47 protein-coding genes (1 of these 47 running past the window's edge) are annotated in these 44,388 nt (G+C 71.8%); 13 read left to right on the top strand and 34 right to left on the bottom strand.

The features are described 5' to 3' along the window. A protein-coding gene (locus tag AOM06_RS12745) for an alpha-amylase family glycosyl hydrolase (protein ID WP_156163702.1) crosses the window boundary here: on the top strand, positions 1-1,013 show its 3' portion. The gene continues 820 nt to the left of window position 1, outside the view; 1,013 of the gene's 1,833 nt are visible here — the last part of the coding sequence; the start codon falls outside the window, past its left edge; it ends in the stop codon at positions 1,011-1,013. A gap of 6 nt (positions 1,014-1,019) precedes the next feature. On the opposite strand, the gene AOM06_RS12750 is transcribed toward AOM06_RS12745, so the two are convergent. Next, complete coding sequence (locus AOM06_RS12750; RefSeq protein WP_062307377.1) at positions 1,020-1,820, bottom strand: TrmH family RNA methyltransferase; 801 nt, start codon at positions 1,818-1,820, stop codon at positions 1,020-1,022. 95 nt (positions 1,821-1,915) lie between these two features. On the opposite strand from AOM06_RS12750, the gene AOM06_RS12755 reads away from it, so the two are divergent. Next, positions 1,916-2,911 (top strand): DUF2157 domain-containing protein, encoded by a 996-nt coding sequence (locus tag AOM06_RS12755; RefSeq protein ID WP_062307107.1) that lies wholly within the window; start codon positions 1,916-1,918, stop codon positions 2,909-2,911. A 102-nt stretch (positions 2,912-3,013) separates the two neighbouring features. Here the strand turns inward: AOM06_RS12755 and AOM06_RS12760 are convergent, their stop codons facing one another. The 6 genes from AOM06_RS12760 to glgA form a co-directional block, all read right to left on the bottom strand. Further along, on the bottom strand, positions 3,014-4,093 hold the full coding sequence (locus AOM06_RS12760) for an SPFH domain-containing protein (RefSeq protein ID WP_062307111.1): 1,080 nt from the start codon (positions 4,091-4,093) through the stop codon (positions 3,014-3,016). 1 nt (position 4,094) lies between these two features. Continuing rightward, positions 4,095-4,541, bottom strand: coding sequence for an NfeD family protein (locus tag AOM06_RS12765; protein ID WP_062307114.1), 447 nt, complete (start codon positions 4,539-4,541; stop codon positions 4,095-4,097). A 104-nt stretch (positions 4,542-4,645) separates the two neighbouring features. Beyond that, positions 4,646-5,551: a sulfite exporter TauE/SafE family protein gene (locus AOM06_RS12770; protein WP_062307118.1), complete on the bottom strand. Its 906-nt coding sequence runs from the start codon at positions 5,549-5,551 to the stop codon at positions 4,646-4,648. An 85-nt stretch (positions 5,552-5,636) separates the two neighbouring features. Then, complete coding sequence (locus AOM06_RS12775) at positions 5,637-6,110, bottom strand: RrF2 family transcriptional regulator (RefSeq protein WP_062307122.1); 474 nt, start codon at positions 6,108-6,110, stop codon at positions 5,637-5,639. A gap of 4 nt (positions 6,111-6,114) precedes the next feature. Further along, complete coding sequence (locus AOM06_RS12780; protein WP_062307126.1) at positions 6,115-6,897, bottom strand: ABC transporter ATP-binding protein; 783 nt, start codon at positions 6,895-6,897, stop codon at positions 6,115-6,117. Positions 6,898-6,907: 10 nt separating this feature from the next. Continuing rightward, a complete protein-coding gene (gene glgA / locus AOM06_RS12785) occupies positions 6,908-8,110 on the bottom strand; it encodes a glycogen synthase (protein WP_062307129.1) in 1,203 nt (400 codons plus the stop codon). A 193-nt stretch (positions 8,111-8,303) separates the two neighbouring features. Between glgA and glgC the strand changes: the two genes are divergently transcribed. Then, entirely contained in the window at positions 8,304-9,545 is a 1,242-nt protein-coding gene (glgC, locus tag AOM06_RS12790) for a glucose-1-phosphate adenylyltransferase (RefSeq protein ID WP_062307131.1), read from the top strand. Next, positions 9,542-10,174 carry a phosphoserine phosphatase SerB gene (gene serB / locus AOM06_RS12795; RefSeq protein ID WP_062307134.1) on the top strand — a complete coding sequence of 211 codons (633 nt, stop codon included), beginning with the start codon at positions 9,542-9,544 and terminating at the stop codon, positions 10,172-10,174. Before glgC ends, serB begins: the two co-directional genes overlap by 4 nt. 302 nt (positions 10,175-10,476) lie before the next feature. Here serB and AOM06_RS12800 read toward each other — a convergent pair whose 3' ends face one another. The 4 genes from AOM06_RS12800 to fabG are packed head-to-tail and all read right to left on the bottom strand — an operon-like array spanning position 10,477 to position 13,472. Continuing rightward, positions 10,477-11,430, bottom strand: a complete 954-nt coding sequence (locus tag AOM06_RS12800) for a glycoside hydrolase family 88 protein (protein WP_062307138.1) — start codon at positions 11,428-11,430, stop codon at positions 10,477-10,479. After that, on the bottom strand, positions 11,427-11,939 hold the full coding sequence (locus tag AOM06_RS12805) for a SixA phosphatase family protein (protein WP_062307143.1): 513 nt from the start codon (positions 11,937-11,939) through the stop codon (positions 11,427-11,429). Before AOM06_RS12805 ends, AOM06_RS12800 begins: the two co-directional genes overlap by 4 nt. A 4-nt stretch (positions 11,940-11,943) precedes the next feature. After that, positions 11,944-12,711 carry an enoyl-ACP reductase FabI gene (fabI, locus tag AOM06_RS12810; protein WP_062307146.1) on the bottom strand — a complete coding sequence of 256 codons (768 nt, stop codon included), beginning with the start codon at positions 12,709-12,711 and terminating at the stop codon, positions 11,944-11,946. Between the two features lie 53 nt (positions 12,712-12,764). After that, the gene (gene fabG, locus AOM06_RS12815) at positions 12,765-13,472 is read right to left on the bottom strand and encodes a 3-oxoacyl-ACP reductase FabG (RefSeq protein ID WP_062307150.1); all 708 of its coding nucleotides are present in this window, start codon (positions 13,470-13,472) and stop codon (positions 12,765-12,767) included. A gap of 61 nt (positions 13,473-13,533) precedes the next feature. Between fabG and AOM06_RS12820 the strand changes: the two genes are divergently transcribed. Next, positions 13,534-14,382: an SURF1 family protein gene (locus tag AOM06_RS12820; protein ID WP_156163703.1), complete on the top strand. Its 849-nt coding sequence runs from the start codon at positions 13,534-13,536 to the stop codon at positions 14,380-14,382. Between the two features lie 81 nt (positions 14,383-14,463). Here AOM06_RS12820 and AOM06_RS12825 read toward each other — a convergent pair whose 3' ends face one another. Beyond that, on the bottom strand, positions 14,464-16,062 hold the full coding sequence (locus tag AOM06_RS12825) for an ABC-F family ATP-binding cassette domain-containing protein (protein WP_062307158.1): 1,599 nt from the start codon (positions 16,060-16,062) through the stop codon (positions 14,464-14,466). Positions 16,063-16,193: 131 nt separating this feature from the next. Here AOM06_RS12825 and AOM06_RS12830 point away from each other — a divergent pair, with 131 nt between their 5' ends. Genes AOM06_RS12830 through AOM06_RS12840 form a run of 3 tightly spaced genes read left to right on the top strand, consistent with a single transcriptional unit; the run spans position 16,194 to position 18,359 of the window. Next, entirely contained in the window at positions 16,194-16,886 is a 693-nt protein-coding gene (locus tag AOM06_RS12830) for a biotin transporter BioY (protein ID WP_062307163.1), read from the top strand. Positions 16,887-16,896: 10 nt separating this feature from the next. Then, positions 16,897-17,604 carry an energy-coupling factor ABC transporter ATP-binding protein gene (locus AOM06_RS12835; protein WP_062307168.1) on the top strand — a complete coding sequence of 236 codons (708 nt, stop codon included), beginning with the start codon at positions 16,897-16,899 and terminating at the stop codon, positions 17,602-17,604. Beyond that, positions 17,601-18,359, top strand: a complete 759-nt coding sequence (locus AOM06_RS12840) for an energy-coupling factor transporter transmembrane component T family protein (protein ID WP_062307175.1) — start codon at positions 17,601-17,603, stop codon at positions 18,357-18,359. Before AOM06_RS12835 ends, AOM06_RS12840 begins: the two co-directional genes overlap by 4 nt. 21 nt (positions 18,360-18,380) lie before the next feature. Here the strand turns inward: AOM06_RS12840 and AOM06_RS12845 are convergent, their stop codons facing one another. Together AOM06_RS12845 and AOM06_RS12850 are read right to left on the bottom strand one after the other, a co-directional pair. Continuing rightward, positions 18,381-18,932 (bottom strand): DUF1697 domain-containing protein, encoded by a 552-nt coding sequence (locus tag AOM06_RS12845; protein ID WP_082105572.1) that lies wholly within the window; start codon positions 18,930-18,932, stop codon positions 18,381-18,383. Continuing rightward, positions 18,925-19,491 (bottom strand): NADPH-dependent FMN reductase, encoded by a 567-nt coding sequence (locus AOM06_RS12850; RefSeq protein ID WP_062307179.1) that lies wholly within the window; start codon positions 19,489-19,491, stop codon positions 18,925-18,927. The genes AOM06_RS12845 and AOM06_RS12850 overlap by 8 nt, the downstream gene beginning before the upstream one ends. A 155-nt stretch (positions 19,492-19,646) precedes the next feature. On the opposite strand from AOM06_RS12850, the gene AOM06_RS12855 reads away from it, so the two are divergent. Continuing rightward, on the top strand, positions 19,647-20,627 hold the full coding sequence (locus AOM06_RS12855) for a ribose-phosphate diphosphokinase (protein ID WP_062307183.1): 981 nt from the start codon (positions 19,647-19,649) through the stop codon (positions 20,625-20,627). 72 nt (positions 20,628-20,699) lie between these two features. Here the strand turns inward: AOM06_RS12855 and AOM06_RS12860 are convergent, their stop codons facing one another. The 8 genes from AOM06_RS12860 to AOM06_RS12895 are packed head-to-tail and all read right to left on the bottom strand — an operon-like array spanning position 20,700 to position 27,144. Next, on the bottom strand, positions 20,700-21,029 hold the full coding sequence (locus AOM06_RS12860; RefSeq protein WP_062307189.1) for a metal-sulfur cluster assembly factor: 330 nt from the start codon (positions 21,027-21,029) through the stop codon (positions 20,700-20,702). Further along, on the bottom strand, positions 21,026-21,508 hold the full coding sequence (sufU, locus tag AOM06_RS12865; RefSeq protein ID WP_062307194.1) for a Fe-S cluster assembly sulfur transfer protein SufU: 483 nt from the start codon (positions 21,506-21,508) through the stop codon (positions 21,026-21,028). The genes AOM06_RS12860 and sufU overlap by 4 nt, the downstream gene beginning before the upstream one ends. Then, positions 21,505-22,776 (bottom strand): aminotransferase class V-fold PLP-dependent enzyme, encoded by a 1,272-nt coding sequence (locus AOM06_RS12870; protein WP_062307200.1) that lies wholly within the window; start codon positions 22,774-22,776, stop codon positions 21,505-21,507. The genes sufU and AOM06_RS12870 overlap by 4 nt, the downstream gene beginning before the upstream one ends. Before the next feature lie 2 nt (positions 22,777-22,778). Beyond that, entirely contained in the window at positions 22,779-23,534 is a 756-nt protein-coding gene (sufC, locus tag AOM06_RS12875; RefSeq protein WP_062307207.1) for a Fe-S cluster assembly ATPase SufC, read from the bottom strand. Further along, on the bottom strand, positions 23,531-23,887 hold the full coding sequence (locus AOM06_RS12880) for a non-heme iron oxygenase ferredoxin subunit (RefSeq protein ID WP_062307212.1): 357 nt from the start codon (positions 23,885-23,887) through the stop codon (positions 23,531-23,533). The genes sufC and AOM06_RS12880 overlap by 4 nt, the downstream gene beginning before the upstream one ends. Beyond that, on the bottom strand, positions 23,880-25,067 hold the full coding sequence (gene sufD, locus AOM06_RS12885) for a Fe-S cluster assembly protein SufD (protein WP_062307216.1): 1,188 nt from the start codon (positions 25,065-25,067) through the stop codon (positions 23,880-23,882). Before sufD ends, AOM06_RS12880 begins: the two co-directional genes overlap by 8 nt. Then, entirely contained in the window at positions 25,064-26,497 is a 1,434-nt protein-coding gene (gene sufB / locus AOM06_RS12890) for a Fe-S cluster assembly protein SufB (RefSeq protein ID WP_439644742.1), read from the bottom strand. Before sufB ends, sufD begins: the two co-directional genes overlap by 4 nt. Then, the gene (locus AOM06_RS12895) at positions 26,494-27,144 is read right to left on the bottom strand and encodes a helix-turn-helix transcriptional regulator (protein ID WP_062307226.1); all 651 of its coding nucleotides are present in this window, start codon (positions 27,142-27,144) and stop codon (positions 26,494-26,496) included. The genes sufB and AOM06_RS12895 overlap by 4 nt, the downstream gene beginning before the upstream one ends. A 238-nt stretch (positions 27,145-27,382) precedes the next feature. On the opposite strand from AOM06_RS12895, the gene AOM06_RS12900 reads away from it, so the two are divergent. Further along, positions 27,383-28,333, top strand: a complete 951-nt coding sequence (locus AOM06_RS12900) for a COX15/CtaA family protein (RefSeq protein WP_082105573.1) — start codon at positions 27,383-27,385, stop codon at positions 28,331-28,333. Continuing rightward, positions 28,330-29,565: a threonine ammonia-lyase gene (gene ilvA, locus AOM06_RS12905; protein ID WP_062307231.1), complete on the top strand. Its 1,236-nt coding sequence runs from the start codon at positions 28,330-28,332 to the stop codon at positions 29,563-29,565. Before AOM06_RS12900 ends, ilvA begins: the two co-directional genes overlap by 4 nt. Before the next feature lie 142 nt (positions 29,566-29,707). Here the strand turns inward: ilvA and AOM06_RS12910 are convergent, their stop codons facing one another. The 10 genes from AOM06_RS12910 to AOM06_RS14845 are packed head-to-tail and all read right to left on the bottom strand — an operon-like array spanning position 29,708 to position 39,404. Then, positions 29,708-30,334 carry an NUDIX domain-containing protein gene (locus tag AOM06_RS12910; RefSeq protein ID WP_062307236.1) on the bottom strand — a complete coding sequence of 209 codons (627 nt, stop codon included), beginning with the start codon at positions 30,332-30,334 and terminating at the stop codon, positions 29,708-29,710. Next, positions 30,334-32,022: a CTP synthase gene (pyrG, locus tag AOM06_RS12915; RefSeq protein ID WP_062307241.1), complete on the bottom strand. Its 1,689-nt coding sequence runs from the start codon at positions 32,020-32,022 to the stop codon at positions 30,334-30,336. The genes AOM06_RS12910 and pyrG overlap by 1 nt, the downstream gene beginning before the upstream one ends. 38 nt (positions 32,023-32,060) lie before the next feature. Continuing rightward, positions 32,061-32,939 (bottom strand): copper transporter, encoded by an 879-nt coding sequence (locus tag AOM06_RS12920; protein ID WP_062307246.1) that lies wholly within the window; start codon positions 32,937-32,939, stop codon positions 32,061-32,063. Continuing rightward, positions 32,936-34,066, bottom strand: coding sequence for a putative cytokinetic ring protein SteA (steA, locus tag AOM06_RS12925; RefSeq protein ID WP_062307252.1), 1,131 nt, complete (start codon positions 34,064-34,066; stop codon positions 32,936-32,938). Before steA ends, AOM06_RS12920 begins: the two co-directional genes overlap by 4 nt. 5 nt (positions 34,067-34,071) lie before the next feature. Then, positions 34,072-35,754: a DNA repair protein RecN gene (gene recN, locus AOM06_RS12930; protein WP_062307259.1), complete on the bottom strand. Its 1,683-nt coding sequence runs from the start codon at positions 35,752-35,754 to the stop codon at positions 34,072-34,074. Then, positions 35,755-36,621 carry an NAD kinase gene (locus tag AOM06_RS12935; RefSeq protein ID WP_062307264.1) on the bottom strand — a complete coding sequence of 289 codons (867 nt, stop codon included), beginning with the start codon at positions 36,619-36,621 and terminating at the stop codon, positions 35,755-35,757. It lies immediately after the preceding gene. Beyond that, a complete protein-coding gene (locus AOM06_RS12940) occupies positions 36,618-37,439 on the bottom strand; it encodes a TlyA family RNA methyltransferase (RefSeq protein ID WP_082105574.1) in 822 nt (273 codons plus the stop codon). Before AOM06_RS12940 ends, AOM06_RS12935 begins: the two co-directional genes overlap by 4 nt. 2 nt (positions 37,440-37,441) lie before the next feature. Beyond that, positions 37,442-37,615 (bottom strand): hypothetical protein, encoded by a 174-nt coding sequence (locus AOM06_RS14840; protein WP_156163704.1) that lies wholly within the window; start codon positions 37,613-37,615, stop codon positions 37,442-37,444. An 11-nt stretch (positions 37,616-37,626) separates the two neighbouring features. Then, entirely contained in the window at positions 37,627-38,628 is a 1,002-nt protein-coding gene (locus tag AOM06_RS12945; RefSeq protein ID WP_062307275.1) for an HAD-IIA family hydrolase, read from the bottom strand. Next, on the bottom strand, positions 38,625-39,404 hold the full coding sequence (locus AOM06_RS14845) for a tetratricopeptide repeat protein (RefSeq protein ID WP_156163705.1): 780 nt from the start codon (positions 39,402-39,404) through the stop codon (positions 38,625-38,627). The genes AOM06_RS12945 and AOM06_RS14845 overlap by 4 nt, the downstream gene beginning before the upstream one ends. 18 nt (positions 39,405-39,422) lie before the next feature. Between AOM06_RS14845 and AOM06_RS15205 the strand changes: the two genes are divergently transcribed. Continuing rightward, positions 39,423-40,991, top strand: a complete 1,569-nt coding sequence (locus AOM06_RS15205; RefSeq protein ID WP_156163706.1) for a hypothetical protein — start codon at positions 39,423-39,425, stop codon at positions 40,989-40,991. Beyond that, positions 40,912-43,611, top strand: coding sequence for a DEAD/DEAH box helicase (locus tag AOM06_RS12955; protein WP_156163707.1), 2,700 nt, complete (start codon positions 40,912-40,914; stop codon positions 43,609-43,611). The genes AOM06_RS15205 and AOM06_RS12955 overlap by 80 nt, the downstream gene beginning before the upstream one ends. On the opposite strand, the gene AOM06_RS12960 is transcribed toward AOM06_RS12955, so the two are convergent. Both AOM06_RS12960 and AOM06_RS12965 read right to left on the bottom strand, forming a co-directional pair. After that, the gene (locus AOM06_RS12960) at positions 43,608-44,003 is read right to left on the bottom strand and encodes a YccF domain-containing protein (RefSeq protein ID WP_062307295.1); all 396 of its coding nucleotides are present in this window, start codon (positions 44,001-44,003) and stop codon (positions 43,608-43,610) included. The genes AOM06_RS12955 and AOM06_RS12960 overlap by 4 nt on opposite strands. A gap of 44 nt (positions 44,004-44,047) precedes the next feature. After that, positions 44,048-44,302: a PLDc N-terminal domain-containing protein gene (locus tag AOM06_RS12965; RefSeq protein WP_062307300.1), complete on the bottom strand. Its 255-nt coding sequence runs from the start codon at positions 44,300-44,302 to the stop codon at positions 44,048-44,050. Positions 44,303-44,388: the final 86 nt, after the last annotated feature.

Genomic DNA, 44,388 nt, shown 5'->3' on the forward strand with positions numbered 1-44,388 from the left:
ACCTCTGGAACGAGTCGCGCGACGACTGGGTGGGATGGACGGGCCACCGCCACCTGCCCAAGCTCGACTGGCGCGACGACGCGCTCGCGGCCCGCATGGTCGAGGACGGGTCCGCGGCGGTGCGGCGCTGGCTCGCCCCGCCGTACGGGCTCGACGGCTGGCGGATCGACGTCGCCAACATGACCGGCCGCCACGGGCCCGTGGACGTCAACGCCGCGGTCGCGGCGCGGGTGCGCCGCGCGGTGGCGGCCGACAACCCCGACGCCGCCGTGATCGCGGAGCACTTCCACGACGCGACCGAGGACCTCCGTCGCGGCGCATGGGACGCCGGCATGAACTACGCGGGGTTCCTGCGCCCCGTGTGGCAGTGGCTCGCCGAGCCGGGCACCGGCATCCGCTTCCTCGAGGCGCCCATCGCCGTCCCCTCCCGCACGGGCGCCGAGGCCGCGGCGACGATGCGCGACGTCCTCGCCGGCATCCCGTGGCGCGTCGCGGCGCGCGCCTGGAACCTGCTGTCCACGCACGACACCGCGCGCATCCGCACCCTCACCGGGTCACCCGCCCGCCACCGGGCCGCCGCCGCGCTGCTGTTCACCTATGTGGGGGCGCCGTTCGTGTTCGCGGGTGACGAGGGCGGTGCGAGCGGCGTCAACGGCGAGCACTCCCGGACCCCCATGCCGTGGACCGACATCGAGAACGGCGGCGCGCGCTGGGACGCCGAGACCCATGCGACGTACCGCGCGCTCGGGCAGCTGCGTCGGGAACGCTGCTCGCTGAGGCACGGCGGTCTCCGCTGGGTGGTGGCGACGGACGATGCGCTGGTCTACCTGCGCGAGTGCGAGCACGAGGTTCTCCTGGTCGCCGTCGCGCGTGCGGCGACCACCCTCACGGTCGACCTCGGCGGCCGCACGCTCGAGCGCGTCCACGGCGAGCTCGATGCCTCGCACCGCGACGGGGTCGTGCTGACGTCCCGCGGCGCCGCCGCGGGAGTCTGGGTCCTCGGAGGCGTGTGAGCCGCGTCAGCGCGCGCGCAGCGCCCACATCGCGACCGCCGAGGCCGCGGCGACGTTGAGGGAGTCCACTCCCCCGTGCATCGGGATGATGACTGCCTCGTCCACGTGAGCGAGCGCCTGACGCGTGAGCCCGTCGCCCTCCGCTCCCATCACCAGGGCGACCTTGTCGCCCGCGCGCGCCGCGAAGTCGTCGAGGTCCACCGCATCGTCCGCGAGCGCGAGCCCCGCGACGGTGAACCCCAGCCCGCGGAGCTCGTCGAGCGCACCGGGCCAGGACTCCGCACGCGTCCACGGCACCTGGAACACCGTTCCCATCGACACCTTCACCGACCGTCGGTACAGCGGATCCGCGCACGTCGGCGCGACCACCACCGCATCGGCGCCGATGCCCGCGGCCGAGCGGAAGATCGCCCCCACGTTGGTGTGATCGACGATCCCCTCGAGGACCACGATGCGCCGCGCGTCACGCACCAGGTCCGCGAGCGCGGGCAGCGCGGGGCGCTCCATCGACGCGAGCGCACCGCGATGCACCTGGTATCCGGTCACGTCCTCGAGCAGTGCGGCGGGCGCCACGTAGACCGGCACGCCCGCAGGCACCACCGTCGCGACCGAGTCGAGCCAGCGCTCGCTCAGCAGCACCGCACGGGGACGATGCCCCGCGGCCACCGCGCGCGCGATCACCTTGGCACCCTCGGCCATGTACAGGCCCCGCTCGGGCTCGAGCGCGCGCCGCAGCGCGACATCGGTGAGGTCGCGGAAGTCGGCCAGGCGGGGGTCGGCGGGGTCGTCGACGTGGATCACGGGCATGACGTCCATCATCCCAGCGCCCGCGCCGCCGGGGTGCCGCCGGCGTACCCTGGAGGTATCGACGCAGGTGTCGATGTCGCTGGAGGGAAGCGGCGATGAACGAGCTCGAGACGAGGCTCGGCCGGTGGGTCGAGGCGGGGCTCATCAGCCCCGAGACCGCAGCCGACCTGCGCCGATTCGAGGCCGCGCATCCGCAGGACGGCCCGGCGCGTCCGCGTCCCCTCGCGCTCGTCGGGGAGGTCGTCGGCTACCTCGGCGCCGTGCTCACGGTGTCGGCGCTCGCGTTCCTGCTGAGCCGCACGTGGACCGATCTCCCCACCGCCGCCCGGATCGCGCTGGTCGCCGCGCTGGTCGCGATCACGACGACCGCGGGCATCCTCGCGGCGCGCACGGCGAGCGCTCCGGCGCAGCGGCTGGCCTCCGTGCTGCTCGTCGCGTCGGTGGTCCTCACCGGATGGCTCACCTGGGTGATCGGGCACGATGCGGCGGGCATCGACGACGAGGACATCGGCCGGTGGGTCACCGGGGCGGCCACCCTCGCCGCGGCCGCGGTGTACCTCGCGAGGAGACGCGGGCTGACGCAGATCACGCTGCTCGTCGCGCTGGCATGGACCGTCGAGACCTTCGTTGAGCCCTGGGACGACGATCCGACGGGCCTCGCGCTCGGCCTGCCCTGGGCGGTGCTCGGCGCCTGCTGGATCGCGCTCGCCATCACCCCGCTGCTCACCCCGCGCGAGCCGGCGCTCGTCACGGGCGGGCTCCTCGCGTACGCGGGCCTCGCCATCGCCGCAACCGGCGACACGCGCGGCCTCATGCTCGGCGTCGGCGTCGCCTTCGCGGCGTGGCTCATCGCCGTCGCGGTCATGCGTCGCGAGCTGGTGCTGCTCATCGTCCCCGGGGCGGTGGCGCTGCTCGGCTCCGTGCCGCAGCTCATCGACCACCTGGTGGGCGACACGCTCCTCACCTGGGTCGGGGTCATGGTCTCGGGGCTCGCGCTCGTCGCCGTCGCGGTCTGGATGGTGCGCGACCGGCAACGGCGCGAGCCCGATGAGGCCGGCGCGGCCGACGACGACATCGTGCTGAGCCCCTGAGCGTCGCGCGGGGCGGGCCGTCACGCGCCCCGGACGCGACGAGGGCCCCGGAGGATCGATCCTCCGGGGCCCACCGTGCGGCGCTCGTGTCCTGGCGCGTCCCTACTGGCCCTTCTCGGCGTCCGGGTCGAACGGCTTGCCCGACCGCGTCCCGGCCTGCTCCGCCTCGCCCGAGATGCCCTCGGCCTGACGGCGCGCCTCCTCGAGCGCGGCGCGCGGGTCCGCGAGCGCCGACGTGATGCGCGAGGTGCGCGAGCGGGCACGCTCGGGGTCGCGCTCGAGCGGCTCCGCCTCGTCCGTGACGCCGAAGCCCGCCGCGACGGCCTTGAGCGCACCGGTGAACTCGGTGGGCACGAACCACATCTGGTTGTTGTTGGCCTTCGCGACCTCGGGGAGCATCTGGAGGTACTGGTAGGACAGCAGCTTGGAGTCCGCGTCGCCCTCGTGGATGGCGTCGAACACCTGGAGGATCGCGCGCGCCTCACCCTCGGCCTTGAGGATCTTGGACTGCGCCTCACCCTCGGCCTTGAGGATCGCCGACTGCTTCTCACCCTCCGCCGTGAGGATCGCCGACTGCTTGACGCCCTCCGCCGTGAGGATCGCGGCACGGCGGTCGCGCTCGGCGCGCATCTGCTTCTCCATCGAGTCCTTGATGGACAGCGGCGGCTCGATCGACTTGAGCTCGACGCGGTTGACGCGGATGCCCCACTTGCCTGTCGCGTCGTCCAGGACGCCGCGCAGCTGACCGTTGATCTGGTCGCGGCTGGTGAGCGTCTGCTCGAGGTCCATGGTGCCGACGATGTTGCGCAGCGTGGTCGTGGTGAGCTGCTCGACACCGGTGATGTAGTTGGCGATCTCGTAGACCGCGGACTTGGGGTCGGTCACCTGGAAGTAGATGACCGTGTCGATGTCGACCACCAGGTTGTCGGACGTGATGACCGACTGCGGCGGGAACGAATAGACCATCTCGCGCAGGTCCACCTTGGCGCGCACCTTGTCGATGAACGGGACCAGCAGGTGCAGGCCTGCGTCCATGGTCGAGTGGTAGCGGCCCAGGCGCTCGACCAGGTAGGCCTGCGTCTGCTGGACCACGATGATCGCCCTCGCGATCGCGGCGATCACGAAGATCGCGAGGACCGCGATCGCGACCCACACGATGATCGTGCCTACGTTGTCACCCATCTCAGCTCTCCTTCTCGGGCGCGACCACGGCGGTCGCGCCCTGGATCCTCAGCACCGTCACGTCGGAGCCCTCGGGGATGGCGGGCGCATCGTCCTCGGTGCGCGCCGTCCACACCTCCCCGTTGAGCTTGACGCGACCGCTGGTCTCGGTCACCGTGTCGATCGCGCGGGCCGCACGGCCCACGAGCGCCGCGGTGTTGGTCTCGGCCGCGCCCTCGCCCTTGGCCCGCAGCGAGCGCAGCAGGAAGGGCCGCAGCCCTCCGATGAGCAGCGATGCGACCGCGAGCGCGATGATGACGCTCAGCCACCACGGCGCGCTCAGCAATGCGGCGACACCACCCGCGAGCGCGCCGACCGCGAGCATCGCGAACAACAGGTCGAGCGTGAAGATCTCGATCGCACCGAGGATCATCGCGCCGATGAACCACCACAGGAACTGCTCCACCATGGCCTCCTTGTCTCTCGGCACGCTAGCAGGGATGACGGAAGGCCCGCATCGTCCGCCGGGACGATGCGGGCCTCCTCCCCCGGAAGGGTGCGTCGCGCCTGGTGTCAGGCCGCGACGGGGGCATCCTCGAGCTCGCGAGCCGCGGCCTTGTCCGCACGGTGACCCTTCCACGCACGGGAGATGGCCCACGCCCAGACAGCGACGATGGTGAGGTAGACGGCCCAGCCGTAGGGCGCGACCGCGGACAGCGCATCGGTGTGCAGCAGCGTGCGGGCGTTGGTGAGGAGGATCATTCCTCCCACCGCCGCGCCGAGCATGCGCGGCGGGACGTGGCGGACCAGGTACGCAGCCAGCGGTGCCGCGACAAGACCTCCGGCGAGCAGAGCGAGCACCCAGCCGAAGTCGATCCCGGAGTGGCCGAGGCCGATGAGGAAGCCCGCCGATGCGGCGGCCGCGACCAGGAACTCCGACGTGTCGATCGAGCCGATGACCTTGCGGGGCTCCATGCGGCCCGAGGCGAGGAGCGTGGGCGTGCCGATGGGACCCCAGCCGCCGCCGCCGGTGGCGTCCACGAAGCCTGCGACGAGGCCCAGCGGAGCGAGGAAGCGCGAGCGCAGGGGGCGCCTGGCCTTGTCGGCCGAGACCTTCGTGCCCGTGAAGCGCGTGAGCACGTAGATGCCGAGGCCGAAGAGCAGCATCGCCATGATCGGGCCGGCGGCCTCGGTCGAGACGCTCGAGAGGAGGGTCGCGCCGGCGAAGGCGCCGATCGCGCCGGGCACGCCGACGCGCCACACGACGCGCCAGTCGACGTTGCCGAACCGCGCGTGGGCGATGCCCGAGGCGAAGGTGGTGCCCACCTCCGCGAGGTGGACGGTCGCCGAGGCGAGCGCGGGCGAGAGGCCGACCGCGAGCATGAGCGTGGACGACGTGACGCCGTATGCCATGCCGAGGCTGCCGTCGACGAGCTGCGCTCCGAAGCCGACGATCGCCACCAGGATGAGCGTGCGCATGGATTCCTCCACCCGAGCCGGGTGCGGGCGCACCCATGAGTCGGTATGGAAAAACCATACCTACCTAGTGGGTAGGAATCAATTCCTACTCGCCAGATAGGTTTGTTTGGGCGTCCTCCCAGGCAGCTTGGTCCTCGACAAGGGTCCGGATCTCGTCCGGGAGCTTCCCGGCGGCCAGGTCCGCGACCGTGACGCGCTCGAGCACCGCACGGATCGACGCGCGCACGGCCACCCAGATGGTGAGCAGCTCGGAGGCCGCGCCCTCGTACTCAAGGCCCGAGGGGCGCTCGCCGCGCACGAAGATGAGCGGGCCGTCGACCGAGCGGACCACATCGGCCAGGGTGATCTCCGAGGCGGGTCGTGTGAGCCGGTAGCCGCCGCCGATGCCGCGCTGGCCCACCACGAGGCCGTCGTCGCGCAGCGCGGTGAGGATGCCCTCGAGGAACTTGCGGGGGATGTCCTGGCTCGCCGCGAGCGCGCTCGTGGTGCGCGGCTCCCCTGCGCGCGCGAGCTCGGCGGCGGCCCGGAGGGCGTAGTCGGCGCGCGCGGAGACCTTCATCGGGTCATGCGCGGCGCGCGGAGTAGCGGCCGCCGTTGGCGGTGAGCTCGACCGGCATGCCGTAGGTGCGCGACAGGTTCTCGGCGGTCAGGGTCGGTTCGAGGGGACCCGCGGCGACCACCTGTCCCCCGCGGAGCAGCATCACGTGGGTGAAGCCCACGGGGATCTCCTCCACGTGGTGCGTCACCATGACGATCGCGGGCGAGCGGTGGTCGCCCGCGAGCTCGGTGAGCGCGCCGAGGAGCTCCTCGCGCCCTCCCAGGTCCAGGCCCGCGGCGGGCTCGTCGAGCAGCAGCAGCTCCGGGTCCGGCATGAGCGAGCGCGCCACCTGGACGCGCTTGCGCTCGCCCTCGGACAGCGTGCCGAACTCGCGGTCCGCGAAGCTCTCCATCCCGAAGGCCCACAGCAGCGCATCGGCCCGGTCCTCGTCGACGCCGTCGTAGTCCTCGTGCCAGCGCCCGGTCACGCCGTGCGCCGCGGTCATCACCACGTTGCGCACCGACTCGTGCGGAGGGATGCGGTCCGCGAGCGCGGCGCTCGAGAGGCCCACGCGGACGCGCAGCTCCCGCGTGTCCGTGTCGCCCAGACGCTCGCCGAGGATGCGAGCCTCGCCCTCGGTGGGGAACATCCGTGCCGAGGCGATCGACATCAGGGTGGTCTTGCCCGCGCCGTTGGGCCCGAGGATCACCCACCGGTCCGCGGCGGACACGGTCCAGGACACGTCCCGCAGGATCTCGTTGTCGCCACGGCGCACCCGCACGCCCTCGAAGCCGAGCACCTCAGTCATGGCGGCGAGCCTATCCAAGAATCGAGCGGTAGACGCTCAAGGTGCGCTCCCCGATCGCGTCCCACGAGAAGCTCTCCGCGGCACGCAGGCGGCCGGCCTCGCCCATCGCCTTGGCGCGGGCCGCGTCCGACACCATGTCGGTGAGCGCCGCCGCCAGGTCGCGCGCGAAGCCCTCGGGGTCGAGCGGCGTGCCGGTGCCGTCCTGCACCTGCTCGATCGGCACGAGCGTGCCGGTCTCCCCCGGCACCACGACCTCGGGGATCCCACCGATCGCGGTCGCGACCACCGGGAGGCCCACGGCCATCGCCTCTAGGTTGACGATGCCGAGCGGCTCGTAGACGGACGGGCACACGAACGCCGTGCACGCGTCGAGCACCGCGACCAGCTCGGGCCGCGGCAGCATCTTCTCGATCCACACGACGCCGTCGCGCTGCTCCTGGAGCTTCGCGACCGCGCCCGAGACCTCGGCCGCGATCTCCTTGGTGTCCGGGGCGCCGGCGCACAGCACCACCTGGATGTCCTTCGGGAGCTGCTCGACCGCCTTGAGGAAGTACGGCAGCCCCTTCTGGCGCGTGATGCGGCCCACGAACACGATCGCGGGGCGCGAGGGGTCGATCCCGTGCTCGGCGACGACGGCATCGGCCTTCGCGCGTGCCTCGTCCGTCGACGGGGCGGCCCAGCCGGCGACGTCGATGCCGTTGTGGACCACCTGGACCTTCGCCGGGTCCACGTCGGGGTAGCAGCGCAGCACGTCCTGACGCATGCCCTCGCTCACGGCGATGACGGCATCGGCGGCCTCGTACGCGGTCTTCTCGATCCAGCTCGAGACGCGGTAGCCGCCGCCCAGCTGCTCGGCCTTCCACGGTCGCAGCGGCTCGAGCGAGTGAGCGGACAGGACGTGCGGGATCCCATGGAGCCTCGCGGCGAGGTGTCCCGCCATGTTGGCGTACCACGTGTGCGAGTGCACCAGGTCGGCTCCCCCGCAGTCCTTGGCCATCGGGAGGTTGTGAGCGAGGACGTCGAGCGAGGCATCGCCCACGCCGCCGCCGAGCGCGTCGTAGCCCGTCACCCCGGCCTCGTCGCGCGGTCCGTCGAACGCGCGCACACGCACGTCGAGGTGCGCGCGGAGCACGGCGGCGAGCTCGGTCACATGGACGCCCGCACCTCCGTAGATGTGGGGCGGGTACTCACGGGTGAGGATGTCGACGCGCATGTCCCCCACGCTAGCGGCTCACCCCGCGCGAGGTCTTCCCCGTCGTGCGCATGCCGCCCCGCGCCCTCCTAGGCGGACTCGGATCCCGTCGGCATCACCGGCTGATCCGTGCGGCGGGCGACATCGGGCCCGGTTGCGCCACGCGCGAAACTCCCTGATACGCGCCGGGACCGATATCGCCTAGGCTGGACATATGTCAGCGCCGAAAGTTCTCGCCATCGTCCTTGCAGGAGGTGAGGGCAAGCGTCTGATGCCCCTCACCGCATCGCGTGCGAAGCCCGCCGTGCCCTTCGGGGGCACGTACCGGCTCATCGACTTCGCCCTGAGCAACCTGGTGAACTCCGGGTACCTCCATGTGGTCGTGCTGACGCAGTACAAGTCGCACTCGCTCGACCGGCACATCGCCCGCACGTGGCGCATGTCGCCGCTGCTGGGCAACTACGTCGCCCCGGTCCCCGCGCAGCAGCGACGCGGCCCGCACTGGTACCTCGGCAGCGCCGATGCGATCTACCAGACGGTCAACATCATCGAGGACGAGTCCCCCGACATCGTCGTGATCGTCGGCGCCGACCACGTCTACCGCATGGACTTCTCGCAGATGGTCGACGCGCACATCGCGTCCGGCGCCGAGTTCTCCGTCGCCGGCATCCGCCAGCCGATCTCGCTCGCCGACCAGTTCGGCGTCATCGACGTCGACCCTGCCAGCCCCGACCGCATCCGCGCGTTCCTCGAGAAGCCCAAGGACCCGGCGGGCCTCCCGGACAGCCCGGGCGAGATCCTCGCGTCGATGGGCAACTACGTCGCGAACGCCGATGCGCTGCTCGAGGCGCTCACGGCGGACGCCGACAACCCGTCCTCGAAGCACGACATGGGCGGCGACATCGTCCCCTACTTCGTCGACAAGGGCACGTGCGGCTTCTACGACTTCATCCGCAACGACGTCCCGGGCTCGACCGACCGCGACCGCGACTACTGGCGCGACGTGGGAACGCTCGACATGTACTTCGACGCGCACATGGACCTCATCGCGGTCCAGCCCGTGTTCAACGTCTACAACGACAAGTGGCCGCTGCATCAGGGCCTCGTGACGCACCCGCCGGCCAAGTTCATCCACTCGGAGGAGGGCCGCCTCGGCCACGCCGCGGACTCGATCGTCTCCCCCGGGGTCATCGTGTCCGGCGCGACCGTGACGGGTTCCGTGCTCTCGCCCGGCGTGCGCCTGCACTCGTGGTCGACCGTGTCGGACTCGGTGCTGCTCGACGGTGTCCAGATCCACCGCCACGCGCAGGTCCACCGCGCCATCCTCGACAAGAACGTGGTGGTCGAGGAGGGTGCGCGCGTGGGCATCGACCGCGAGGCCGACCTCGCGCGTGGCTTCACCGTGACCGAGACGGGCATCACCGTCGTGGCGAAGGGGACGGTCGTCGCCCGATGAGGCTGTGCGTCCTCGACGTCGATTCCACCCTGATCACCGCCGAGGTCATCGAGCTGATCGCCGCCCGTGCGGGCACGCGTGAGCTCGTGGCCGAGATCACCGAGCGCGCGATGCGCGGCGAGCTCGACTTCGCCGCGTCCCTCAAGGAGCGCGTGGCGACCCTCGCGGGCGTGCCCGACACCGTGTTCGCGGACGTGCGCGCCGAGGTGGAGTTCACGCCCGGCGTGCGCGAGCTCATCGCGGGGCTCCAGGCGGCCGGCTGGGAGGTGGCCCTCGTCTCGGGCGGATTCGAGGAGGTCGTGGGATCCCTCGCGGCGTCCCTGGGGATCACGCGGTTCCGCGCCAACCGCCTCGAGGTGGCCGAGGGGCGCCTCACCGGGCGCACCGTCGGCCCCGTGATCGACCGGGCGGCCAAGGCGTCGGCGCTGCGCGAGTTCGCCGCGGAGGTCGGTTGCGACCCTGCCGACGCGGTCGCGATCGGCGACGGCGCGAACGACCTCGACATGATGGCCGCCGCCGGCCTCGGCATCGCGTGGCACGCGAAGCCCGTGGTGCAGGAGCAGGCGGATGTCGCGCTCAACGGGCCCAGCCTCGCCGAGGCGCTGCCGCTCATCCTCGAGCGCGCGTAGCCGGAGCCTGCACGCCGCGCGCCTCCACGCGCAGGCGCGAGCGGGTCGCGTCGGTGGTCGTTGCGGGGTGCTCGCACCTTTCCTGCGCGAACAGACGGTCCGCGCTGTCCCCCGTTGCGGCGCGCTCGCGCCTTTCCTGCAGGAATGGCGATGGCTGGCTCACGCCGTGACGGGCGACGTCCGCTCCGACCCGCCGCCGCTCGTGCAGGAAAGGCGCGAGGACGCGACCATCACCATGCTCGCGCCGCGGCCTCACCCACGGCACCGCCCGAGCAACGGCGCGGCTCGATGCTCGCGCGCGCTCAGCCCAGCCGAGCGCGCGCCGCGAGGGCCATGATCGCGAAGGCCTGCGCCTCGGCGCTCGTGCCCGGCGAGTCGAAGCCCGGCGCTCCGCACACCTCGCGCACGAACCCGTCGCCGTCGACATAGGACAGCGCCACATCGGTCCAGCGCGCCGCATCGTCCGCATACGAGGCCGGGAGCCAACCGTCGGCCACGCCCGTGAAGGCCGCATACGCGAGCATCAGGCTGGCGGCTCCGTCCACGAAGGACGATGCGTCGTCGAGGACGTCGTGGAAGCGGCCGTCGGCGCGCTCGAAGCGGGCGCACGCGTCGAGCAGCGCGCGGGTCTCCGCCTGCCAGCGCGAACGCACGGTCTCGGCCTCCACGCCCAGGTGCAGCGCGCGCGCAAGCCCGGCGGCGATCCAGCCGTTGCCGCTCGCCCAGAAGGCGTCGCGCGTGAACCGACGCGAGGCCATGTCGAAGCGATGGCGATACAGCCCCGTGGGCTCGTCCCACAGCTGCTCGCGGTGCATGCGGTACTGCATGTCCGCGGGCGCCAGGTCCCCGGCGGCGACGAGCGCGGGCACCACCATGTAGACCGAGTCCGCCCACACCTCGGTCGAGCCCTTGAGGTGGTGGAGCACGCCCCAGTCGTCGCGCGGCGAGAAGCGCAGGAGCCACCAGCGCTGGCGCTGCGCGGCCTCGGCGGCCGCCGCATCCTCCTCGCCGAGCAGCAGCGCGGCCTCGAGCAGCGAGCCCGAGTTCACGGCGCCCGCATCGTCCATGCCGCCCAGCTGGCCGTCGGCGTCCTGGCGGGCCACCGCGTCGCGCGCGAGCGCGCGGGCGAGGTCGAGGTCACCGCCGTCGATCGCGGCGTGCGAGGCGACGCCCTGCTCCCAGGCGTACCGCTGCATCGTCAGCAGGGCGCGCCACAACGCCCGGACCTCCGGCGTCGCGGGAAGGTTCGGGCTCACTCCTCGACGTCGCGGCCCGAGAGGACCGAGACGAGCCGGCCGCAGCGCGAGGTGACCTCGGTCCACGGGCACGAGAACTCCAGGACCGCCGCCGTGGCCGTGGGAAGCCCGTGGGCGACCCGCTGCAGCGCCGTCTTGTCGGAGCCCGGGCCGGCGAGGTGAGCGGCCGCGGCCGAGGAGGTGGGCTCGTGACCCACGACCACCACGGTCTCCGCGTCGCCAGCGCCGCGCAGGACGTCGAGGAGGCCGGCCACGTGGGTCTCGTAGAGCTCCTCGTCGAGGCGGGTCTCGCAGTCGCCGAAGGCGGTCGACATGAGCTTCCATGTCTGCTGCGTGCGCACGGACGGCGAGACCAGCGCCAGGTCAGGGGTGAGGCCGGCCTCGGCGATCACCTGGCCCAGGCGGGTCGAGGCCTTGCGACCGATGAGCTCGAGGGCACGGTCGGAGTCCTGGAGGCCGGCCGCGGGGGCCTCGGCCTTGGCATGGCGGGCGAGGATCAGCGTAGGCACGGTGTCACTGTCCCATGGCGTGCACGCCGCCGTCTACGTGGATCATCTCGCCCGTGGTGGCGGGGAACCAGTCCGACAGCAGGGCCGTCACCGCGCGCGCGGTCGGCTCGGTGGCCTCCGAGTCCCATCCGAGCGGGGCACGCTGCGCCCAGTTGCCCTCCATCTGCTCGAAGCCCGGGATGTGCTTCGCCGCGGTGGTCTTGATGGGTCCGGCGGACACGACGTTGCAGCGGATGCCCTGGGGGCCGAGGTCGCGTGCGACGTAGCGGTTGACCGCCTCGAACGCAGCCTTCGCGACGCCCATCCAGTCGTACACGGGCCATGCGAAGCGGCCGTCGAAGGTGAGGCCGACGATCGAGCCGCCGTGGGGCATGAGCGGCGCCGTCGCCTGGGCGAGCGCCTTGAGCGAGTACGCGGAGATGTGCATCGCGGTCGCGACGTCCTCCCACTCCCCCGACATGAAGTTGCCGCCCATGACGGACTGCGGCGCGAAGCCGATGCTGTGCACCACGCCGTCGAGGTGGGGGACGTGCTCGCGGACCTGGTCGGCCAGCGCGGAGAGGTGCTCGGGGTTGGTGACGTCGAGCTCGACCACCTTCGCCTCGACCGGGAGGCGGCGGCCCATGGCCTGCGTGATCTTGAGCGAGCGGCCCACTCCGGTCAGGACGACCGTCGCGCCCTGCTCCTGGCACAGCCGTGCGACCTCGAACGCGATCGAGCCCTCGGTGAGGACGCCGGTGACGAGGATGTTCTTGCCTTCGAGGATTCCCATGGTTGCTCCTATGCGGGGGGGACGATGCAGGGGTGTGGGGGGCGCGGACCCGGTCAGTGGCCCATGCCGAGGCCGCCGTCGACGGGCAGCACCGCGCCCGAGACGTAGCCGGCGGCGTCGGAGCCCATGTAGACGGCCGCGGCTGCGACCTCCTCCGTCGCACCGAAGCGCTTGGCGGGGATGGTCGCCGAGTACTGCTTGACGGTGTCCTCGGGCAGCTCCGCGGTCATGTCGGTGGTGATGAAGCCGGGTGCGATGACGTTCGCGGTGATGCCGCGGGCACCCACCTCGCGCGTGATCGAGCGGGCCATGCCCACGAGCGCGGACTTCGACGAGGAGTAGTTGACCTGGCCGGGATTGCCCATGAGACCCACGACGGAGCCGATGAGGACGATGCGGCCGTACTTCTCGCGCATCATCGAGTTCACCGCGCGGCGGACGCAGCGGAAGGTGCCCGTGAGGTTGACGTCGATCACGTTCGCGAAGTCCTCGTCGCTCATGCGCATGAGGAGCCCGTCCTTGGTGATGCCCGCATTGGCCACGAGCACCCGGACACGGCCGTGCTGCGCCTCGAGCTCGTCGAAGGCGGCGTTGACGGCGTCCGTGTCGGTGATGTCGGCGATCGCGCCGGTCACGCCCTCCGGGAGGTCTCCCCCGCGGTAGATCGTGGAGACGATGTCGCCGTTGGCGACGAACGCCTCGGCGATGGAGCGGCCGATGCCACGCGCGGCGCCGGTGACGAGGACATGGCGGGGGGTCATGGGGGCCACGCTAGCGGAGGCTCCGTCCGATTCGCGAAACCGCGGCCACTAGCATCGTCGCGTGACCACCCCCTCCCGCCGCATGCGCGTGCTGCGCGTGGGCGCCATCGTGCTCGTGGCGCTCATCGCGTCGGCCGTGGCGGTCCGGGCGGGGTTCTGGCAGTACGGCAGGCACGAGCAGCGGGCCACCGCGATCGAGCGGTACGAGGCGAACACCGCCGCCGAGCCCGCCCCGCTCGCGGACGTGCTCGCCCCGGGCGAAGCCGTGGGAGACCGCGAGTGGACGCTGGTCGAGGTCGAGGGCGAGTTCGAGCCCGGCTCGACCACCTTGCTCCGCAACCGTCCGGTCGACCGCGAGCGCACGTGGCACGTGCTCGCATGGTTCGACACGACGGACGGCCGCTCCCTCATGGTGGACGCCGGCTGGGTGCCCATCCCCGACAGCGGCGTGCCGGACGACGTGGTCCCTGCCCTTCCCGAGGGTCCCGTGACCCTCACCGCGGTGCTCCGCGCGGCCGAGCCCGACGACGGCCGCCGCGACGAGGGCGCGACGCGGATCACCCCCGCGCAGATGCCCGACCCGAGCGCCGAGCCGATCGACGGCTACGGCATGGTGCGATCGATCTGCGATGCGGACGGATGCGTCGAGGCGCTCGGCTCACCCGTGCCGCTTCCGTCGCTGTCGCTCGGGCCGCACCTCGCGTACACGTGGCAGTGGTTCGGCTTCGCGCTCATCGCCCCCGTGGGCGGGGTGCTGCTCGCACGCCGCGACTGGCAGCTCACCGGCGAGGGTGCAGGCGAGCAGGGCGACGATGCGCCCGAGCGAGCCCGCGCATCGTCCCCGCCGAAGGCGCCGCGACGGCGCCGCGAGCGCGGGCCGTCAGACGAGGAGATCGAGGACGCCCTCTAGCCGCTGACAGTTCCAACCGAACTCGCCGCGACACGCCGCAGAACCGGGACCAGCTCCGTTGGAAGTGTCGGGCGGGAGACGTCAGGCGAGGGAGATGAGCTCCCGGTAGGACTCGTTGTAGAGGTCCTCGACCGCGTCCGGCAGCAGCAGCACACGCTCGGGCTCGAGCGCCTCGACGGCGCCCTCGTCGTGGGTCACCAGCACCACCGCGCCCTCGTAGGTGCGCAGCGCGCGCAGGATCTCCGCGCGCGACGCCGGGTCGAGGTTGTTCGTGGGCTCGTCGAGCAGCAGCACGTTCGCCTGCGACACCACGAGCGTCGCGAGCGCGAGGCGCGTCTTCTCGCCTCCGGAGAGCACCTTGGCGGGCTTGTGCGCATCGTCGCCGATGAAGAGGAACGAGCCGAGCACGTTGCGCACGGCCGTGTCGTCGAGGTCCGGCGCCGCGTGCCGGAGGTTCTCGAGGACGGTTGCGTTCATGTCGAGCGTGTCGTGCTCCTGCGCGTAGTAGCCGAGCTTGAGCCCGTGGCCGGGCTGAATCTCGCCCGTGTCGGGGTCCTCGACGCCCGACAGGAGGCGCAGCAGCGTGGTCTTCCCGGCACCGTTGAGGCCGAGCACCACCACGCGGGAGCCGCGGTCGATCGCGAGCTCGACATCGGTGAAGACCTCGAGCGAGCCGTAGGACTTCGAGAGCTCGGCCGCACGGAGCGGCGTCTTGCCGCAGGCGGCGGGGGTCGGGAAGCGCAGCGCGGCCACGCGGTCTTGCACCCGCTCCCCCTCGACGCCCTGAAGCATGCGCTCGGCACGCTTGGCCATGTTCTGCGCGGCGACGGCCTTGGTGGCGGTCGCCTTCATCTTGTTGGCCTGCGCCATGAGCGCGGCGGCCTTCTTCTCGGCGTTGTCGCGCTCGCGGCGACGGCGCTTCTCGTCCGTCTCGCGCTGGCGGAGGTACAGGTCCCAGCCGAGCGCGTACTGGTCGAGCTCTCCACGGTTGGCGTCGAGGTGGAACACACGGGTCACGGAGGCGCGCAGCAGCTCGACGTCGTGCGAGATCACCACGAGCCCGCCGGGGAAGTTCGCGAGGAAGCCGCGCAGCCACACGATCGAGTCCGCGTCGAGGTGGTTGGTCGGCTCGTCGAGCAGCAGCGTCTCCGCGTCGGAGAACAGGATGCGCGCGAGCTCGACGCGGCGGCGCTGACCGCCCGACAGCGTGCCGAGCGGCTGACCGAGGATGCGCTCGTCGAGGCCCAGGTTCGCGGCGATGCGCTGCGCCTCGGACTCGGCCGCATAGCCGCCGGCCGCGCGGAAGCGCTCCTCGAGGCGCGGATAGGCGTTCATCGCCTTCTCCATCACCTTGATGTCGGGGCTCGCCATGCCCTCCTCCGCGTCCCGGAGCTTCTGCATCAGGCCCGCGAGGTCGCGCACCGACAGGATGCGGTCGAGCGCGCGCTGCGTCGGCTCGCCCTCGCGCGGGTCCTGAGGGAGGTAGCCGATGGAGCCCTTGTGCGTGACGGTGCCACCTGTGGGCTGGCCCTCGCCGGCGAGGAGGCGCGTCATCGTGGTCTTGCCTGCACCGTTGCGGCCCACCAGGCCCACGCGGTCACCGGGTCCGATCTGGAAGCTCACGGGGTGCAGCAGCACACGGGCGCCGATGCGCACCTCCAGATCCTTGGCGATGATCACGCGTTCTCCCTGCTGTCGATGCGGCCTGAGTTGTGGGGACCCCACAACGTTTCTGCACCCTGGCCGGAACCCGGCCATGGGGACAGGCGGCGCCGTTAGGGTGACGGCGTCCATTATCCCAGGGGGTCCCCATGTCTCAGCACCGCGGCCTCACCGGCCAGTCCATCGCGCTCGTCGCCGTCTTCGCCGCCTTCATCGCGGCCGCGTCGATGGTGCCCGGCATCGAGCTCCTGGGCGGCGTGCCGCTCACGCTCCAGACGTTCGCCGTGGTCCTCGCGGCGCTGGTGCTCGGGCCGTGGCGCGGGCTCGCGGCCGTGGCCGTCTACCTGCTGATGGGACTCTTCCTGCCGGTGTTCGCGGGACGCGCGAGCGGCCTCGAGGTGCTGGTAGGCCCCAGCGGCGGCTACCTGATCGGCTTCCTGCTCGCGGCCGTGGTGGTCGGGGGCCTCGCTCAGCTCGGAGCCCGCATGGGACGCCTGCGCGGGAGCGTCCGGGCGACCTTCTGGCTCGTCGGGTCGGGTCTCGTGTCGATCCCGGTGATCTACGCGGTCGGCGCCCCCTGGCTCGCCTACCGCCTGGGCCTTCCGATGCTTCCCGGCCCGGACTGCAGCGGCCTGCTCGACATCGACTGCGCCTCGGGGGTCACGCTCGGCGTCGTGCCGTTCATCCCCGGCGACATCCTCAAGGTGGTCGTCGCCGGCATCGTCGCCGCCGCGATCCACCGCGCCTACCCCGGTCTGCTGGGCGCCGCGCGGCGGGTGACCGCCGCATCGTCCGCCGCGCCGTCGGACCAGGAGGACGAGGCGGCCCGCGCCACCGCGTAGCCTTGACCGCATGATCGAGTTCAAGGACGCGGCTGTCGTCGCGCCCGATTCCGGCGTGCCGATCCTCGAGCCCACCACGCTCACCCTCACCGAGGACCGCATCAGCATCATCGGCGCCAACGGCTCGGGGAAGTCGACGCTCGCGCGTCTCATCAACGGCCTGGTGCTGCCCGTGACCGGCTCGGTCGAGGTCGACGGCCTCGACACGCAGCGCCAGGGAGCGCAGGTGCGCCGCAAGGTCGGCTACCTGTTCACGGACGCCTCGGCGCAGCTGATCATGCCGACCGCGGTCGAGGACGTCGCGCTGTCGCTGCGCCGCGTCATCAAGAACCGCAAGGAGAGGGACGATGCGGCGCTCGCCGCGCTCAAGGAGATCGGCCTCGCCTCGAAGGCGGACGTCTCGGTGAACGCGCTGTCGGGCGGGCAGCGCCAGCTGCTCGCGCTCGCGGGCGTGCTCGCGTGCACCCCGTCGATCGTGGTCGCCGACGAGCCCACCACGCTGCTGGACCTGCGCTGGCGCGCGCATGTGGGCGCGCTGCTGCGCTCGCTCCCCCTCCAGGTCATCGAGGTCACGCACGACCTCGACTCGGCGGCGCGTGCCGAGCGCACGCTCGTGGTGGACCTGGGCCGCGTGGTCTTCGACGGCGACCCCAAGGAGGCCGTGCAGCTCTACCGCGACCTCATGTTCGGCCGCGCATCGCAGGGTGCCACCGCGTGATCACCCTCCTGGGCATCTACCGTCCCGCGCGGACGCCTCTGCACCTCGCGCCCGCGTGGTTCAAGATGCTCATGCTGCTGGGGATCTCGATCGCGAGCCTCGCGATCTCGGACCCCGTCACGAGCCTCGGCATCCTCGCCGCGAGCCTGCTGCTGCTGGCCTCGACCAAGCCGCCGCTCAAGGCGACGCTCAAGGGGATGGCCCTCATCACCGTGCTCGCCGTCATGGCCGCCGGGTTCCAGATCTGGCTGGGCGACTACGTACGCGCGCTCGACCTCGCGGGCGACCTCATCGCGATCTCGGCGCTCGCCCTCGCGGTCACCTCATCGACGTCGATGGCGCAGATGATGGACCTGGTGGTCGCGCTCGCGCGACCCATCCGTTGGATCCTGCCGCCCGAGACGCTCGGACTGCTGGTGGCCCTCACGCTCCGCGCGATCCCCGAGGCTGCGCAGATCCTCACCGAGTCGCGCGTCGCGGCCCGCGCGCGCGGCCTCGAGCGGGATCCGCGCGCGATCCTCATCCCGTCCGGCGCCCGCACCGTGGGCTTCGCCCTCCAGCTGGGTCAGGCGCTGCATGCGCGCGGCATCGCGGAGCACGGGCGGTCCTCGCGCCGCGACCCGGCCCCCGAACGCGACGCCGAGACCGAGGCGCCCGCTCCGCTGCTCGCCGAGCCGCCCGTGCGCGAGATGCCGTCGGAGGAGATCCCCGAGGTGCCCAAGCTCAGCCGCCGCGAGCGGCGTCGCCAGGGCTAGCCGGGCACGTCCGCCGGGACGCTAGCCGTCGAGCATCGCCACGAGCGTGGTGGTCGTGTTCCAGTTGCGGATGGTCATCACCTGGTAGAACGGCGTGGACATCACCTTGTTCAGGCGGCTCCTGGTGCGCTGCGCGCTGAGGCGCCGGAAGTAGACCACGCCCTTGCCCGCCCATCCGGCGTCGACCCCCTCGCGCATCTCGAAGGCCGCGAAGGCCTCGTCGACGTCGACCCCGGCACGCAGGAACGCCACGTCGGAGTGGTAGAGGTCCGGCTCGGTCCCGAACCCGGCCGGCGCATCGTCCATCGCCGCCCGCAGGCGAGCGGCCGCGACGCCCACCACGACCGTCTGGACCGCGAACTCCTCGCGCAGGACCTCCTCCACGAGGGCCTCCACCGCGGCCTCGTCGAGCTCCGGCGCGGTCAGCAGCACGTTGCCGGACTGGATGTAGGTGCGCGCGGGCACGCCGCGGGACTCGAGGGTCTCGCGCAGCCGAGCCATCGCGACGGGGTTCTTGCCGCCCACGTTGATGCCGCGGATGAGCGCGACGTGGGTCGCAAGCGTGTCAGCCACGGGGCAGCACCGTGAGGACGCGCATCACGTGGGTGCGGAACTCCTCCATGAACGTCTCGAGGAAGGCGGCGATCTTCGGGTCCGTCACCTCGCCCTCCTCCGTGATCAGGCCCGGCGTGAACGTGATGTAGGCCTCCGGCGCGGTCATCTGGCGCACGTTGCAGAAGCTCAGCACGGCCCTCAGGCTCTGCTGGCCCACCGCCGTACCGATGCGCCCGGGCGACGCCCCGATGATCGCGGCCGGCAGATGGTGGAACGAGTTCTGGCCGGACGGGCGCGACGCCCAGTCGAGCGCGTTCTTGAGCCCGCCCGGGATCGACCGGTTGTACTCGGGCGTCACGAACAACAGCGCGTCCGATGCGGCGATGGCGTCCTTGAGCGCGACCGCCACCGGCGGGAAGTCCGCGTCGTGGTCGGGGCTGTACAGCGGGAGGTCGCGGATGGGGATCTCGGTGAACTCGAGCTCCTCGGGCGCGAGCCGGATGAGCGCCCTGCTCAGCAGGCGGTTGATGGACGTCGACGACAGGCTGCCGACGAAGTATCCGACCTTGTAGACCATGCAGGGGGCTCCTCGGTGCGGGTGCGGGACCCGTTCATCGTCACACCGGCGGCGAGCCGCCGCAACGCAGCAGCCCGGGTCCTCCCAGCCGTCGCGGGGACCCCGCGGAGCGTTACGATCAGCCGAGGATGCCGGGCGCTGCGGGAGGAAGTCACATGAAGGACACGGTCGTCTTCAGCGGGAGCGCGCACCGCGCGCTCGCGGCGGACATCTGCTCGTACCTCGGGGTCGAGCTCTCCGCGGCGGACATCACGCGCTTCAGCAACGACTGCCTGCAGGTCCAGCTGCAGGCGAACTGCCGGCAGCGCGACGTCTACATCGTGCAGCCGCTCGTGCCTCCGACGCAGGAGGCCCTCATGGAGATGCTGCTCATGCTCGACGCGGCCCGGGGCGCCTCCGCCGCGCAGATCACCGCGGTGATCCCCCACTACGCCTACGCGCGCTCCGACAAGAAGGACGCGTCGCGGATCTCGATCGGCGGCCGCCTGGTGGCCGACATGCTCGTCGCGGCGGGAGCCGACCGCGTCCTCACGATGACCCTGCACGCGCCGCAGGTCCACGGCTTCTTCTCGGTCCCGGTCGACCACCTCACCGCGCTCGGGGTGCTCGCGGACCACTTCCGCGGGCAGGACCTCACGGACGCCGTGGTGGTCTCCCCCGACTTCGGCAACGCGAAGACGGCGAACCAGTTCGCACGCCTCCTGGGCCTTCCCGTGGCCGCCGGCAGCAAGCGGCGCCTCGGGGACGACACGGTGGTGATCGATCAGATCGTCGGCGACGTCCACGGCAAGCGCGCCATCATCCTGGACGACGAGATCGCGACCGGCGGGTCCATCATCGAGCTGCTCCACAAGCTCGAGGAGGAGGGCTGCTCCGAGGCGGCGGTGGCGACCACGCACGGCCTGTTCGTGGGCAAGGCGGTCGAGCGGCTCCGCGGCAACCGCATGGTGAGCGAGGTGGTCACCACCGACACCGTGCCCAGCCCCGCGGACTGGCCCGAGCTCACGGTGCTGTCGGTGGCGGAGCTGTTCGCCGAGGCGATGCGCCGCATCCACGGCGGCGAGTCCGTGAGCAGCCTGTTCGACGGGGTCGACCCCACGCACGCCTCGCCGCGGCCTCGCAAGACCACGGTCTGAACGCCGGGTCCAGGGACGCCGAGAGCCTCCTCCCCCGCTGCCGGGGAAGGAGGCTCTCGCGTGGTCCGTGTCTCAGACGTTGAAGCCGAGCGCGCGGAGCTGCTCGCGGCCGTCGTCCGTGATCTTGTCCGGGCCCCACGGCGGCATCCACACCCAGTTGATGCGGAAGCCGTCCACCAGCCCGGCAAGAGCCTGGCCCGCCTGATCCTCGATGACGTCCGTCAGCGGGCACGCCGCGGACGTGAGCGTCATGTCGATCACCGCGTGGCGGTTCTCATCGAGCATCACGCCGTAGACCAGACCCAGGTCCACGACGTTGATGCCGAGCTCGGGGTCGATGACGTCGCGGAGAGCCTCCTCGACGTCGGCCGCGTTGGCGACCGCCTTGGTCTCCTCTGTCATGCCGTTCCTCCTTCCGCACCCGCGGACGATGCGCCGCGGGCCTGGATGAGCGCGTCCTGCAGGGCCATCCAGCCCAGCAGCGCGCACTTGATGCGTGCAGGATACTTGCCCACCCCCACGAAGGCGGTAGCGTCGCCGAGCAGGTCCTCGCGCTCCTCGTCGAGGTGCTCGCCCTTCGACTGCATGAGCGCGCGGAACGCCTCGAACGTCTGGTCCGCGGTCGCGAGGGACTCGCCCTCGAGCAGCTCCGAGAGCACCGAGATGGACGCCTGCGAGATCGAGCAGCCCTGGCCCTCCCACGCGATGCGCGCGAGGGTGTCGCCCTCCACACCCACCCGCAGGGTGACCTCGTCGCCGCACGTAGTGTTGACCTGGTGGGACTCGCCGCGGTGCGGTAGGTCGATCTCGACCAGGCCGCGACCGTGCCCCTCGCGGGCGTGGTCCATGATGACCTGCTGGTACATCGACTCGAGGCTCATGCAGCAACTCCGAAGAACTCGCGGACGGCCGCCAGCGCCTCGATGAAGGCGTGGGCGTCGTCCTCGGTGGTGTAGACGTGCGCGGAGGCGCGGGTGGAGCCCGTCACCCCCAGGCGACGATGCAGGGGCTGGGCGCAATGGTGGCCGACGCGCACAGTGATGCCGCGGTCGTCGAGCACCTGGCCCACGTCGTGGGCGTGGACGCCGTCGACCACCACGGCCGCGAGGCCGAGGACGTCGATGGCGGCCGGGTCACCCACCGCTCCGAGCAGGCGAACACCGGGCATCTCCACCGCGCCCTCGCGCAGGATCTGCGCGATGCGAGCCTCGTGACGCGCGACGTTCTCCATCCCCAGGTCCATGAGGTAGCGCGCCGCTGCCGCCATGCCGACCGCCTGCGCGACCGGCTGTGTGCCGGGCTCGAAGCGCTGCGGCGCCTCGAGCCACGTGGTGCTCTCCATGGTGACCACGCGGATCGCGCTGCCGCCGAACTGCGACGGCGGCAGGGCGTCGAGGATCTCCTTGCGGCCCCACAGCGCGCCGATCCCGGTGGGCCCGAGCATCTTGTGCCCGGAGAAGGCCATGAGGTCCACGCCGAGCTCCGCGACGTTCACGGGCAGATGCGGCACCGACTGGCAGCCGTCCAGGACCGTGATCGCGCCCACCTCGCGGGCACGATGCACGATCGCCTCGACGTCCGTGACGGCACCCGTGACGTTGCTCGCGTGGCTGAACGCCACCACGCGCGTCGCGGGCGTGATGACCGCCTCGACCTCGTCGTACCGCAGGCCTCCCGCATCGTCCACGGGGATCCAGGCGAGCTCGGCGCCCGTGCGGGCGGCGAGCTGCTGCCACGGGATGAGGTTCGCGTGGTGCTCGAGCTCGGTGACCACGATGCGGTCACCGGGGCCCAGGCGGAAGCGCTCGGCCTCGGCGCCGCCGGCGCCCAGCGACGCCTGCAGCATGCCGTTCGCCACGAGGTTGATCGCCGCCGTGGCGCCGGAGGTCCACACGACCTCGTCGCTGGACGCGCCGATCAGCTCGGCGACGTCCGCGCGCGCGGACTCGAACGCCTCGGTCGCCTCCTCCGCGAGGATGTGCGCGCCGCGTGCGACCGCGCCGTTGTGCTCACGGTAGAAGGCGTCCTCGGCCTCGAGCACGGCGCGCGGCTTCTGCGCGGTCGCACCCGAGTCGAGGTACACGAGCGACCTCCCGTTCCTCACCGTGCGGGCGAGGAGCGGGAAGTCGTCGCGCAGATCGGGGAGCATGCTCAGGCGTCCGCCAGGTAGCGGTCGTAGCCCTCGGCCTCGAGACGCTCGGCGAGCTCGGGGCCGCCCTCCTCGGCCACGCGGCCGTTGACGAACACGTGCACGTAGTCCGGCTTGATGTAGCGGAGGATGCGCGTGTAGTGCGTGATGAGCATGACGCCCAGGCCCGTGTTGTCCTTGGCGCGGTTGACGCCCTCGGAGACGATGCGCAGCGCGTCGACGTCGAGGCCCGAGTCGGTCTCGTCGAGGATCGAGATCTTGGGCTGGAGCAGCTCCATCTGGAGGATCTCGTGGCGCTTCTTCTCACCGCCCGAGAAGCCCTCGTTGACGCCGCGCTCACCGAACGCGGGGTCCATGCGGAGGTTCTCCATGGCGACCTTGACGTCCTTGACCCACGTGCGGAGCTTGGGGGCCTCGCCGTCGATCGCGGTCTTGGCGGTGCGCAGGAAGTTCGACACCGAGACGCCGGGGACCTCGACCGGGTACTGCATCGCGAGGAAGAGCCCGGCCTTGGCGCGCTCGTCGACCGACATCTCGAGGACGTCCTCGCCGTCGAGCGTCACGGTGCCCTCGGTGATCTCGTACTTGGGGTGGCCGGCGATCGAGTAGGCCAGCGTCGACTTGCCCGAGCCGTTGGGGCCCATGATGGCGTGCGTCTCGCCCGAGTTGATGGTCAGGTCGACGCCCTTGAGGATCTCCTTGGTGCCCTCGGGGGTCTCGACGGTGACGTGGAGGTTGCGGATCTCCAGGGTGCTCATGCGTTCTCCTTCTGAGAATTCTTGGGTGCGTCCACGTCGACGAGCACATGCTCGCCGTCGACGCGGACGGGGTAGGTCTTGACGGGGGTGATGGCGGGAAGCTCGTCCGGCTCGCCGGTGCGGACGTCGAAGCGGGAGCCGTGGCCCCAGCACTCGACGAAGCAGCCTTCGACGTCGCCGTCGGACAGCGACACCTCGCCATGCGTGCAGATGTCGTCGATCGCGTAGAAGTCGCCGTCGTCCGTGCGCACGATGGCGACGGGGACATCGGCGCCGTTCGCGAGCGTGAGCTCGGCGAGCATGGCGGAACCCGGCTTCAGGTCACCCACCATGCACGCGAGCTGCTCACTCATCGCCGAGCTCCTCCTCGACGTGCGCGATCTCGAGGTCGATCTGGCGCATGAGGGACTCCTCGACCGCCGGCACACCGATCTCGTGGATGAGGTCGGCGAAGAAGCCGCGGACCACGAGCTTGCGGGCCTGCTCCTCCGAGATGCCGCGCGAGCGCAGGTAGAACATCTGCTCCTCGTCGAAGCGGCCGGTGGCGGACGCGTGGCCCGCGCCCTCGATCTCGCCGGTCTCGATCTCGAGGTTCGGCACCGAGTCCGCGCGCGCGCCGTCCGTGAGGACCAGGTTGCGGTTGAGCTCGTAGGTGTCGGTGCCCTCGGCCGCGGCACGGATGAGGACGTCGCCGATCCACACGGAGTGGGCGGTCTTGCCGGCCAGCGCACCCTTGTAGGTCACGCGCGACGTGCACTTGGGAACCGCGTGGTCGACGAAGAGCTGGTGCTCCTGGTGCTGACCCGAGTCCGCGAAGTAGAGCCCGAACAGGTCGACGCTCGCTCCCTCGCCCGCGAACGCGGCCGAGGTGTTGAGGCGCACGACCTTGCCGCCGAGCGTCACGACCGTGCCGCGCAGGCGCGAGTCGCGGCCCAGGCGGGCGACGACCTCGCCGGCGTGGATCGCGTCCTCGTCCCACTGCTGGAGCAGCACGAGGTTGAGGCCCGCGTTGTCCTGGAGGTCCACGGACACGAGCTCCGAGTAGTGGGCCGTGCCGGTCCGACGGATCACCACGGTCGCCTCGGCGCTCTGGCCGAGCTCCACGAGCAGGTGCCCGCGGACCTCGCCGCCGACGCCCGTGAGGTCGATCGTGATGGGCTCCTCGACCACGGTGTTCGCCGCGACGGTGAGCGCCATGGCGCCGCCAGCGTGCTTGACCGCGACGGCCGAGGCGCGGTCGCCGGGCGCGCGCACGGTGCGAGCCTGCGCATCGTCCGCCGCGACCTCGGTGAGGGTCACGCCGGCGGGGAGCTCGCTCGTGGCCCACTCGAGGTGGCTCTCGGCGGCCTCGTCGGCGAACAGGGTCTTGAGGTCGCGCACCGGCGAGAACCGCCAGTTCTCCTCGCGTCCCGTGGGCACGGGGAAGGCATCGACGTCGAAGGAGACGATGCGGTCCGCGCGGGACTTGTCGGGGATGACGCCGTGCGAGTGCGCAGTGTCAGCGGTGGCCTGGGTGTGATCGGTGACGGTCAACCGACGGATCCTTCCATCTGGAGCTCGATGAGGCGGTTCAGCTCGAGGGCGTACTCCATGGGGAGCTCGCGCGCGATGGGCTCGACGAAGCCACGCACGATCATCGCCATGGCCTCCGACTCCTCGAGACCGCGGGACATGAGGTAGAACAGCTGGTCCTCGGACACCTTCGAGACGGACGCCTCGTGGCCCATGTGGACGTCGTCCTCGCGGACGTCGACGTACGGGTAGGTGTCGGAGCGGCTGATCTGGTCGACGAGCAGCGCGTCGCACAGCACGTTCGACTTGGAGTTCTTCGCGCCCTCGAGGACCTGCACGAGGCCGCGGTACGAGGTGCGGCCGCCGCCACGGGCGACGGACTTCGAGATGATCGAGGACGAGGTGTTCGGGGCGGCGTGCACCATCTTGGCGCCCGCGTCCTGGTGCTGGCCCTCACCCGCGAAGGCGATGGACAGCGTCTCGCCCTTGGCGTGCTCGCCGAGCATGAAGATCGCCGGGTACTTCATGGTGACCTTCGAGCCGATGTTGCCGTCGACCCACTCCATGGTGGCGCCCTCGGCCGCGGTCGCACGCTTGGTGACCAGGTTGTACACGTTGTTCGACCAGTTCTGGATGGTCGTGTAGCGCACGCGGGCGTTCTTCTTCACGATGATCTCGACCACGGCCGAGTGCAGCGAGTCGCTCGAGTAGATCGGCGCGGTGCAGCCCTCGACGTAGTGCACGTACGAGCCCTCGTCCGCGATGATCAGCGTGCGCTCGAACTGGCCCATGTTCTCCGTGTTGATGCGGAAGTAGGCCTGGAGCGGGATCTCGACGTGGACGCCCGGCGGGACGTAGACGAACGAGCCGCCCGACCACACGGCGGTGTTGAGCGCCGCGAACTTGTTGTCGCCCACGGGGATGACGGTGCCGAAGTACTCCTCGAACAGCTCCGGGTGCTCCTTGAGCGCCGTGTCGGTGTCGAGGAAGATCACGCCCTGGGCCTCGAGGTCCTCGCGGATCTGGTGGTAGACCACCTCGGACTCGTACTGCGCGGCGACGCCGGCGACGAGGCGCTGCTTCTCCGCCTCGGGGATGCCGAGCTTGTCGTACGTGTTCTTGATGTCCTCCGGCAGCTCCTCCCACGAGGTCGCCTGCTTCTCGGTGGAGCGCACGAAGTACTTGATGTTGTCGAAGTCGATGCCGGTGAGGTCGGAGCCCCAGTTCGGCAGCGGCTTCTTGCCGAAGAGCTTCAGGCCCTTGAGACGCAGGTCGAGCATCCACTCGGGCTCGTTCTTCAGCGCCGAGATCTCGCGGACGACGGCCTCGTTGAGGCCGCGCTTGGCGATCGCGCCGGCCTCGTCGGAGTCATGCCATCCGAACTGGTAGTTGCCGATCGAGGCGATCGCCTCGTCCTGCGTCATGGGCTCGGTCGGAGCACTCATGCTCATCCTTCCTTACGGGTGGGGGTGGTGAGCGGGATCGTGGTGGTGCAGACATGCGCGCCGCCCGCGAGGGTCGACAGCCGCTGCACGTGCACGTCGAGGACCCTCGAGAACGCGCGGGCCTCGGCCTCGCACCACTCGGGGGTCTTCTCCGCGATGGACTGGACGGGGCAGTGCCCCTGGCAGAGCTGGACGGTGATACCGCCCGGCCCGGGACGGACAGATGCGGCGAAGCCGCGCTCGCCGAGGGCCGCGGCGAGCTCCTCGACCTTGGTGGCCATGGGGGCGTCGGGATCGACGGCGCCGGACACCGCCTCCTCGAGCTCCTTGGCCTTGGACTCGACGAAGGCCTCGAGACCGCCCGCATCGCGCAGGAAGGCGACCGCGTCGACGGCGACGTCCTGGTACGCGGTGGCCAGCGCGCGCTGACCCTCGCCCGTGGCCACGAACGACCGCGCGGGGCGGCCGCGGCCGCGCACGTGCTGGCCCGGCGGCTCGTGGTCGACGATGTGGCCCTCGTCCTCGAGCGCGGACAGGTGGCGGCGGACGCCCGCGGGGGTCACGCCGAGCTCGGTCGCGAGCGCGGCGGCGGTGATGGGGCCCGCGGTCGCGATGAGGCTCAGCACCCTGTCACGCGTGGTGTCGACATGCATGCGGCGACCTCTCCTCACGTCCACAGCCGGCCGCCCATGCGGCCGCGCTCCATTTAGGAAACATTTTGATTCATTAAAAAGAAGGCCGCAAGGAAGGGGGACCTAACCCTTCCCGGATCGCCCGCGCCCCACGGTTCTCAACGCCCGCGGCGGTCCCGTTGTGCCCGCGTGGGGCATCCGATCCTACGCGTCGCGCACCCCGCGTCGGCACCGCTGCGCGCGCACCTAGACTTGCCCGGTGAGCACGACCGAGCAGCATCCCTCCCCCTCCCCCACCCGCGCGAGCCGCCTGCGCGTCATCGCCGCGGCGATCGGCGACCTCATCGGCCGCCACACCCGCGGCCTCACGCTCGCGAACATCGCGGCGCAGGCGGGGATCATCGTCACCGGCGGGGCCGTCCGCCTCACCGGATCCGGCCTCGGCTGCTCGACGTGGCCGCAGTGCGAGCCGGGACAGTTCACCCCGACGGCCTTCGGCGAGACCTCGGTCCACCCGTACATCGAGTTCGGCAACCGCACGCTCACGTTCGTGCTGCTCGTGGTGGCGGTGCTCATGGCGATCGGTGTCTGTCGCACGCGCCCCGACCTCAAGTGGTGGGGGCTCGTGCCCGCGCTCGGCGTGCTGGGCCAGGCCGTGGTCGGCGGCATCACGGTGCTGGTGGAGCTCCACCCGCTCGTGGTCGCGCCGCACATGCTGCTGAGCCTCGGCCTCGTCTGGTACTCCGTCCGCTTCGCGCTGCGCTATCGCGGCGCGCGCGGGCGCATCGGCGTCAACCTTGCCCCCGAGCGCTGGGTCTCCTCGGGGCTGCTCGTGGTGCTGCTCGTCCTCGGCGCCCTCACCACCGGCGCCGGTCCCCACTCGGGCGATGCCGAGGCGACCGAGCGCCTCGCGCTCGACCCGGCGCTCATCGCCCGCGCGCACGCGCTGTCCGTGTGGGCCTTCGTGGCGCTGCTCGCGTGGATCGGCTGGCGGATCCGCCGCGACCACAGCGCAGGCGAGCGTGACGAGGCTCGCCGCGCGTACTGGGTGCTCGTGGGCGTCACGCTCGCGCAGGGGCTCATCGGCTACGTCCAGTACTTCACCGGCCTCCCGGCGCTCATCGTCGGCGCTCACCTGCTGGGAGCCGCGGTGCTCACGGCGGCGCACTCGGCGTTCTTCCTGCTCGACAAGCGCGAGACGCTCGCGTGAGCACCGGAGACGAGGTCACCCTCGCGCGCGTCGAGGACGCGGCCCGCGCCCTCGCGGGCATCGCGCAGCGCACACCGGTGGACCACGCCTCCTACTTCTCCGAGCTGCTGGGCGCGCCCGTCCACCTCAAGCTCGAGAACCTCCAGCGCACCGGCTCGTTCAAGCTGCGCGGCGCCACCTACCGCCTGTCGCGGCTGAGCGCGGAGGAGCGTGCGCGCGGCGTCGTCGCCGCCTCCGCCGGCAACCACGCGCAGGGCGTCGCGTTCGCGGCGCAGCAGCTGGGCGTGGACGCGACCATCTTCATGCCGCTCGGCGCCCCCGTGCCCAAGCTGCTCGCGACCAAGGGCTACGGCGCGACCGTGGTGACCGATGGCGCGACCGTCGAGGAGTGCCTCGCCCTCGCGGCCGAGCACGCGGCGCGCACGGGCGCCGTGCTGATCCACCCGTTCGACCATCCCGACGTGATCGCGGGTCAGGGGACGATCGGCCTCGAGATCCTCGCGGACGTCCCCGACGCGCAGACGCTCGTGGTGCCGATCGGCGGCGGCGGCCTCATCGCGGGCGTCGCGGTGGCGGCCAAGGCGGTCGCTGCGCGGGAGGGGCGCGACATCCGCATCGTCGGCGTCCAGGCGGCCGCGACGGCGGCGTTCCCGCCCTCGCTCGCCGCAGGCCGCCCCGTGACCGTCGAGCGTGGCGGCACCATCGCGGACGGGATCGCGGTCGTACGACCGGGCGAGATCACCTTCCCGCTGGTGCGCGACCTGGTCGACGAGGTCGTCACGGTCGAGGAGGACCAGCTCGCGCGCGCCGTGCTCACGCTGCTCGAGCGCACCAAGCTGGTGGTCGAGCCCGCGGGTGCGGCGCCGATCGCGGCGATCCTCGCGGGGCTCGTCGAGCCGTCCGGCCCCACGGTCGCCCTCGTCTCTGGCGGCAATATCGATCCCCTGCTGCTCCAGCGCATCGTCGCCCACGGCCTGGTCGCCTCGGGGCGATACATGACCATCCGGATCCCGCTGCCGGACCGCCCGGGCCAGCTCGCACGCGTGTCGGAGCTGCTCGCCGGAGTAGGCGCGAACGTGATCGAGGTCCTCCACACGCGGCACGACCTGGGGCTGACGCTCAACGACGTGGTGCTCCAGGTGAGCGTCGAGACGCGCGGCCCGAACCATCAGGCGGAGACGCTCGACGCGTTGCGCGAAGCCGGCTACGAGCCCGAGGTCGTCGCGGGCTGATCCCTCGCGCGGCTCCGCCACACGGATTCTCGCCTCCGCCACACAGCTTCCGGCGTGTCGCCGGCGTGTCGCCGCGAAGCAGGCTCGCATCGCTCCCAATCGGCAGCCCGTGTGTGGCGGAGCCGCAGCGGGCGGACAGCGGTCAGTCGAGCAGCGAAGGCGGCCGACGCCACGGCGCGTCCGCGGGACGCAGCAGCTCCCACCCCGAGCGCCGGGCCGCGTCGAGTGCGAGGGCGCCGGCGACGATGGTCGGGCTCTGCACCTCGCCGGCCCAGATCGAGTCGAGCACATCGGACAGAGGGACCCAGCGTCCCTCCATGTCCCGCTCCTCCTCGTGCCGCGCGTGACGCTCCGCGTCGGGCACCACGGTGATGTCGCGCGCGAGGAAGATCCGGATCCCCTCGGAGGACCCTCCGGGCGAGGTCATGAAGTCGACGAGCGTGTCCCAGCGCCCGGCGCGGAGGTCGGCCTCCTCGTAGAGCTCGCGCGCGGCGGCGTCCACGGGCGGCTCGGCCGCCACGTCGAGGAGGCCGGCAGGCGGCTCCCAGGTCTCCGCGCGCACCGCGTGGCGGTACTGGCGGACCAGGAAGACCTCTCCGGCCTCATTGAGCGCCATCACCGCGACGGCGCCCGTGTGGTGGATGTAGTCGCGCGTCACGACGCCCGACTCCCCCAGATCGACGACGTCCGAGCGCACGTCCCACACCTTGCCCGCGAAGGACAGGGCGCTCTCGCGCACGGGCCGTGCGCCCGGAACGTCGGCGATCATCAGACGGTGGCGGCGTCCGCAGGCGCCGTCGCGGCCTCCTGGCGGTCGATGGCGGCACCGATGAGGCCCGCGAACAGCGGGTGCGCCTTGGTCGGGCGCGACAGGAACTCGGGGTGCGCCTGCGTGGCGACGTAGTACGGGTGCACGTCGGCCGGGAGCTCGACGAACTCGACGAGCGAGCGGTCGGGGCTCTCGCCCGAGACCACCAGGCCGGCCTCCTCAAGCTGCGCGCGGTACGCGTTGTTGACCTCGTAGCGGTGGCGGTGACGCTCGCCCACGGTGGTCTTGCCGTACGTGGCGGCCGTCACCGAGCCCTCCTTGAGGACGGCCTGGTACTCGCCCAGGCGCATCGTGCCGCCCAGGTCGCCCTTGCCCTCGACGATGTGGAGCTGCTCCTCCATCGTCGCGACCACGGGGTGCGGGGTCTCGGGGTCGAACTCCGAGCTCGACGCGCCCTCGAGGCCGAGGATGTTGCGCGCGTACTCCATCACCATGGTCTGCATGCCGAGGCAGATGCCCAGCGTGGGCACCTTGTTCTCGCGGGCCCAGCGCAGCGCGCCGATCTTCCCGTCGACGCCGCGCACGCCGAAGCCGCCCGGCACCAGCACGCCGTCGACACCGCCCAGCGCCTCCTGGGCGCCCTGCGGGGTCTGGCAGCGGTCCGACGCGACCCAGCGGATGCGCACCTTCGCGTTGTGGTGGAAGCCACCCGCGCGCAGCGCCTCGCTCACGGACAGGTAGGCGTCAGGAAGGTCGATGTACTTGCCGACGAGTGCGATCTCGACATCCTTGGCGGGCTTGTGCACGCGCTTGAGGACGTCGTTCCAGGCGCCCCACTCGACGTCGTGGAACGGCAGGTCGAGGCGGCGCACCACGTAGGCGTCGAGGCCCTCGGCGTGGAGCACCTTCGGGATGTCGTAGATGCTCGGGGCGTCGATCGCGTTGACCACGGCGCCGGGCTCCACGTCGCACATGAGCGCGACCTTGTTCTTGACCGACGTGGGCACCTCGCGGTCGGAGCGCAGCACGAGCGCGTCGGGCTGGATGCCGATCGAGCGCAGCGCGGCGACGGAGTGCTGCGTGGGCTTGGTCTTCTGCTCTCCGGAGGGGCCGATGTACGGCACCAGCGAGACGTGCAGGAAGAACACGTTGTCGCGGCCCACGTCGTGGCGGACCTGGCGCGCGGCCTCGAGGAACGGCTGCGACTCGATGTCGCCGACCGTGCCGCCGATCTCGGTGATGATGACGTCCACCGAGGGGCCGGCCTGCTGGCGCATGCGGCGCTTGATCTCGTCGGTGATGTGCGGGATCACCTGGACGGTGTCGCCCAGGTACTCGCCGCGACGCTCCTTGGCGATCACCTGCGAGTACACCTGGCCGGTGGTGACGTTCGACGCGGCGGACAGCTCGACGTCGAGGAAGCGCTCGTAGTGACCGATGTCGAGGTCGGTCTCGGCGCCGTCGTCGGTGACGAAGACCTCACCGTGCTGGAAGGGGTTCATCGTCCCCGGGTCCACGTTGAGGTAGGGGTCCAACTTCTGCATCGTCACGCGCAGGCCGCGCGAGCGGAGAAGCCGTCCGAGAGAGGAGGCCGTCAAGCCCTTCCCGAGGGAGGACACCACCCCTCCGGTGACGAAGATGTGACGGGTGACATGGTCCGTGCCGGACGAGAATCGCGTTCGCTCCACGGGCTTCAACTCTAACAGCCGAATCGGACCGCCGCGGCTCAGGAAACGCCGAGAAGTCCCGGGACCTCTCCGTCCGCGTAGTGCGGACGAGCTCCCTGGAGCGTCTCCGCGATGGTCGCGACGGCCGTGACCGAACCCACGGTCCACTCGGACGATGCGACCGTCGCGACATCATCGCGCCTGGTCTCCGCGCCGAGCGCCGCGGGCGCACCGACCACCGTCACGGGCGCGTCGTAGGCCGCGAAGGCCTCCACGATCGCCGCGGTCGCATCCCGGTCCCCCGCGATGATCACCACCGCATCGGCGGAATCGGCGGGGTCGCCCTCGGCGAGATCGGCCTGGGCCAGCAGGTCCCACAGCACCGCGCCGCGGTCGGTGCCGGCGGCGGCGACGGCGCTGCGGTCGGCGCCGGTGGGCGCTGCGGAGGTCGCGCCCTGGACGAAGGCGTGAGCGAGCAGCACCTCGGCGCTGGCCGCCTCCACGCCCACGAGCGACGGCGCGACCTGCTCCGCGAGAGCCGAGCGGAACTCGCTGGTGCGAGAGTCCTGCCAGGCGTCCCCCAGGCTCACGCTTCCGGCACGGTCGGCGCCGGCGAGCGGGAGCCGCGCGGCCACGGCGTCGCGCGCCTCGGCCGGCGCGCCCGGAGCGGAGACGAGCACCACGGCGGTGCCGGGGAGCAGGTCGATCAGCAGCGTCGGCGCCGTCGCGTCCACGTAGTCGACCGCGGCGGCGGCACGGGCGTCCGCCGCCGTGACCTCCTCCTGGGCCAGCACCAGATCGGCCTCGAGCGCGTCGATCCTGTCGCCCGTCTGCCCGAGCAGGGCCGCACGCAGCGGCCCGGAGCCCAGCACCACGCCCACCGCCAGCACCGCGACCCCGGCCGCGGCGGAGACGAGCCTGGTACGGCCGTCGCTCATCGGCCGCCGCCGAGCGTGTCCGCGAGCCAGGTCCACGCCGACTCGATCGCATCGTGCCCCTCGGCCGTGCCCCACGCCGCGAGCAGCAGCGCGCCGAGCGCGAGCCCGAAGGCGCCCCACGACATCACCGCGCTGTAGCGGTGGCGGTACACCGCCCCGAGCACGCTGGCGTCCACCACCGAACCGCTCGCGACCAGGCGCGACAGCAGCGCGCCCGCGCCCGCGGTGGAGCGGTCGGAGACGTACTCGAGCAGGCCCTCGCGCGCGCCGGCGAGGATCACCACGGATGCGCCGGCCGCGTGAGCGGCGAGCAGCGCGACGTCCTCGCTCGCCAGCCCGGCCTCGCACCAGTCGTGCGTGAGGCCGATCGCGAGCGCGCGGGCGCGGCCCGCGTCCCGGCCCTCGCCGTCGTGCACCACCACCTGCGAGGCGCGCCGCAGCGCGTCCTCGCTCACGCCGTCGACGTCGCCCAGGACGATGCGCGGGTTGAGCCCCGCGGCACGCGCCGCATCGGCCCCCTCGCCGACGCCGATGACGATCGGCCGGCGCTCCCGCGCGAAACGCGCCAGCACCTCGTCGGAGCCGGTGAAGCGCGACGTCACCACCACGACGGGGCGACCCTCGATGGGCAGCCGCAGCTCGGGCAGCCCGATCCCGTCGAGCAGCAGGTCGGCATCCTGATCGAGCAGGTCGAGCGCCGTCGCGGTGAAGGAGGCGACATGGACGTGCAGGTCCTCGTCGGCCGCGCGCACGCGCGCGGTCACGGTCTCGAGCGTCAGCCGCGTGCCCTCGAGCGAGGATCCGCCGCCCGCGGAGATCGTGCCGCCCTCGACGGTGACCGCGGCGCCGTCGCGGATCGCGAGCGCCGCCGGGCCCGCGGACTCGACCACGGGGATCCCCGCCTCGAGCAGCACGAGCGCGCCGGTGGTCGGGAGCCGTCCCGAGATGCAGGACTGCGCGTTCACCACGGCGACCGGCCGCCGCTCCGCGAGCGCGGCCGCCGCACCCTTGTCCAGGTCGAGCGCATCCACGATGGCCACGTCACCCGGCTGGAGCCGGCGCGCGAGCGCACGGGGCGAGGAGTCGACGCGGGCGGGGCCCGAGATGAGGGTGGCGGCGGCGGTCATGGCGGCTATGGTGCCACGCGCGAGGCCTCCAGCAGCTCACGTGCGTGGGCGAGTGCGGTCTTCGAGTCCTCATGGCCCGAGAGGAGCCTCGCGAGCTCCTCCACGCGGGCCTCTCCGTCGACCTGGTGGACCTGGGATCGCGTCACCGCACCGTCGGAGGCCTTGGCCACCACGATGTGCCTGTCGGCGTGCGCGGCGACCTGCGCGAGGTGCGTCACGACGAGCACCTGATGGGTGCGCGCGAGCTCCGCGAGCCGCCGGCCGATCGCGATCGCCGCCTTGCCGCCCACGCCGGCGTCGACCTCGTCGAACACGAACGTGTGCCCGGGTGCCGCCGCGTGGCGGGCGAGGGAGACCTCGATGGCGAGCATGATGCGCGAGAGCTCGCCGCCCGAGGCGGCCTCCGCGACGGGACGATGCGGCGCGCCGGGGTGCGAGGCGAGCGTCATCGAGACCTCGTCCGCACCGGAATGACGGAGCTCGGCGCGCGCGACCTCGACCGCGAAGCTCGCGTCCGGCATGGCGAGACCCGCGAGCTCGGCGTCGACGTCCGCGGCGAGGCGCGCGGCCGCCTCCCTCCGGCTCGCCGTGAGGTCCTCCGCGAGTGCCTCGACCGCGGACGCCGCCTGATCGACGGCCTCCCGGCGTGCCGCGAGCGTCTGGTCCCACGTGTCGTCCTCGAGCACCGCCGCCGCCGCGCGCTCCCGATACGCGAGCACGCCGTCGAGGTCGGCGCCGATGCGGCGCATGAGCGCGCTCAGCTCCGCACGGCGCTGCTGGATCTGATCGAGCCGCGCGGGATCCGCCTCCATGCGGTCCAGGTACGACGCGAGCTCGTGGCCGATGTCCGCGGCCGCGTACGCGACGTCACCGAGCCTCTTCTCGAGCTCCTCGAGAGCGGGATCGTGGCGCGCGGCGTCGGCGAGCGCGCGGCGCGCCGCGTCGGCGGCGACCACGAGCGTGAGCTCCGCGTCGCCGTCGATCGCCGCCATGGCGCCGGCCACGCCGGTCCGGACCGCCTCGGAGTTCTCGAGCACCTCGGCCTCGGCCTTGAGGCGGGCGTCCTCCCCCGCCTCAGGCACCACGGCGTCGATGGCCTCGAGGTCGTCGCGCATGCGTGCGGCCTCGAGGCGCGCGAGCTCGGCACCGGACTCCATGCGTTCGAGCTCGTCCTGGGCCTGCCGCCAGGCCCACCACGCGCCCTGGTAGCGCTCGAGCAGCACGCCGTGGTCGGCGTAGCCGTCGAGGATCGCGCGCTGCTCCGCCGACGAGCGCAGCCGCGCCTGGTCGCTCTGCCCGTGGACCGTGACCCAGTGCACGGCGACCTCGGCCAGCACCGACTGCGGGACCGCTCGCCCGCCGATGACCGTGCGCGAGCGCGTGGTCGCCCCCACGCTCCGGCTCACGATCACGGTGCCGTCGTCGTCGAAGGCCGCGCCGGCCTCCTCGAGCCGCTCCGCCGGCCACGATCCGGGCGCGACGTCGACCACGGCCTCCGCCACCGCGGCATCGGCCCCCGTGCGGACGGTCGCGCGCACCGACTTCGAGCCCATGATGAGCCCGAGCCCCGTGAGCACCATGGTCTTGCCCGCGCCCGTCTCGCCGGTCACGCAGGTGAGCCCGGGGCCCAGGTCGACGCGTGCGGACTCGATCACGCCCAGGTTCTCGATCGCGAGCTCGTGGAGCATTCAGATCCCCGCGCCCGTGTCGGAGATGGGGCGCTCGCCGCGGAATCCGTCGACCGGGAGGGCAAACTTCTGCACCAGGCGCTCGCTGAAGGGCGCATCGGACATGCGTGCGAGCCGCACAGCCCGCGCGCCGCGTCGCACCTCGATCCTGCTGCCGCGCTCCACGTCGATCGCGCGGGCACCGTCGAGGACCACCTGCCCGTCGCTCGCCGAGCGGTCCAGGATCTCGATCCTGACCTCCGATCGCGGCCCCACCACGAGCGGTCGCGAGAACAGCGCGTGCGCCGCGAGCGGGACCACGAGCAGCGCGTCGACATCCGGCCACAGGATGGGCCCGCCGGCGCTGAACGCATGCGCGGTCGAGCCGGTCGCCGACGCCACGACAACGCCGTCGCAGCCGAAGGTCGACAGCGGCCGATCGTCGATGTCGAGCGCGACCTCGATGGTCGTCCGGAGGTTCGCGCGCTCGACCGTGACGTCGTTGAGCGCCCAGCCCTGCGTCCGGCGCCCGTCGGGCAGCGTGACCAGCACGTCGAGCGTGCCGCGCTCCTCGATCTCGTACTCCCCCGCCGCGAGCCGGCGGGCGGCGTGCGCGACGTCGTCCCGCTCGAGCTCCGCGAGGAAGCCGACGTGCCCCAGGTTGACGCCGAGCAGCGGGATCCCCGTGCCTCGCGTCATGTCCGCCGCGTGAAGGATGGTGCCGTCACCGCCCAGGACGAGAGCGGCCTCGACCGGCGCGTCGACGCCCGCCTCGAAGTCGGTGCACGTCACGATGCCCTCGGCCTCGAGCGCGGCCGCGGCAAGGCTCGCGGCCTCCTGCGCCTCGGGACGATGCGGGTGCACCACGAGCAGGATCCTGCGGGTCATGGTGCTCCTCCCGTCTCCTCCTGGATCGCGGCCCTGACCTGGGCTTCCGTCAACGCGTCCGGCCTGCGACCGGCGCCGCCACCAGCCTGCCACGCGCGAGAGGCCCACACGAAGAACTCCACGTTGCCGCGGGGCCCCGGGAGCGTCGAGCGCGCGATGCGGTGCACGTCGAGCCCGGCGCCCATCATGGCCGAGGCCACCGACATCACGGCGCTGGCGCGATCGTGGAGGTCGGTCACGACGCCGCCGCGGCCGAGCCTCTCGCGCCCCACCTCGAACTGCGGCTTGACCATGAGCAGCACGTCCGCATCGTCCGCGATCACGCGCGTGAGCGGCGCGATGAGCAGCGTCAGCGAGATGAAGGAGACGTCTGCGACCACCAGGTCCGGCGCGTCCCCGCCAAGGTCGGCGGGCACGATCTCGCGCGCGTTGAGCCCTTCGCGTGCGCGCACGCGCGGGTCCGCGGCGATGGCCTCCGCGAGCTGGTCGTGGCCGACGTCGATCGCGTGGACACGCGCGGCCCCGCGCTCGAGCAGCACCTGCGTGAACCCGCCCGTCGACGCGCCGACGTCGAGGCAGGTGCGTCCCTCGACAGCGATCTCGGGGCACGCCTCGAGCGCGCCGATGAGCTTGTGGGCCGCGCGCGAGACGTAGCCGTCATCGCCCGCGACCTCGAGACGCGCGTCGTCGCCCACGTCGAGGGACGCCTTGGCGGCGGCCGCTCCGTCGACAGTCACCGCACCGGCGGCGATCAGCTCCTGCGCGCGGGTGCGCGACGAGACCAGCCCGCGCGCGACGAGCGCGCGGTCCAGCCGCATGCTCAGCGCGACTCGTCGCGAAGGCGCGTCGAGAGCGCCTCCTGCACCTTGTCGAAGAACTCGGCCTGCTGCTCGAGGTCCTCCGGGAGCTCGGTGACGGCCTTGAGAGCCTCGCGCACCTCGGCCGGGTACTCGAGCTGTCCCTTGAAGTCGCGGGTGTTGTTGAGGTCAGCCATGGGTCAGGAGGCTAACCGAAGTGAGGGAGCGTGTCGACATCGAGACGCTCACCCGCGTCCACGGCCGCCCACGACGCCGCGCACGCCGCGCGAACGCGGTCGATGCGGCTGCCGCCGTCGACGGTGAGGTGCCCGTCCGTGACCCGCGCACGCGCCTGGCCCACGTGCCACCACTGCTCCGCAAGCTGCGGCTCGGGGTGCGCGTCGGCGAGCGTCGAGAGGTCCTCGCCGATGAACGAGGGACGCTCCCCCGGGACCGCCAGCACCGCGTCGCGCGCGGTCGAGACTCCGGTGAGCACCAGCAGCCCGGGCACCTCTGCCGCGCGAGCGCCCTTGAGGTCGGTGTCGAGGCGGTCGCCGATCATCAGAGGGCGGGCCGACCCGGCCTTGCGCGCGGCCAGGTGCAGCATCGCGGGCTCGGGCTTGCCGGCAGCGAGCGGATCCACCCCGGTCGCGGTGCGGACCACGCCCACGAGCGACCCGTTGCCCGGCGCGAACCCGCGCTCGGTGGGCAGCGTGAGGTCGAGGTTCGTCGCGAAGTAGCGCGCGCCGGCGTTGATCGCATAGGTCGCCTCGGCGAGCTCCTTCCACCCCAGGTTCGGGGCGAAGCCCTGGATGACCGCCGCCGGGTGCTCCTCCGCCGAGTCGACGATGACGAAGCCCTTCGCGTGCACCGCGGTGTAGAGGCCCGCGCCGCCCACGACCAGGACCTTCTGGCCCGCGGGCACGTGCTCGGCGAGGAGCTCGGCTCCCGCCTGCGCGGCGGTCATGACCTCGGCGGCGTCGCATGGGATGCCGACCTCGGCGAGGTGCTCCGCGACGGTCTCCGGCTCGCGCGACGCGTTGTTCGTGACGAACACGACGCCCATGCCGGCGGAGCGCGCGGCCGCTAGGGCCGGGGGCGCCGAGGGGATCGCGTGCGGGCCCTTGTACGCGACGCCGTCGAGGTCGACGAGCGCGACGTCGAACGTGTCCTGGAGCGCCGCCTCGGTGCCGAGCAGGCCGACCGTCATGCCTTGTCCTCGCCTGCCTGGTCCTCGGCGACCTCGTCCTCGGCGACCTCGTGGAGGTCGTCCTCGTCGTCGTACGCGAGATCCTCGTCGTCGGCGTCCTCGTCCTCGTCGTCCGACGGCTCGGGCTCCGGCTCGGGAAGCTCGGCGGTGTCGTACAGCACGATGTCCTCCTCCGCCTCCTCCTCGACGGGCTCGGGCAGCGCGGCCTCGAGCTCGTCCGCCTCCGCGTCGCGGCCGAGGGTGCGGAGCACGGCGACGCGCGCCTCGTCCGCGCGGACCTGGAGCTCCTGGTTCTTGGTCTCGATGCGCGTGAGCACCAGCAGGGCGGCCTCCGGGTCGCCCATGTCGAGGCGCGCTCCGGCGATGACGATCTGCATCTCGACGGCCGAGTCGTGCGGGAGCAGCTTCGCGTCGGGCTCATCGGCGATCGCGAGGGCACGCTCGGGGCGCCCGAGGCCGCGCTCGCAGTCCGCCATCAGCGGGAGGTGCTCGATCGAGCCGCCGAGGCGGCGCACGGTGCGGAGCTCGCGCAGCGCCTCCGCGTACCGGCCCGTCGCGTACGCCGTGAGCGCCGCGGCCTCGCGGACCACGTCGACGCGGCCGCCGCGCTGGAGCGCCACCTGGGCGTGCCGGTAGGCGAGCTCGGGATCGATGTCGACGAGGTTGCCCGCCATGATGAGGTGACGGCCCACGTCCTCCGCGTTGTCCTTGCTCAGCGTGCGCAGGCGCGCGCGCACCGCGCGGTCGAGCTGGCCGTACTCGATCTCCTCGGGCACCTCGGGCGCCTCGACGATGTGCGACTTGGTGAGCGGGACACCGGCGACGCGTGCCGTGCGCTCCTCGGACTCGGGACGCTCGCGACCGCCGCGGTCAGGACGCGCGCCGGGTCGGCCGGAGCCGCGCGGGGCGCGGTCCCGATCGCGGTCACCGTCGAACGAGCGACGCGGACGGTCGTCGTAGGAACGCTGCGGACGATCACCATCGCGACGCGGACCACGGTCACCGTCGAACGAGCGACGCGGGCGGTCGTCGTAGGAACGCTGCGGACGGTCACCATCGCGACGCGGACCACGGTCACCGTCGAAGGAACGACGGGGACGGTCGTCGTACGAGCGCTGCGGACGGTCACCATCGCGACGCGGACCACGGTCACCGTCGAACGAGCGACGCGGACGGTCGTCGTACGAGCGCTGCGGGCGGTCGCCATCGCGACGCGGACCACGGTCACCGTCGAAGGAACGACGGGGACGGTCATCGTCACGGCGCGGACGGTCGTTGTCGAACGAACGACGCGGACGGTCCTGACGATCGCCATCGAAGGAACGGCGCGGACGGTCGTCGTACGAACGCTGCGGACGGTCACCATCGCGACGCGGGCCACGGTCACCGTCGAAGGAACGACGGGGACGGTCATCGTCACGGCGCGGACGGTCGTTGTCGAACGAACGACGCGGACGGTCCTGACGATCGCCGTCGAACGAGCGACGGGGACGGTCGTCGTACGAGCGCTGCGGACGGTTACCATCGCGACGCGGACCACGGTCGCCATCGAAGGAACGACGGGGACGGTCGTCCCGGCCGTCGTAGGAGCGACGCGGACGGTCGTTGTCGTACGACTCACGGGGTCCGCGGTCGCCGTCGAAAGAACGGCGCGGACGGTCACCGTCGAAGTCACGGCGCGGGCCGCGGTCGTCGTTGAAGTTGCGACGAGGGCGGTCCGAGTTCGCGGGGCGCGACGGACGGTCGCCGTCGAAACGGCGCTGCGGACGGTCGCCGTCGCGGCGGGGACGATCGTTGTCGTACGAACGACGAGGACGGTCCTGACGGTCGCCATCGAAGGAACGACGGGGACGGTCATCGTCACGACGCGGACGATCGTTGTCGTACGAGCGGCGCGGACGGTCCTGACGGTCGCCATCGAAGCTGCGGCGAGGACGGTCATCGTCACGACGCGGACCACGGTCACCGTCGAAGCTGCGGCGCGGACGGTCGTCGTAGGAGCGCTGCGGACGGTCGCCGTCACGACGCGGACGGTCCTGACGGTCACCCTCGCGACGGGGACGGTCACCGCCAGACTGCTTCCGGGGGTTGATGCCGGGGCGCGAGTCGTAGCTCGCGCGGCGCTCGTCGCGCTCGTCCCTGTCGTTCATGATGCTCCTGTCCAGTTGTGCGGACGCTCCCGCCATTCTTGCGCGCCTGGGCGCGAAGAACCGGGTGAGTACGTCCCGAATAAGTCTCTCTTATGCGTGGTCGCGGCGTCCCGAGCGGACAAGACACGGGACAATGGCGGCGATGACTTCCACCGACACGTCCCTGCTCGCCCGCCTTCCGGAGACGGCGCCCGGCGCTGTTCCCGATCCTGATGCGCTCTACGAGGCATTCGCCTCGTGGGCGGCGGACCGCGACCTTCCATTGTACACGCACCAGGAAGAAGCGCTGATCGAGCTCGTCTCGGGCTCGCATGTCATCCTTGCGACCCCGACCGGCTCCGGGAAATCCCTCGTCGCCGCCGGCGCCCACTTCGCCGCCTTGGCCGCGCATCGTGCGGGGACCGGTGGCCGTACCTTCTACACGGCCCCGCTCAAGGCGCTCGTCTCGGAGAAGTTCTTCGCGCTCATCGAGATGTTCGGCTCCGAGAACGTCGGCATGATGACCGGGGACAGCGCGGTCAACGCGGATGCACCGATCATCTGCTGCACCGCCGAGATCCTCGCCAACCTCGCGCTCCGCGACGGCACGGCGACGGACGCCGCGCTCGTGGTCATGGACGAGTTCCACTTCTACTCCGACCCCCAACGAGGCTGGGCGTGGCAGGTGCCGCTGCTCGAGCTGCCGCACACGCAGTTCGTCCTGATGTCGGCGACGCTCGGGGACACAGACTGGCTCGTCGCCGACCTCGAGCGGCGCTCCGAGCGCGCGGTCGCGCAGGTGACGAGCGCCCACCGACCCGTGCCGCTGACGTTCGAGTACATGCTGGAGCCGCTCCCCGAGGTGGTCGAGCGGGTCGTGCAGACCGGCCGGGCACCCGTGTACATCGTCCACTTCACCCAGAAGGACGCGGTCGAGCGTGCGCAGTCGCTGCTCAGCATGAACGTCGCGACCCGGTCGGAGCGCGACGCGATCGCCGCGGCCCTGGACGGCGTGCGCTTCGGCACGGGCTTCGGCAAGACGCTGAGCCGCTTCCTGCGTGCGGGAGTAGGCGTGCACCACGCGGGCATGCTGCCCAAGTACCGACGCATCGTCGAGCGTCTCACGCAGCAGGGCCTGCTCAAGGTGGTCTGCGGCACCGACACCCTCGGCGTCGGCATCAACGTCCCCATCCGCACGGTGCTGTTCACCTCGCTGGTGAAGTACGACGGCGAGCGCATGCGTCACCTCACCGCACGTGAGTTCCACCAGATCGCGGGTCGCGCCGGACGCGCCGGCTACGACACCGAGGGCGTGTGCCTGGTGATGGCCCCGGATCACGTGATCGAGAACCGAAAGGCGCTCCTCAAGGCCGGCGACGACGTCAAGAAGCAGCGCAAGATCGTGCGGAAGAAGGCGCCGCAGGGTCACGTGAACTGGACGGACGCGACCTTCGAGCGTCTCCGCTACGCCGACCCGGAGCCGCTCACCTCGAGCTTCGCGGTCACCCATGCGATGGTCCTCAACATCCTCGCGCGGGGCAGGGACGATGCACGCAGCGGCCGGGAGCCCCAGGACCCGGTGGTCGCGATGCGGGACCTGCTCGCCGCGGTCCACGAGACGCCCGCGCAGCGGTCGGCTCATGCCCGGCAGGCGCTCCGCATCTACTGGTCGTTGCGCAAGGCCGGGGTGGTCGAGCATGTCCGCGTCCCCGACCCGTCGCATCCGCGAGGGGCGCGCCCGTCGGCGCGGCTCACGGTGGATGTGCCCCGGAACTTCGCGCTCAACCAGCCGCTGTCCCCCTTCGCGCTCGCCGCGATGGACCTCCTCAACGTCGAGTCGCCGGATCACGCGCTCGATGTCGTCTCGGTGATCGAGGCGACTCTGTCGGATCCACGCCAGCTGCTGGTCGCGCAGCAGTTCAGGGCTCGCGGTGAGGCGGTCGCGGCGATGAAGGCGGAGGGTCTCGACTACGAGGAGCGGCTGGACGCGCTCGAGGACGTCACCTGGCCGAGGCCCCTCGCGGAGCTCCTCGAGCCTGCGTTCGCGATGTACCGCACCTCCAACCCGTGGATCATGGGCGCGGAGCTCTCCCCCAAGTCGGTGGTCCGCGACATGCTGGAGAAGGCGATGACCTTCGGCGAGCTGGTCTCGACCTACGGGCTCGAGCGCACCGAGGGCATCGCGCTGCGCTACCTCGCGGAGGCGTACCGGGCGATGCGCCAGACCGTGCCGGAGGACCACCGCACGGACGAGGTCGCCGAGATCACCGACTGGCTGGGAGAGGTGGTGCGCTCGACCGACTCGTCGCTCCTCGACGAGTGGGAGCGCCTCGCGAACCCGGACGCGCTGCTCGACGACGCGGATCCCGCCGCGCCGGACACGACCGGGACCGTCCGCGGCCCCGTACGGCCGCTCAGCGGCAATCCGCGAGTGCTCCGCCGCCTCATCCGCAACGCGATGTTCCGTCGCATCGAGCTCGCCGCGCGCGAGGACTACGCCGCGCTGGGCGCCCTCGACGGCGCTGCCGGCTGGAATGCCGCTGCCTGGGAGGACGCACTCGACCCGCTGTTCGACCTGCACGGGGACGATGCCGTGGGCATCGGCCCGAACGCCCGCTCGGCCGCGCTGCTCACCATCGTCGAGGCGGGGGCGAGCGGCGAGGACGGACGCGGACGCGCGGCCCTCGCCGCGGCGGGGCACGATGCGGCGCCGGCAGGCACGTGGATCGTGCGCCAGGTGATCGACGACCCCGCGGGCGATCACGACTGGGCGATCGTCGCCGCAGTCGATCTCGACGCGAGCGACGAGGCCGGCGGGGTGGTGCTGGAGCTGCTCGCGGTGGGCGACTCCTAGGCGATCGCGGAGGCGCGTCCACGCCGCGAGTCGATGATGACCTTCCCCATCGGCATCATCGACACCGGGATCAGCTTGAGGTTCGCCCAGGCGAGCGGGATACCGATGATGGTGATCGCGAGGGTGAACGCGGTGATCACGTGCGCGATGGACAGGATCACGCCGAACGGGATCCAGAGGATGTTTCCCAGGAGAGACCAGCCGCCGGCACTCGGATCCGCGACCACCTCTCTTCCGAACGGCCACACGGCGTAGTTGCCGATCCGGAAGCAGGCGATGCCCGCCGGGATGCCGATGATGGTGAGACAGGCGAGGAGTCCTACGAGCATGTAGGAGAACCACAGACCGATCCCCGCGAAGAAGAACCAGATGATGTTGAGGATGGTGCGCATACCTCAGCGTATGTCCATCCTGCGGCGTCGGCCCAGGGCAGGTGTCAACCGTGCCGGCGTGACTCGCCGGGAACGCTCGAGCCAGGCCGAGAGCCCTCACTCGCAAGGTAGATGATCGGTCCGAGCACCGGGAGGCAGAGGATCACCGCGAACCAGAGCAGCTGGGACATGGCGCCCGACGCCGGTGCCCGCCACCAGGCCAACAAGGCGGCGACGAACAGTGCGAGCGAGACCAGAGCTCCCACGCCCCACAGGAGGTCGTAGCCGGCGGGCAGGATCGCATCGGCTCCATCGATCACGCGGTGGCTCCTCTCGACTGACGTGGCCCTTGCGGCAAAGCGCCCGCCCGAGCCTAAAGGTCAACGCAGCCAGATTCTACCTGGGG

Origin of the sequence: Demequina subtropica, assembly GCF_000971235.1 — a bacterium.
GTDB lineage: Bacteria > Actinomycetota > Actinomycetes > Actinomycetales > Demequinaceae > Demequina > Demequina subtropica.

Bases quoted from the DNA above. Each gene is read 5' to 3' on its own strand.
- AOM06_RS12750 (WP_062307377.1), bottom strand. From the start codon at position 1,820: ATGCCCGTGATCCACGTCGACGACCCCGCCGACCCCCGCCTGGCCGAC.
- AOM06_RS12755 (WP_062307107.1), top strand. From the start codon at position 1,916: ATGAACGAGCTCGAGACGAGGCTCGGCCGGTGGGTCGAGGCGGGGCTC.
- AOM06_RS12760 (WP_062307111.1), bottom strand. From the start codon at position 4,093: ATGGGTGACAACGTAGGCACGATCATCGTGTGGGTCGCGATCGCGGTC.
- AOM06_RS12765 (WP_062307114.1), bottom strand. From the start codon at position 4,541: ATGGTGGAGCAGTTCCTGTGGTGGTTCATCGGCGCGATGATCCTCGGT.
- AOM06_RS12770 (WP_062307118.1), bottom strand. From the start codon at position 5,551: ATGCGCACGCTCATCCTGGTGGCGATCGTCGGCTTCGGAGCGCAGCTC.
- AOM06_RS12775 (WP_062307122.1), bottom strand. From the start codon at position 6,110: ATGAAGGTCTCCGCGCGCGCCGACTACGCCCTCCGGGCCGCCGCCGAG.
- AOM06_RS12780 (WP_062307126.1), bottom strand. From the start codon at position 6,897: ATGACTGAGGTGCTCGGCTTCGAGGGCGTGCGGGTGCGCCGTGGCGAC.
- glgA (WP_062307129.1), bottom strand. From the start codon at position 8,110: ATGCGCGTCGACATCCTCACCCGTGAGTACCCGCCCCACATCTACGGA.
- glgC (WP_062307131.1), top strand. From the start codon at position 8,304: ATGTCAGCGCCGAAAGTTCTCGCCATCGTCCTTGCAGGAGGTGAGGGC.
- serB (WP_062307134.1), top strand. From the start codon at position 9,542: ATGAGGCTGTGCGTCCTCGACGTCGATTCCACCCTGATCACCGCCGAG.
- fabI (WP_062307146.1), bottom strand. From the start codon at position 12,711: ATGGGAATCCTCGAAGGCAAGAACATCCTCGTCACCGGCGTCCTCACC.
- fabG (WP_062307150.1), bottom strand. From the start codon at position 13,472: ATGACCCCCCGCCATGTCCTCGTCACCGGCGCCGCGCGTGGCATCGGC.
- AOM06_RS12830 (WP_062307163.1), top strand. From the start codon at position 16,194: ATGTCTCAGCACCGCGGCCTCACCGGCCAGTCCATCGCGCTCGTCGCC.
- AOM06_RS12835 (WP_062307168.1), top strand. From the start codon at position 16,897: ATGATCGAGTTCAAGGACGCGGCTGTCGTCGCGCCCGATTCCGGCGTG.
- AOM06_RS12850 (WP_062307179.1), bottom strand. From the start codon at position 19,491: ATGGTCTACAAGGTCGGATACTTCGTCGGCAGCCTGTCGTCGACGTCC.
- AOM06_RS12855 (WP_062307183.1), top strand. From the start codon at position 19,647: ATGAAGGACACGGTCGTCTTCAGCGGGAGCGCGCACCGCGCGCTCGCG.
- AOM06_RS12860 (WP_062307189.1), bottom strand. From the start codon at position 21,029: ATGACAGAGGAGACCAAGGCGGTCGCCAACGCGGCCGACGTCGAGGAG.
- sufU (WP_062307194.1), bottom strand. From the start codon at position 21,508: ATGAGCCTCGAGTCGATGTACCAGCAGGTCATCATGGACCACGCCCGC.
- AOM06_RS12870 (WP_062307200.1), bottom strand. From the start codon at position 22,776: ATGCTCCCCGATCTGCGCGACGACTTCCCGCTCCTCGCCCGCACGGTG.
- sufC (WP_062307207.1), bottom strand. From the start codon at position 23,534: ATGAGCACCCTGGAGATCCGCAACCTCCACGTCACCGTCGAGACCCCC.
- AOM06_RS12880 (WP_062307212.1), bottom strand. From the start codon at position 23,887: ATGAGTGAGCAGCTCGCGTGCATGGTGGGTGACCTGAAGCCGGGTTCC.
- sufB (WP_439644742.1), bottom strand. From the start codon at position 26,497: ATGAGCATGAGTGCTCCGACCGAGCCCATGACGCAGGACGAGGCGATC.
- AOM06_RS12895 (WP_062307226.1), bottom strand. From the start codon at position 27,144: ATGCATGTCGACACCACGCGTGACAGGGTGCTGAGCCTCATCGCGACC.
- AOM06_RS12910 (WP_062307236.1), bottom strand. From the start codon at position 30,334: ATGATCGCCGACGTTCCGGGCGCACGGCCCGTGCGCGAGAGCGCCCTG.
- AOM06_RS12920 (WP_062307246.1), bottom strand. From the start codon at position 32,939: ATGAGCGACGGCCGTACCAGGCTCGTCTCCGCCGCGGCCGGGGTCGCG.
- steA (WP_062307252.1), bottom strand. From the start codon at position 34,066: ATGACCGCCGCCGCCACCCTCATCTCGGGCCCCGCCCGCGTCGACTCC.
- recN (WP_062307259.1), bottom strand. From the start codon at position 35,754: ATGCTCCACGAGCTCGCGATCGAGAACCTGGGCGTGATCGAGTCCGCA.
- AOM06_RS12935 (WP_062307264.1), bottom strand. From the start codon at position 36,621: ATGACCCGCAGGATCCTGCTCGTGGTGCACCCGCATCGTCCCGAGGCG.
- AOM06_RS12940 (WP_082105574.1), bottom strand. From the start codon at position 37,439: ATGCGGCTGGACCGCGCGCTCGTCGCGCGCGGGCTGGTCTCGTCGCGC.
- AOM06_RS14840 (WP_156163704.1), bottom strand. From the start codon at position 37,615: ATGGCTGACCTCAACAACACCCGCGACTTCAAGGGACAGCTCGAGTAC.
- AOM06_RS12945 (WP_062307275.1), bottom strand. From the start codon at position 38,628: ATGACGGTCGGCCTGCTCGGCACCGAGGCGGCGCTCCAGGACACGTTC.
- AOM06_RS12955 (WP_156163707.1), top strand. From the start codon at position 40,912: ATGGCGGCGATGACTTCCACCGACACGTCCCTGCTCGCCCGCCTTCCG.
- AOM06_RS12960 (WP_062307295.1), bottom strand. From the start codon at position 44,003: ATGCGCACCATCCTCAACATCATCTGGTTCTTCTTCGCGGGGATCGGT.